Raw genomic sequence first — 57671 nt, forward strand, 5'->3', positions numbered from 1 at the left:
CGACTTGTCGAGGGCCGCCTCGGCACTCTGGACGATCAGCGAGCCGTCTTTGCCGTGTCCCATGGAGATCGAGATCGTGGCATTTGCCTCGCCGACGAGCTCCGGCGGCAGCTGCCCTGAACCTTTGATCGAGAACGCCTGGATCTCGCTGTTCCTGATCGACAGTCCGCCGCTGTCGAACCGGAATGGCATGTCAACGCCAGCAAGCTGCACCGGCGTATCAGGGTCGACCCGGGCACCAAGATCAAGCCCGCTACGCGAAAGGCCGAACTCGTCGACGCGGAACACGATGCCTCGTCCGCCGCTTGCGACCTTGCCGTAGGCGAGGTCAAGACGAGCATTGTCGGCCAGAGACAGCCGCACGTCGCCCTTCGAAAAGTCGAGCTTGTAGAAGCCGTACCCGGTTTGACCGCTCGGGACCTTCTCAACGATCCTGCCGGTAAGCCCGAAGATGTCGAAGTCGTTCTTGTCGGCCTGACCCTTGATCTCGATCGTCTCTGGACCGGCAAAACGGACGTCGAGCGTTTTCAGGTTCAGCGTGACTTCGAGCGGGAACTGGACCTTTGTGGTCTTGATGTTCAGCTCGGCGTCGAGCGGCAAGACCACCACGCCGCTGGTGCCCTTCTTTGGCGTACCCGGTTTGACCGAGATGTACTGGCTGAGATTGTCGAGAAAGCTCGGCCCCGCAGTTCCCCTGGATGATTGCAGGAAAGGCAGCAGGCGCTCAGCGGCACCGGGCGCAATCTGCCCTTCGGCGTCGATGTCGTTTGCCCAGTCGACCGGGTGGTACGAAATCGACCCGCTGACGCTCGCGATGCTGACCGCATTCTCTACCAGAGGCGTGACAGTTGCCTCCATCCTCTCGAAGAACGACGCCTTGCCAGCACAGAACCGGAAAACCACTAAGGGCTGGGCGGTCTTGAGCGTGGCAGAAACCTGTATCAGCCGTTTGTCGGCGCGCCTGCCGTCCCCGTCGGTATCTCGCACAGATTCGATGCCTGCCTCGCGCGACAGCCAGAGATCGGTTCCAAGCGTGAACGGGGTGCCGGCCTGGCCCTGAAGCGCTACTAGCGCTACGCTTGCCAGGCCATCAAGGTCGATGACAAGCGACGGCCGCCAGTCGAGCGGTACGGCGACTTCCAGGCCGAGTGCTTCGCCTCTGAAATCTGCGTTCGGCGACGCCTTCCACGCAGGTGAAACGAGTATCTGGCGTACCGCAAAGGTACGTGAATCAAGCCGCACCTCGACTGCAACGTGTGGTTCACCCGCGGTGAGACCCGCCAGTGCGTCGCGAATGAACCGCACCAGTTTCTCGAGACCCTGGCCGACGGCCTCGGCGATGCCAAGCAACACATCCACCGCGCTGGTTGCCTGGCGCGCCAGCCACTTCACCGCAGCACCTGCCATCGCCGCAATGCGTTCGAGCACCGCGAGCAGGCCGGTCTCCGGCACGCCCGGCTTGGGCAGGCGGATCGCGCCGATCAGCCGGATCAGCGCCTGTCCGGCATCGGCGGCTTCGCGCACCGCGAGCGCGACCAGCGCGACCGGATAAGGCTCGACGATTTCGAGCGCCGTCAGCTTGCCGTGCGATTCTCCCGTGGTTGAGTCGTAGGTCTGCTCGTAGGCCGCATGCAGCGCGAGCAGCAGCGCCGGATCGCTCTTGGCACGGACCAGCACGCGCGGCAGATCGAGGCTTGCGACAATGTCGGCGCCCGCCGCCTGCGGGAGGATGAGATCGATGGCGATCCTGATCCTGAGTCTACCCGGATCGATCTCGACCGTGAACGGCAATGCATCTGGCTGATCGATCGTCTTTCCGGGCAGATCGATCGTCAGGTTGGTGGACTTGATCGTGCCCGCAACCGTCAACGCGGCGCCGGTCACCAGATCAATCCTGAAGTCCGTGATGCCGGCGATATTCTGGGCAATAGGGACTCCCCCAGCGTCCCTGGTATCGCACACGAGATCGCCCTGCCCGACCTTGCCTGTCGCGATCATCAGCCGGTTTTGCGCACCAATCCCGAATGCGATCTCCGGCGGTTGTGTCCAGTTGACGTGAAGCGGCTGATCGAGGTCGCCGAATTTTGGTATCGGGAGGTCAAAGCGGAGCAGCGTCGCAAGACACCTGACGTCCAGCCTGGCCCAATCGAGAGACGGCCACTCGATCTTCGGCCAACGGAAATCGAACGCAGGTACCCTGATGCCCGCCGGCGCGTCGACAGAAAGCGACGGGATCGCGTTGATCAGCCCGCCCCGTGTGACCACAACGTCAAGCCGCATGGCCGCGCCGCAAACGGTGCCAGCAAAGTCTACCGTGCCTGAGGCACTGAGCGTGGCTGTGAGGATCGCAACGTCGTCCGCAGGTTTCGGAGTGAGTGCCGGATCGAGCAGGACAAGGTCAACCGACAGACGCGCCGTCGCCGTCGCTCCTGCGAATCCGACGCCGTCGATCCCCAGAAAGCCGCCAGCCTGCGCGGCAAGGTCAATCGAGCTGCTGGCAAGTGTCTCGCGCAGGGCATCTCGCGCCTTCTCCATTGCGGCCGCTGCCGCCAAACTGGCTGCGTCCCGGAAATCCCTGATGTCCTTCTGGATTTCGGTCCAGGTCTTGAGCCGCCCGTCCTTGACGAAATCTGACGGCAGAACGAATGGGGCATTGATCCTGAATTCGGCCGGCCCGTAGGCAGTGCCCCCACTGTCGCGCGCCGACAGCGTGATCGCCTCGACGTTCCGGGTGCCGTCGTTAATACGCGCGGCAACACTGACGGCGAAGGTGGCGTTCGCGGCGGAATAAAGCTGGATGACCCCCATGCCCGTCAACCACCCCAAGTAAAAGCGTCATGCGCTTTTTGATTGTCTTTTAGCATGAAAGCATATTTGATCGATACTTGCCAATGCTTGCTTGAACAAGACATGCGGTGGGGAGCGTATGATGGCCGATATTGATCTGCTGAAATTGGTTTGGGGGGAGACGAGCGAGGTCACGCCCAGGGACGGCGCCGTGCAGACCGTGAAGCGGCTTCATGCGGTCGTAGCCAAGCTCGCTGCACTCGCGAAAAAGCGGGGGCTGGAGAAGGGGCTCCGTTCGATCGAACCGCCCCGCGTCGGCACTCCCGAAGCTGCGCGCTTTCAGGCAATGAGCGCAACGGTAGACGAGGTCGGGGCCGGGATTTACGGCGGCGCAGCGCTCCCTGCACGCGCCGCGCTGCTCGAGGTCTCTGCCACAGGGGCGCCGCGGCTCGAGACCGCGTTGCCCACGGCAGCGAGCTGGATTCTTGACAGCGGCGTGGCCAGCGGCGGCGAATTTGTCGTCGGAGATGGGTCCGATGGGCGCATCTTCCGGCTGTTCGAGTCCGACAAGGTACCGGCCGAAGATGAACTGCCGTTCGTCTCGGGAGTAACCGGCAGCGGACTGCCCGAGCCGATCATTCCCAATCCCTACAGGACGCTCGCCTGGTACGTTGGCATCGCTGCGGCTATCATTTTTGTCATGGGCGCGACGGTGTCGGTCTGGTCTGGCCGCTCGATGAGCGGGGCAAGAAACATTCTGCAGGCGACCAATCCGGCGATTCAATATGGGCTGATTGCGAAGGTTGCAAACCTCTGCGCCGAGGATTTCAAAGCTTTTCCGAACGGAATGCAGGCCGCGGTCTGCGCCAAGGTTCTCGACAAGGACAAGGTTCCCGAACTTGACAAGACGACGAACAGGATCGCGTGGCCGGACCAGGCAAAGGCTGGGAGCGTACTTGACGATGCGAAAGCGTGCCCCGCCGATCCCTCCAGAGATGGGTGCAACACGATCTGGCGCGCGGCAGTGGCACTTGACCAGGACGAGACCTGGAAGGCGAGCGTCTTCACGTTCGCTCACACGTTCTCGACCTATGTAACCGGAACTGATCCGGCCTACGGATCGACGTCCATTGTCTTCCCGTTCCTGCTGCTGGTCAGCGGGATTGCCGGCCTCACCGTTGCGCTTGGATTGGGGACGAAGCAGCGGGTCGCCGGCGTCTGGATTGACACGCGCAACCGTGTGTCTCTGGCGCGCGCGCAGGTCACGCTATGGACCGCGGTTGCGCTTGCAGGTTACGCGGCCTTTGCGTTGTTCAACATCGGCTTCGCCGGCATCGTTGGCGCAGGGGACATCGCCAGTTTCGCTGCCTTTCCAGCAATACCGGCCTCGGTCGCAGCAGCGCTGGGGATTGCGGCAGTCTCGCCGATGATCTCCGCGCTGATCCTTCCCACCAAGGATTCTGCAGGAAAGAATGTCGATTTTGACGTGAGAGGCGCCGACAGCGACCTGCGCAGACGAGGCGCACCATTTTTTGGTGCAGAGTCCCAGGGCCTCGACAGACGCGGTTCTCCTGCTCTGGCGTCCATTGCCGACATCTTCATGGGAGAGGAAAATGCAAATGTCGACACGGTCGACGTGTCAAGGCTCCAGAATGTCGTGATCACTGTTACCCTCGTGCTGGGTTTCTTCTCGCTATTGATAGAGATGACAAGCAGTATAACCACAACGACCATGCTCGGTGCCAAGGGCGCCGTCTTTACAAGCCTGCCTGAGCTGGGGGCAACGTTCACGTCACTTTTGTTCGTCAGCCATGCGACATACCTCGTTGCCAAAGCTCATGATGCCCGAAGTCTCGGCACAGGCGGAACCTCTGACTAGTCCTGCAGATGACAATCCCGACAAATGAATCGGCTTCGCGCCCACTGGCCAGCACAGGGCCGGCTAACGCCTGGCGGAACAAGATGGTGACGCCTTTTGCCAGAAAGCTGATCACTGCGCCTATCCGCTTCCTTTTGTCGTCTGACGTCTTCATCTCCTACGCTCGCATTGACGGTGCCGGATATGCGCAGGCGATAGCCAACGCCCTTGCTTCGGGTGATGGCCCACTTAGCTGCACATTCGACCAGTGGGAGACGCGGCCGGGAGCACTCGTGCCGTCGCAAATCCTTCGGGCCGCGCGAAACGCGGCAGCGCTCATTGTCGTTGCATCACCTGGTTCCATGCAATCCAGGGCAATGGATCAAGAGATCGCATCATTTCTCGAAGTACCCGGGCCGATTATCCTGGTAAGCTTTGAAAGTTCGAGCATTTCCGCTGCTGTCTGGTATCCAAGGCTCGCTGGAATAGTTCCCGAGATCGAGACTGGAGGGCCCGAAGCGCTGCATTCAGCACAGCCCGCTGCCGGGGTGCTGCGGCGTATCAGGAACGCTGTCGGATACTGGAGACTGAATGCGCGGATACGGATGGCATCAGCCTTGGGTGTCGCCGTGTTCCTCGTTGCCGCTGGCGCTGCAGGTGTGGCGAGCTGGGTGGCAAGTCGACAAATCGCCCGTGCCGAACAGGCGAGCCAGGCGGCTGACCGCGCTCTGGCTCAGGAGGAGACAGCTACGCGGCGCGCAAAAGCGGCTTCGGTGGCTATTGAAGCACAGGATATCCTGGCAAATTCACCTCAGCAATCTCTGCAGGTGCTAAAGTTGGGACTGCAGTCTATGGGTACCATGGAGACAAGCTGGGGCGAGCTCGTAATCCGCGATGCCCTACGCTTTACTCCGCAGCTTTTGGACCGTAGACAATTTTCTCCGCCCGGCGCGATGTACTACGCTATCCCAAACGCCTTTCCTCATCAAATGGCTTCGGGCCCAGATGGAGCGCTCGCCAGTTGGAGTTACACCGGGCAGGAGGACACCAGCGGGCCCCATTTTAATTTTACCCTCTCGAGCGTGACACAAGGCGCAGGCGTGCCGACTGTAGTTGAACTCACTGGCTTCGTGTCCGACATAAAATTCGTTTCGGATGGCTCCGCCGTAGCCATCAGGCTCAGTGGAAATGGGTCTGTCGGCCAACCTCAACGTCTCGCCATTGTAAAACGCGGGGTTCCTGTAGCACGAGAAATTCCTGTGCATGATCTCAGGGCATTCACAACTAGTCCGCTGGGGGATAACATCGCGCTCGCTGGCGAGAACGACGTTGAGCTCTGGCATGTTGCCGGACTCGGCGCGCCTGAGCGTCGTTGGAACATTGCCCATTCGTCGGCCCTCTCGTTCTCGCCAGATGGAAAGACTGTCTATGCCATCTCTGGCGGGGGCGTCTATTCGCTCGCTCAGACGACGACGCGAGTCGCTACGACGCCAACCAGCGCAACAGATTCCAAGAATACACTTTCTGCAACCGCCGGTCATCTCGTCGTTGGCGGAGACAGCCTAAGCTCTTTCGACCTGGCCTCGGCCAAATGGGATCATGACGATTTGGGACGTGGCGATGTCATCCCGATTGGCGGCGATCGCCTGCTGGTGAGAAGTCCCACACAGTTGGATTACTACGATCTTTCAAAGCAGGGTACCGACTACTACGCTGGCCATGTCCCATTCAAATGCCCCCCATGGCACGAGCACGATGTATTCATCGACGCAGTAGCAATCAGTGGTGACCAACAGTCGATAGCGCTTGGTTGCCGCACAGGTCTAGGAGTGGTGGCGCGGCTGACAGGAGGATATAGAGCGGCAATGGCTCCTCTCGCCGACACACGGCCGCTCGCCGTTTGGCTGGACGTCAACGGTGAGGTATTGGATGTATACGCTACATCGCGCAAGGCTTACTCGACAGACCCGATTGAAGGTGAAGTGACGCGCTGGAAGATCTTAAACAGCTGTCCCGGGAGTCTTAGCGCCCTGCGAGGGAGGCTTGCCCTGGCACCGGACGGCGGCGGCGTTGTTGAGGTCTCCGAGGACAAGATCACTGTCCGGAATCTGGAGACGGGGGATGTAAGCGCCGAGGCTGACTATCCCACCACTCGATGGAACAATGTCGAGGTCATGGCGATTTCCCCGGACGGCCAGACCGTCGCGTTGCAGGACGGCTCCGGCGTTTTCCTTACGGACTTTCGGCACGGGGGTGCCAGCCGGATACAGGTTCCTGGCGTCGGATCAGCGATATCTAGCGAATTTGGTGGTGGCGAAGATGACGATTTTGCTGCAGCGGAAGTCACAGGAGAAATAACTGCCGAGATTACCGTCGGAAATTTTCATGGGGGCACCTGGAACGTTCGCTCCCGACTGAGCGCGGGCAGTTGGGTGCGTCACGTACAGCCGGACGATATCACAATGTCACCCTTGTCAGTTTCACCCAAAGGTGATGTCGCTTACCTCGCGCCGCGATCGACAACAGCTAAGGATGGCGCAGAGAAGGTCCGTGTTGACCTCAAGGCAGGCGGGAGCGTGGAAGCCTCGTTTCCATCAACAGTGTCGGCTCTCGATTTTCAGGACGCGCGAACGCTGGTGGTTGGAACAGAAGATGGCAAGATTTACGCTTGGCCCTTCCAGGACGTTCCACAGGGCATCACTTTGATCGGTCAGCATGATGCTGCTGTGCTTAGACTGTTGAGGGGCGCATCGGATTATGTGCTGGCAGCCGATGCCACAAACGTCGTTCGGATGTGGAGGGCTGGTACCCGCCTTGACGAGGTTGGCCTTCGCGGCTTTATGGAAACCGCTGAAATCTCGTATGGGATCAGTGGCCTGTCCTATCTTGGAGTGCAAAATCTGTCGCTGGGACCAAAGTACCTTTATACAGTAAACAGGGGCGCCGACTATAATGATTATCTGGCCTGCTGGATTGCGCCCGGACCAGACTCCTTGCTGGAAACTGCCCGTCGCGCCCTGAACGAACCTTGATCAGAAGCGATCCTTGACCGCGACGCTTGAGATTGCAATCGCAGCGTGTAGTGGCGGTACCGTGGCGCAGGGCAGCACGATATTGGCTCCTTTAATTTAGATGTGACCAAAGGAGCCAGCCGGATGTGGAGCGTCGCCTACGTTTTACCCATCCTGTCGCTCCAGATACTGAACATCGATGCTCGGATTCGAAGTCGCGCAGATGAAGTACCCTTCGCCAGTAAGTCCGATGGCCTTCACCCGACCCCAAAACTTCATCACCTTCCGGAGCTGCTCAATCTCATCTTCAGTCGTTGGAAGCCGATATCTTCGCTGCTGAAGTAGAAAATGATGGTTGGGTTTCCAGTCCTTTCGCGTTGCGCCAGGGCGCGGTCGTGCGGCGCACCCATGTTCGGTAAGCGCCGGTGTCAAAGCTCAACACCGGTGTTGCGTTCGGGAGCGAGAAACGACGTCATTGATCGCCGCCAATGGGCTGGCGAGGGCGTAGCGCTCTTGGGCAACGTCGGATGCAGTCGAGAGAAAGATGCTGATCACCCGCTGTGGCATGGTCGGACTCCTTTACGTGGCACGCAGTGCCCTCAGTTTTTTGATCTGCTCCAGGGTGGTTTCGTTCATCCAAGCCGCAACTCCGAGGGCCGCCGCGGCCTTCAGCACTGCGTCGCCCCTCGGATCGCCGAGTCCGATTAAGGCTTCGGCGAGGGTAGCGTGGGCCCAGTAGAGCTCATCGTTGGCGCTGGCACTGGTCTTGCCATCCACACCGACCAGCCGCTTGCGGATAAGATCAATGGCCTTTTCGGCGGCCTTGATCACCCGCTTGCGCACGCGGTCAGCGAAGATGCGGTCGGCAATCTTCTCATTGCCGGAACTAGTGCTCGCGCGGATATCGAACAAATAGGCGAGATTGATACCAGTGTAATAGTCCTGCCGGATGAGGAAACCGCGCTCCGCCGTGTAGATGGCGGATTCGAGATCCTCCAGACGCTCGCTTTCCGTGCGTCCCAGCAGATCGGAACGCCTCTTATGCACAGCGCTCCAAAGGCCTAACGTCTCGGGATCGGTCGTCTGCTCGGGATCGAGCGTGCGGAGGAGTGAGATGGCCTCTTCATACGCTGCCGCGGCGGCAGCAGCATCATCCGGCAGGTCCCTGTCGCCGAGCTTGTAGGTCACGAAGGCCAGTTCGCGTACGACCCGGGGCCGCGAGGCACGCTCTTCCTGCCCAGACCGCGCGGTTTGCTTGTAGTAGATCGTGCTTAGTATGGCCTTTTCTTTCACGAAGTCGCCGGCAGCCCTTGCCGTGGCGACTTCATCCCATAGCGCGGCGTGGGTTTCCTCCGCGGGAACTGCTGCACGGACGCCAATATCGGAGGTTGCCTCACCGCCGCCGGCTGGGGAGGCGAGGTCCTTGCCGCCCGTCCGCACTATGCGGGCCGGCGGGTCCAGCCCCAGCAGCGAATAGACCGGGCTGTCCGGGCTGGAAGACGCCTTTATTGTGGCCATCAACTTCTTGAGTTGAGCGACCATTCGGCCAACCTCGCTGTAGCCGATGTCTGCCCCGAGATGGACGTACTTGCTGATATCGATGTGGTTGACGTCGAATGGACTCTTGAATTGGCTCTCTGCCATAACGATAGTCGAACGCGGCCGCAGCCCGTACCGCACGCCAAGCTCAAACGTGGCGTTGAGATTTGACGTCGAGATGTCCGCGACTACTAGGTCAGCATCGAGCAACATCTCGTACATCGGGATGTCGATCATGCCGGAGTGCAGCACCTCGTCGGCACGAACGCATTCATAACCAGCCGCCTCCGCCGCTGGCTTGATAATGTGTTGGTAGGTCGCGTCCAGGTTGAGCAACCGCCCGGTCGCTAGATCGGTTTTTTCGCCGTACCCCATGATCACAAAACATTTCGGCATTGCCGCCCCCGTTGTTGCGCTTCACCTGTCCTCTGGCTAACACCCTAGACTCAACGGCGCGACGGTTTCGACGATACCCCCGAGTCCTCTAGTTTCTTTCACCAAATGAGCGGCGCCCCCCGGGCCGCCGCCGTACTTGCCGTCCCACAAGGCGATCAGGTGAACAGTGCCGTAGTGGCGCGCCAGTTCCAGAAGTCTAGCGTTGCACGCCTCGTACGCTGCCCCGGAAATCTCCAACCGGAGGATCTCGCGGCGGTGTTCCGGCGTCGCTGACCAGATATGCCAAAATCGTTTTTCCCAATCGCCGGTCGCGGCGCCGGTTACGGACGTCCCCACGAACACCTCCGGTTCAAAGGGCAGCACGATATAAGTCTCGATATGTTGGCGAAGGCAGGCCTCAAGAAACAGAATGTCGCCACCACGCGCACCGCTGCAAAACCCCATGGGAGCCTTTCCCTGGCTGGCCGCTTCAACTTTCTTTCCAATCCAAATCGCCGCAGCCGTTTCGCGATCGGGCGGAAACCGCGCCTGGCTTCGACCTGGCAGATCGATCATGTGCCCGGTAAAGAGCAACGCGACTGGGGGTTCCATTTTGCTGACCCTTGGAGAAATCTTTCTGAGAGCTATGCAAAACCCTGCAGGGTAAGACGAACATCAGACGCGTTCATACTCCGTAGACTACCCTTACAGTCTTGTAACGACTCGTCCGAAAAAAGCTAATCCTGCCACAGTAAATGGTTTTGAGAGGAAAGTACCGGCACACGGGAACAGATTCTCATGCGATTCCACAAGCCGTCACTAGCGCCGCGTGTTAACCACATACACCCTTAGGATGTGGCGGCTGCAAGGCTCCCAGACTCACACTGACCTTCTGATAGATCTCAACTATCGAGATAGTTGGCCGGTATTCCTGATCAATGGGCCATTGTCGACGTAGTGGAACACACCATCGATCCCGACCGCGGTTTGGCGAATACCCCAGGGGGCCACGCCTGAGGGGATACTACGGTGCCAACCGAAATCGGCATCGGTCAGCCAGATGCGGCCGCTCAATCCTTGAATAATTCGCCTGGCTCGACGGCCAGAAACAACGCCAGCTAAGCCACCATCGTCATCGACAGCAGTTGTCCGGAAAAGGAAGCACGGTTGGGCATTCCCGGTGCCGGACAAGCAATTAGTCGCGCAAAATTTTGCCTGGCGGGAGCGCGATTTTTAGTCGGGTGCTTGCCACGACCGAGGTTAAGCCTCGCGAGGCGCACTCGCTATGGAAGCAGAAACTGACCAAAGCCCCAGAGCGCGAGGGGGCGCAAGGCCTAGCAACTGGGGAGCAGGAAAGGGGAGTGCCAAACAGGTGGTTGGCCGAAATCCCGATTGGACTCGAGGAGTTGATCTTGGGCTCACCTGTTCACGCGCTTCCGCAGAGCGGCTTATCCGGACGAGCATACAGAGGTATTTGCGCTATTACAAACACTGCGCGAGCCATGCTTCCGAAAGTCAGTTTAAGCCGATCCACTTTGTTTCAATCAAAAAGCTACGCAAGTATTTCGACGCGCGCTGAGCGTGCCCGCGAGCACTCGATCCCTGTGCCTGGTCTGGATCCAGCGGATTCGGCAACAAATCGGTCAATCCCCATGATGGCTGGTGTTAGCGTGTGGGTCATGGTTCGCCGTCATAAGCAAGGCGACATCATCGCGGGCGGCGTTAACGTAGGTGGCATTCGCAAATGAACCAGGAGAGCCCTGACTGGCTCTCGCACTCTGTCGGCGACCAAACGGGCGCCTTCAATGGGTCAGAACCTATGAGCCCCATACAGCCCCCACCATCATGGCGCGGGACGGGTTCTTTCAGGCCTGTTAAACTACCTTCGTATCTTGGCTTATTGATCACTCGTCGGAGGCCAAAATGAACATTGCGGACCCGGTTCTCTGGCTGGGCGTGCTTATCGCCTTCTACCTCACAGAGATGTTATGGTTTTACCTCAAGCGGCTGCTTCTCCGCAGGCTCGCCATCCCTTTGAGCCGCCGAAAGAAAATGTTAGCGGCCCTTGCCTATTCGGCAGTGGCAAAAAATGTCCTAATTATCTGGCAGCTTTTTGGGCCTCTTGTTCTGGGATTAGTACTTTTAACTCATGTTATCTCGGACCAATATTCATACATTCTTGAGTATGTGGTGGTGGCATTGGTGTTTTTGATTCCTTCTGCGATCGCCTTTAAGTCGTATTTTGCAAATTACCACCCCCGTGACAACCGCTCTCTGGTTACGGCGATTTCACGTGCAAAATTCTGGCGTTAATCTATCTAAGACATTCGAGTTACTTTCTATAACCACTGCCCGAGTTATAACTTTGGCAGACAACAAGGTAACGTCATCTCAACTAGTGACTACTCAGTGCTACTTTAAATTGATTGTTGATTTATTTTCGTTCGTCATTATACCAATTTCTGTTGTCGCGTTAATCGCACTTGCTACGTTAAATATGATGATAAATATCGAGGCATTCCCTGAAGCAGTATTTTTACTCCACATATCGGAATACATTCCTGCGGCGCTCGCCTTCGTCGGCGGTATTATTCTTTTGCAAGGTATCTTTATGTTCGTCTCTAATATATTTCGTGTTTGGTTTATGGGATCTGGGGTACTAGAGTTAGACGCGAAGGCTGCTGAGTCCTTTGTGAACAAAGAAACTCTCAGATCACGATCTGGCAGCGGAGCCAATTTCTTTTCAGGGAAGGCCGTATTGCGAATAGGCGACGCCTACTGGCAAGAAGCCGTGGAGAGATGCATAAAGGCTGTTCCGGTGATAATCGTTGACGCGTCGGAATTCTCCGAAAACTTACTGTGGGAGTTGCAAACGGTTGTGAAGCTTAGCTGCGGAGACAAGGTCTTAGTCATTTCTGAGGGTGCCAAAGTTGACGAACACTTCGAAATCTATCTGAACCAAAATATCCCCGACTGGCTTGGGCGATGGATATGTTATGGAGGTTTTGGCCAGTCGATTTGGGCGCGAGCAAAAATCAGTAGAGTAGTGGGAAGCCAGGCGATGGCGATTGCCAGATCGACATAGTGGGTCGTGGACACTTTCTGGAGCGAGGTTACTCTGGCGCAGCCTCGACTATTGCTCGTCTAGTTGGCGGACTAACGCTCAGCGATCCGCCGGCGGTTGGACAAATGGTCGGGATCTCCGTCTCGCTGTCCTTTTTTTGTACTGCATTTTACCGCCAACTCCTTCAACGCATATTCTAGAGTCTGAATTCTTGGCGGGTCATCCGGATTGAGCTTTGCCAAGGCCAGCGCTCTCGCGACCTCCGAATGCAGCAGGCTACAATCTGACATCGATAAGCTGCGGACCGCCTGGGCCAGCGCGACGGCGGCATGGTAGCCGACAAATGGCTTTTCCACATTGGGATCGAGGCACTTGGCGAGCCATTTAAGATCATCCTTAGACGGGAACACTTGCAAAATAGCGATGGCGGCCAATCGAAATCCTGCAGACTCATGCACCTTGAACTCTCGCAAGGACGCCTGCGCAAGCGGGGCTTGCGTCTTCATTTCTTCGAAAATGGCAGTCATCTTCCGAGTGCGCGCCGTCCCAGGCACCATATCCTCTCTAGTCTGGTCATAGGCTTCACACAGGTCGCGAAGGCGATCGGGTACTTTGACCGTTTCAACCTCGTCATGCTGCACCGTGCGATGTGGCACTTCTTCACGTAGTATGTCGGCGACTGCCCTAAGCAACCCTATACGGGCACGCTCGCGAAAGTCGGCCCGCTTAGGGTAATCGCAGTTAAGCCGATGTTTTGAAGCCGCTCCCTGAATTTTACGACTTTGGAAAGCTGTTCGATTTCGTCAGCTGTGGTTGGCATTGTGATTTCATCCATCCCGAAGTAGAACATGATGGTAGGCCTGCCAGTCTTTTCGCGGTGCTCCAACGCCCGATCGAATTCGTGAATAGTCCCGCTATCGGCTGTTTGTGTCGGCGTCCCGCAGCGTTTCCACATAACGCCAAGATGAATATCGTAGTCGATCGGTATGAGGCGATCGATTATTTGCTGCGGGCGCCCGCCCATATCTGGATACGCATGGGTTTCGTAGTGAATCAACTCAAGGCGAACATTTCTTTCTGGCGCCAGGAACGTCACGACGTCATTGATCTCAGAAATGAGAGCTGCCAGTGAGCGCCTTTCCTCATCGACATCTGACGGTGTCGACAGGAATATTCGTATCGCGGTTTGTGCCATGTTAGATTCCTGCCGGAGGTGCTTGCTGGTGAATTTCTACCGAAAGTACCCGCGGGCAAATTATACTCGTCAGTGCCAAGCTTGCTAGCGACACGGCCCTAGAGACTGGCTGCGGCAGCGACGGTGTTTTCCCACCGATTTTCCACAGACCCGATCAGCCCAGGTCGAGGAGGACGATTATCTGTCTACCGATGACGAAGCTCGGAAATTGGGAGAGTAGTTATTGCCCTAGCCTCCGCGGCAGGAAACTGGCGCAGTGTCTCATCATCTCCGCCCGATAGAAGCACCGTACTATCGTCACTGAAGGCCAGCGCCGCCACGGCACCGCGGTGATATCGAATGCGGTCTCAGGACGCGACCTCCCGCGTTGCGATACTAAATGTTTGATCCCATCCTTTGATTCGGACGACAATGGTGAACCATCAAAGCATGGGATCAAACATGTGCATTTCCTCCTGAGGCGGCGATTGGAAACACTGCGCGCCGTTCCTGCATAGCGTGAGCATAAGTACGATCTGTGCCACCGACCCTACCGATCAGAACCACCGCATCGGCGAAACGAAGAGCCTGCACCCATTCTGCAGGTCCGGGATCGACCGACACTACATGTCCTCCCCGAGATACAGGCTGTGTGCCACGCCGAACAACCTGTAGAAGCAAGTCTGACAGTGGTGTCCGAGGTTGCTCGACAGCTAGCGTTCTCTCGAAAGGCTAAGCGGCGAGGTAGTCCACACCATGCCAACCTCCAACCACCAAACCAAATCCATCTCTAGCAAGAGAGGCGTCTACCGCCCAGCCAGCCAAACCGTCTCGGGAGCAAGCCCTGCCCGCCACCCTATGCCAGCAACCAATATCCATCGTTTCCGCATCCAGAATTTCTTGTACAATCCTAAGGCTAAGGCTCTTACCTGCGCAAACGAGGGCTTGCCGGTTAAAGCGACATTTTGAGACTCGCGGATTGGCGAACTTTCGTCATCTGTCCCGACACCAGCGTGCAGTAATGACTTCTGTAATGGGCCCTCGTTCGTCAAGTCCCCTCTGAATGATATCTCATCGCCAGGATCATGCTTCTGTCCGTGGTCAGCGCGAAGGCCGCCACACTATGCCATCAGATCCAGAGCTGACAGGTCAATCTAGGAAGCGTGATTTGCCGAAGCACTCACACAGCACTACACACGACCTTGCCAAGCCCTCGTCCCGGCGACGGGACCTCAGGAGAGCGCTGCCGTTTCGGCTCGCTCCGAACGCTCTATCTCCTATGCCATCGCTGCGGCCTTACTCCAGCGGAAATCGGTCGCATCCACCCACATGCGATGGAGCACGACGCCCAACTTGCGGGCAAGGGCCACCTTGGCGCGCTTCATGCCCCGGCGTTTCGCCACGTCGAGCGCCCAGTGCTTCAGGCCCGAGAAGCGGGTTGCCCGCGTCAGCATGATGTGCGCCGCTTCAAAGAGCGCGGTTCGCACCATGGCGTCGCCGACCTTGCTGACACCACCGTCCCGATCGGTCTCACCGGATTGATATTTTTTGGGCGTAAGCCCGAAGTAGGCTCCGACCGTACTGGATTTTCCAAACCGTGTCGGGTCATCCACCGCCGAGCGATAGGTGAGCGCAACCAAGGCGCCGACGCCGGGTGTGCTCATCAATCTGCGGCAGACCTTGTCAGCGCGCGCGATCTTCAGCATCTCGCGATGGAGCTTGGTGAACTCGCTCCACAACGCCGTCCGCGCCGCCAGCATCGCACCAATCACTGTCTCCAGAGCGATGTGCCCTGCTGTCAGTTCCCGGATACGCGCCTCAAACCTTCCACGACTGACGTCTCCGACCTTCAGCCCGTAACCGCGCAGGATCCCGCGGATGCTCAGTTCGACGTCGAGAAGCTTGCCTTGCAGAAGCTTGCGTCCAACAAGAAGGGCTCGGCTATCCTTGCAAGTCACCGATTTGGCATGAACCGGGCGGTACCATCCCATCCGCAGCAGTTGGGCGATCCCGCGTGCATCTTTCCGGTCGGTCTTCACCGTCATAGCCGAGAGCGCCGCCTTCACGTGCCGTGTCTCGAGCAAAATCGCATCGCGTCCGGCGGCCACAAGCCCGGCATGCAGCCACTGCGATAATGGCCCAGCCTCGAGCCCAATGCGGATGACAGACAATTCCAGTTCGTCGAAATAGCGCACCAGTGCCTCCGGCGCGCTGGCGATCTTGACCTCGCGGATGATCCTTCCGGTCGCGTCCACAATGCACACGCTGCTCTCTTCCAGAGAGACATCGATTCCCACATAGTGTTCCATGGCTGTTCCTCTCATGATGCTTGGAGCCGATCGCTCGGACTCCGTTTCAACACCATCATTCTGAGGGACAGCCACCCAACCTGGCTATGCTCGCGAAGGCCGGCCCATTACGGCATCTAGGTGTTGAACTAGGTGCTGACAAGTCGGGACGACCGTGCAATCTTCACGGTGGGGTCGGAACAATTGTTCATGGCGCGTATCTTTCTCAGTCATTCCAGTAGGAACAACGCTCAGGCGATCGCGCTCTCCGATTGGTTGACCGCAAATGGCTGGGCTCGCGACGACATCTTCCTCGACATCGACGCGACCAGCGGGATCCCGCCAGGCGAGCGCTGGCAAAAGGCACTCAACGATGCAGCGGGCCGCTGCGAGGCAGTGATCTTCCTGATCAGCCGCGAGTGGCTGGCCTCGCGCTGGTGCCATGAAGAGTTGGCGCTCGCCCACAAGCTGAATAAGCGTCTCTTCGGCATTCTGATCGATGCGGTTGAGCTGGGTGACGTTCCAGCGCGGTTGCGCGACGAATGGCAACTGATTGATCTGGAGAGCGGCCGCGACGGCGAACGTTTCGACGTGGAACTGCCAAACGGCCAGCAGGGATTTGTCACATTCTCGGCCTCCGGCTTAGGCCGTCTGCGGGTTGGGCTGGTCAAGGCCGGGCTTGATCCGCGTTTTTTTGCCTGGCCGCCGGCAAACGACCCAGCCCGCGCTCCATATCGCGGGCTGGCGCCCATGGAAGCCGAGGACGCCGGCATCTTCTATGGTCGCGAGGCAGCAACGATTGCCGCGCTCGATCAATTGCGCGGGCTGGGGGAAGGTGCTGCCCCGCGTTTCATGACCATCATCGGCGCATCGGGGGCGGGCAAGTCGTCATTTATGCGGGCCGGGCTGGTCCCGCGGCTACGGCGTGACGACCATAGTTTCACGGTGCTGCCAATCCTACGGCCCGAGCGCGCGGCGATCTCTGGCAAAACCGGATTGGTGACAAGCATCGCAGAAGCCGCAGAGGCGCTTGGCCTGAAGTGGGCCCGCGCGAAAGTCGAAGCGGCGATTGCCGCAGGGCTGGAAGGAATAGCCGGGCTCTTGTTAGAAATCACTGCTGCCGCGAGTCATCCGCGCATCGCGGCTGACGATTTGGCTGTGCCCACCATTATCCTCTCGCTGGATCAAGCTGAGGAGCTGTTCCTCGCCGATGGCCGGGAGGAATCGCAGCAGTCGCTGGCGCTCGTGACCGCGCTCCTTAAGGCGGACCAGCCAAAGCTCATCGTGCTTGCCACGATCCGCACCGAATCCTACGAGAAGCTGCAGCAGGCATTGGCCCAGGCCGAGATTCGCGACCTTCCGTTCAGCCTACCGGCTCTGGCTCGGGGCACCTATCAGCGGGTAATCGAGGGGCCAGCAGAGAGGCTCGTCGGAACCAATCGGGCGCTGAAGATTGAGCCTGCGCTCACGGCTGCTCTTCTGGCCGATATCGAGGAAGGCGGCGCCAAGGACGCCTTGCCCTTGCTTGCCTTCACTCTAGAGCGGCTGTTCGCGGACCATGGTGGCGACGGTGACCTGACGCTTAAAGAGTACGAAACGAGCAGACGGATCGCCGGCGCCATCGAGGCTGCGGTGGAGCGAGCACTCGCCGATGCTGACGGCGATCCGGGCGTACCGAAAGGTCGTACTTCCCGATTCGTATTGCTGCGCCGCGCGATGATACCGTGGCTCGCCGGCATCGATCCGGACACTAGGACAGCACGGCGTAAGGTCGCGCGCTTCACTGACATTCCCAACGAGGCAAGACCGCTGATAGAGTACTTCGTGAAGCAACGGCTGCTGGCGACCGACGTCTCGCCCACCACCGGAGAGCGCACTATCGAGCCGGCGCACGAAGCCCTGCTTCGGCAATGGACCCTGCTCGACGGTTGGCTGAAGGAAGATATCGCTGTTCTGGCGACACTCGAAGGCGTGCGCCGCGCGGCGCGCGACTGGGACGCCAACAATCGCGACGCCAACTGGCTGGCGCATGCCGGTGGCCGGCTCGAGGATGCGGAAGCCATCAAGTCGCGCGTCGACCTGGCCCGCCGCCTCGACGCCACAGACCTTGACTATCTCGAGGCCGCCCGTGCCGCCGAGAGCGGACGTCGCGATCGCGAGTTGGACGAAGCGCGCAAGCTCGCCGAGGAGCAGCGCAAAAATGCCGAGGCGGCAATTGAGCTTGCGGGTCAACAGAAGCGCATAGCAGAACAGGAACGGAGAAATGCGGACGCCAACGCCGCTATCGCTGCGCAGAATGCAACGATCGCTGACGAGCAGCGCAAAGTGGCACAGCGTACGCGCATCGGTGCCATCGCAACAACATTGTTGTCGTTCTTTGCAATAGGCGCGGGAATATTCGCCTTTAGCCAGACTGGCGAGGCAAGACGGCAAGCTGAGGTCGCGCGAGAACAGACCGACGCAGCCAAACGTCAAACCGACTTAGCAATAACAAGACTTACGCAAGCTCAAATGAATTCTTCTAGGTTCTTAGCATCCGCAGCTGAAGAGGCGGAAGTAAAAAATGGCGCCATTGGCCTAGGCTTGGCACTAGTATTGGAAGCACTGCCATCGGGCTCGGCGATAAGCGAGGACCGGCCGCTTGTTCCGGAGGCTCAAGGGGAATTCTTCCGCTTGCGCACGGCAGACCATTTGAAGGCGCTAATGCACCACGACGGTGGGGCCTGGAGCGCATCTTTCTCAGCTGACGGAAAGAAGCTTGTAACCGCATCCGACGATCATACCGCCAGGGTATGGGATGTGAAGACAGGAACTCAACTTACACTTCTACCGCACCATGATGTGGTCATACTCGCTCTCTTCTCTCCAGACGGAAGTCGCGTGGTCACGGCATCTGCCGATGGACTAGCAAGCGTCTGGAATGCCAAAACTGGTGCTCAAATCGCGTCGATGAAACACAATGGGCGGGTTAGAAGCGCGGCGTTTTCGCCCGATGGGACGCAGGTGGTAAGCGCATCCGAAGACGCTACCGCGCGGGTATGGAACGCCGAGACGGGAACTCAGATCGCGGCATTACAGCACGAGGGCTGGGTCATCAGCGCGTCGTTCTCACCTGAGGGCTCACGAATTGTTACTGCCTCAGCAGATCATACCGCTCGAGTGTGGGATGCCAGGAGCGGTGCGCAGATCGCGATCATGCATCACGACGAGGCTCTAAGCAGTGCTGAGTTTTCGCCTGACGGTACAAGAATCGTTACGGCCTCGGGGGACCGTACCGCACGCATATGGGATGCCGAGACCGGAACTGAGATTAGGCGATTGTCGCATGAGGGCCCAGTCTATAGTGCCACCTTCTCCCCCGATGGCAGAAATGTGGTGACGGCTTCGGGCGACAACACCGCTCGGGTATGGAACTCTACCACTGGAAAGCAAATTGGGCTTTTACGGCACGATGGCTGGGTCTCTGGGGCAATATTTTCGCCCAATGGCAAAGAAATACTCACACAATCCTATGACTACACTGCGCGCGTCTGGGATGTCCGAACCGGATCACAGATGGAACTCCTCCGCCACGATGGCATAGTCGGCAAATCAGCCTTCTCGCCCGACGGCACGTTAGTCGCTACGGTTTCGAATGACGGAACTGTTCGACTCTGGGATCAAAAGGCCGTGACGCCAATCTCCGTCCTTCAGCACGAAGGCCCGGTTCAGAGTGCCGCCTTGTCTCGCGACGGTTCTCGCGTTGTCACAGCGTCTGCCGATGGTACAGCGCGTGTGTGGGATGCAAACACTGGCACGCAGATCGCATTAATGCGCCATCAAGGTCAAGTCAACGCCGCTGCCTTCTCGCCCGACGACTCGATGGTCATAACAGCCTCTGCTGATAAGACAGTCGGTCTTTGGAATGCAGCGACTGGAGCAGAGATTGGTTCGCTATCGCACGAAGGAGAGGTTTTGAGTATCGCCTTCTCGCCCGCGGGCGACAAGTTGGCCTCAGGCACGTTCGCCGGGTGGGACGCAGGGCCATCATACGCTCGTGTGTGGAACGTGAACACTCATGCACAGATCGCAATCCTCCAGCATGGAGACGCAGTTGTTAGCGTCGTGTTTTCTCCTGACGGCAGGCGTGTGCTAACTGCGTCTCTTGATAAGACCGCCCGTGTGTGGGACGCTGAGACTGGCCAGCAACTCGCGCTGATGCCCCACACTACCCCTGTGAACAGCGCCTCCTTCTCGCCGGATGGGGCTTGGGTACTGACAGCATCGGATGACGGAACGGCACGCGTATGGGATGCTCACTCTGGCGCACCCATAGTGCTTATGCAGCACGAAGCCACAGTGAAAAGCGCCTTCTTCTCTCACGACGGAACCAAAGTGGTGACTGCGTCCTATGACGGTACAGCCCGCGTCTGGGATGCAGCGACGGGAAAGCAGCTGGCAGTATTTCGGCACGAAGGCCCAGTCAACAGAGCCGTCTTTTCACCTGACGGAAAGCGAGTAGCGACGGCGTCCGGAGACAATGCCGCACGTGTCTGGGACGTCAAGACGGGAGCGCAGATCAACCTTCTCCCTCATGAAGCTCCAGTTGTAAGTGCGTCCTTTTCAGCTGACGAAACCAAACTCGTGACCGTGTCTGCCAATGCTGCGCTAACTTGGACCGAGAGCGAAAGTCCTGATTTCAATATTGAGCTTTTGGCAGCGAGAGCCTCCCAAATGCGTGTTCTTTCCGATAGCGAACGAGAAACGTACGGCATTGAGACTCCTAAGTGGCAGAGCGACCTTAAGCACAGGCGCGACTCGCTCGCTCCTTGCGATCGCTTGGCCGGGCATCCTCTAGACCGCCATTTAGGTTATGGCGGCACACCATTTGAGGACATCAATGTCAAGGAAGCGCTTGCCGCTTGCGAGATTGCAATTGGGACAAGCGAGCCACGATCCAAATATGAGCTTGGACGGGCGCTGGAGAAGGACGGGCGCTTAGAAGAAGCGGTCGCAGCTTATCATTCAGCGGCCGATGCTGGCTACCCTATGGCGTTCTACGGTCTTGGTATGGCGTACCAGGTCGGGAGGGGAGTGGCTGAGGACGACGCCCAAGCTTTCGCGTTCTATAACAAGGCGTTTGCTTTAGGCGAGCCAGCCGCAGGCTCGTTTCTGGGCCAGATGTATTGGAACGGCAAAGGCACCGCAGCCGACACGAAAAAGGCCATGATTATCTGGGAGCAGGCCGCCGAACAGGGCGATCCGACCTCCCATGAGTGGCTCGCTTGGGTAGCCGAACTTGGCCGTAATGGCATGCCCTCAGATCTCGCCGCCGCGCTCTACCACTACGCAGTATCTGTGCATCTCTGCGAGGAGTCCGGCATTCCCAATTCAGCAATCAACGCACGGTACCGGCGCGCCACGCTCGCGCGCAACATGGATCCGAAATTGGTTGCCGACGAATGGCTGAAGGCGCAGAACTTCGTCGTGAGATTCGATCTCGCCAATCTCATGAAACAATGATTTAGCATTGCGAGGACACCCCTGCCGATGCAAGAAGCCTCGACGCATTACGTTGGCAACAACCCAATATCTTAGCTGGAGAATGTTGGATTCCAGTTCCCTACCCTCTACCACCTTTCCCCACACTCCTTTGACGACGTTGGGGAAGGCATTCTCGCCCAGCAGTGCGCTGAGACGCCCAGCAATTTCGACTTCAATTCCACTCGTTTCATTGATCGTCATGGTTCTGATCCTTTCCCGTTAGATGCCGAAGGCACTCCTGTGAGCCCCATTCGGCCCCAAGCGGCTGCTCTCCGCAGGCGCACCATCCCCGTTGAGCCGCCGAAAGAAAATGTTAGCAGCCCTTGCCTATTCGGCAGTGGCAAAAATGTCCTGATTATCTGGCAGCTGTTTGTACCTCTTGCCCTAGGATTAGTGCTTTTAGATAATGATGTATCGGAACAATATCCATACACTCTTGAGTATACTTCGGTAGCATTAGTATTTTTGTTTCGCTCTACGATTGTACCTAAATCGTATTTTGTAATTACTATGCCCGTAACAACCGCCCATAGTTTACGTCTGGGTGCTACTTATAATATAATTGTTGATATTTTTTAGTTGTCATCGTACAAATCTCAATTTTCGTATCTATCACACTTTCTGGCTAATGATAAATATCTAAGCGTTCCCTGAAGAATCATTTTTACTCGATAGGTAGAAATAAATTCCCCGCGTGTCTCGCGTCTGTCTGCGGTATTATTCTGCTGAGAGGTATATTTATGTTGATTTACAATATATTTCGCATTTGGTTTATGAGGGCCCGTGCACTATAAATAAACGCGAAGGCCGCGGAGTCCTTCGTGAACAAAGAAAATCTCAGATCACGATCTGGCAGTGGTGCAAATTCCTTTTCAGGAAAGCTGTATTGCGAATAGGCGACGCCTATTGGCAGGAAGCCGTGGAGAGATGCGTAAAGATTGTTTCCAGCAATAATTGTCTACGCGTCAGAATTATCTGACAACTTACTGTGGCATCTGAAAACTGTTGTGAATTTTAGTTACGTAGACAAGGTCTTAGTGATTTCTGAGGGTGCAAAAATTGAACAACGCTTCGAAATCTATCTGAACCGAAATATCCCAGACTGGCTAAGGCGATGGATATGTTATGGAGATTTTGGTAAGTCGATATGGGGGCGAGCAAAAATCAGTAGAGTAGTGGGAAGCGAGGCGATGGCGACCGGCAGATCGACATAGCTGGTCATCGACACTTTCTGGAGCGAGGCTTCTGCGACATTCAGGGGACATTCTTGAGCGCTTGGCCAAGAGCGTCGGCACGCGGAACTGGACTCTGACTGAAAGTCTGAAAAGCGCCAGAAGCGTCCCGTAGTCCTTTTCGCCAGCGAGCTCGCGAAAAGGGCATATGACCTTGCTGGGGCGTTCCGCTGCCGAGACACGTGGCGCTGGAATTGAAGTGTCTATTCCCGTCCCCCGAGGCTTAGAATTCCACTGGGTAGCGCGGACTGAAGCGTTGGCCGCTGACGCGAGCGTGCGTGATCTTGTTCGCGAAGAACGATTTCATCGAGACTTCCCGGCTCCGTCCACCGGAAGTGTCGAAACCCCAGAAATACTCGTGGCCCGTACCATCCTTCCTGGCCTTGTAGGCAAGGCGGTAGGGCTCAACTAGCCGCGTAAAGCCGTCATAGGCAATTTCGACCAATTCCATCGCGCGGCCCGCCTGCAGGATCGTCTCGCGAACGTTCGAACCGAAATGGCCAAGTGCTGCATGGGGTGTCCGGACGGACAGTCGAGGCGGTAGCACAAAGCCCCTGTGTCCTGCGCCCGCTCCAGCCAAGGCAGGGCCGGCAATAGCGTCGAATAGCGAATTGATGAGACCGGGGAACTCGGCAAGCACGACATCGAAGCCGAACATACTGATACGCGGAACGGGTAGGGTCTTCCAGAAATCGCTCAGACCGACAAGCGGGCTATTCAGCAAATTCGAGCGCGCCTCATGGGGAGAGTTCTCGAAGATCGATTTCTTGAGGAAGGTTGTGATGACCTCGCTCCGTGACACGCCAAAGCCGCCGCGCAAAACGCCGAAGGCGAGGTCGAAGAGATCGGTCGCCTTGCAGCGGTGCAGCAGGGTCGTCAGCTTCGACGCCAGGATCTCTTCGGCTTTCTGGCACTTCATGGTCTGCGTCAGCTGCGGCGCATCGGAATAGGGGTGAAGGATTCGCCGGGACTGGACGGGAAGAAGAATGCGGTCAAATTGGGTGATGTCGAGCTGCGCCTTCAGGTCGATCTTTTCGTCGTTGTAGAAGCCCCTGAAATACAGGCGCGCTTCGACCGCCTGGACCTCGAAGATGTTCTTGTCCTCGACCACTACCTTGTCGAGGAAGCGGACGCCCGTATTCGCTTCGACGACGCTGATCGCCGCGCGCAACTCCTTCTCGAGAAGTGCCAGTGGTATCGTGCCCGTGGTCGAGAAATCTAAGTCCTTCGAAAAACGAGTGTCTGGTAGATAAGCCTTGCGCAGGCCATTACCGCCCTTGAGAACGAGAGCTTGAGCTAATGCGGGTCGACTGTAGATCGCGTCCAACAGCCAGCCATGGACGTAATCCTTTTCGACATCAGTCGGCGTCAGGCCGTAAGTCTCGCCGACTGTCTCGATTTCCTTGTCTGAGATCATCACGTCCTACTGCAAGCAGAACGACATTTTATACACCGAACATTAAGTGGACAAGGATCAAGGTTTCTATTGCTGAACGCTTCCTCGCCGCCGAGAACTAGAATATGCCGTTTGCGATCGGGTCAGCGTCCGCCGTCAAAGCTGGCGTTCGCGAAAGGCGGCTTCTGACCCCGATGCGGACATAGGTGAGTTCACGACCGAATGGCGGCTAAGCGCTTCAAGTTTGCCGTTCAGCCTGTCAATGGCGCAACCCGAAAGCCGCCATACGGGACGATATCAGCGATGATTGGTGGTGGTGAAGCGATCATGATTCCGGATGAAAACGTGCCCGATGACGGGTCACCCGCCCGGCCTCGCAATTCCCACGAAGCGGTCCAATTGCCTTACAGGACGCGCCAGCAGACCGTTCCGTCACAACGCAATCACGATATAGCTCTCTCAGAGGGGGTGAATCTGATTTGCGTCAGCGGAAGCGTTGCCTACGGGCGACGCTCATCGCTGACCTTCGGCTGAAACCGGGAATTCCCGTGCTGAACCATGCGACGTGGCCGCTATCGCACGTACAACGAACCCTTGGTCACCGCGATGCCTCCGGTCAGTTGGATCACTGGGGCAGTCAGGCGACACTGCCGACCGGGATGAGCTTGTGCCCTGGCGAATTTGCGTCAGATCATATTGATTTCTGGCGCGGTCGCGTCAATGAAGATAGAGAATTACAGAACGAGTGAGGAACAAGACATGGACATTTTGACAAGAGGGCAACGCTCCTCAGTCATGTCCCGCATCAAGGGGCGAGACACCGGGCCGGAGATGCTGGTCAGGCGGGCGGCGCATGCGCTCGGTCTCAGATTCCGGCTGCACGCTGCGAAGCTTCCCGGACGTCCCGACCTTGTCTTTGCCTCCAGGAAGATTGCCCTGTTCGTGCATGGATGCTTCTGGCACCGCCACGAGAACTGTCGTCTGGCCTACTCTCCGAAGTCGAACAAGGAATTCTGGGCCAGGAAGTTCAGCCGTAATGTCGAGCGTGATGGTGAAGTGACCGCTGCGCTCCGCAGTGCAGGCTGGAGGACCGCAGTCATCTGGGAATGCGAAACGAGACAACAGGACCTTGCCGATCGTATTGGCAGGCTCATCATAGGGACGCCGCAATGATGAGGGCCACTCGACTGGCAAAGCTCAATCGCATGGCGGACGGCAGTTCGCCGCGCGTTCTAGAGCTCTGTTCGGGCTGCGGTGGCATGTCTCTGGGTCTTCAGGCAGCGGGCTTCAGTCTTTTGGCTCATGTTGAGAATGATCCGGTCGCGGCCGCGAGCTACGCGATCAATTTTTCGCCGCCGGTAGGCGTGGAAAAGGATCGATGGGCGGCCCCGCGCGACATGATCGAATGCAGCGCGTCCGATCTGGCCGAAGATCTCGGTCTAGCGGAGGTGTCGGGAGAATTCGACGTCCTCGCGGCGGGTCTGCCGTGCCAAGCATTCGCCCGGATCGGCCGGTCCAAGCTTCGCTCGGTAACGGGGGACGAGGATGCCTTTAGAAATGATCCCCGTGCAAGACTTTACCGACGGTTTCTTGAATATGTCGAAGCCGTTCAGCCTGTCGTTATCATCATAGAGAACGTGCCGGATATTCTGAACTTTGGGGGCCATAACATCCCGGAAGAAATCTGCCAGACACTTGACGAGCTCGGATATCACACGAGCTATACGCTTCTGAATGCGGCTTTCTACGGCGTCCCTCAGATGCGGGAACGGCTTTTTCTCATAGCCTACGACCGTTCGATTGGACAACGCCCGACTTTTCCGGACCCGACACACGCCGCCGAACTCCCGTCAGGATATGAGGGCGCTCGCACGGTTGCGCTGAAGTACATCCCTGCGGAGAACTCGCACTTCCATCCGATTCCAATTCCGGCCGCGGACCTCCCCGGCGCGGTCGCGACAAAGGCGGCCCTGTCGGACCTGCCATATATCTCAGAGCACTACCGCGATCCCGGCGAGATGCGTCGGCGCAAGCTCACGGACAAGCTTCCTTACCGTTCCTTCTCAGGTCTTTCCGCGTACGCGAAGCGCATGCGGGCGTGGAAGGGCTTCGAAACAGGCGGGGAAACGGACGGCCATCTTGTCCGGCTCACGCCTCGTGACTTCGCAATATTCCGTCGCATGCGCGCCGGAGCCGACTATCCGCGCGCGCTGCAGATTGCGGAAACGATCTTCGCGGAGCGGCTCGCGCAAGAGAGCCCTCGACCGCGGAAGGGCAGCAAGCGGTGGATCGAACTTCGCAATAGCTGCGTGCCGCCGTATGATCCGGACAAGTTTCCGAACAAGTGGTGGAAGCTCGAGCCGACATTTCCGTCGCGCACCCTGACGGCGCACCTGGGCAAGGACAGCTATTCTCATATTCACTGGGACAGCCGGCAGCAGCGGGTGATCTCGGTCCGCGAAGCAGCTAGGCTGCAGTCCTTTCCGGATGGCTTCCGGTTTGCAGGGGCGATGAATGCAGGTTTCCGACAGATCGGGAACGCAGTTCCGCCTTTACTCGCGCTTTCGATCGGCTGCCATATGCTCTCGCAGCTGGGATCAGCGCTGGGGCGGCTTACGGACGATATCGAGGGGGCTGAGGCAGCCTGACGCGCGTCTCGTCAGGCGTGAATACAGGGGCAGTGTTAGGAGGAGCCGGTCGACAGCGACGCCGCGCTCAAAGGGGATGGGGGCGCTGAATTGAAAACAATGGAGATTGCGCCGCATGCCGGCGCTCTGCTGAAGTCGCTGCGGGGATTTGGGTATTCGCCTGAAACCGCGCTGGCGGACCTTGTCGATAACAGCATCTCGGCCGGCGCGGATCTCATTGAGCTTAGCATCGACTGGAATGAAGGCGATCCGCGCATTGGCGTGCGCGACGACGGCCCAGGCATGTCCTTCGACGCTCTCTGTGAGGGCATGCGTTTCGGCGGAGACGAGGACGTCGAGCGCGGACCTAATGATCTTGGCCGTTTCGGTCTGGGCATGAAGACCGCGTCCCTTTCCCAGTGCCAGCGGCAGACCGTTGTCAGCTGTTACGCCGGCAGTATCAGCAGCATGTCCTGGGATGTTGAAGAGGTCCGTCGGACGAAGAGCTGGTGCGCCGAAGTCGGGAGACTTCCCGAGCCGTTCGAGCATGTCACGATGCCTGGAGATGGGGAAGGAACCCTGGTGGCGCTGGAGCGAATGGACGAGATGGGAGGATTGTTCGGTCTCGACAAGGAGGGCTTCTTCGCGAAGATCAGGGACGTCCGGGATCACTTCGCAATGGTATTCCACCGATTTCTGGACGGCGACGCACGCCGGATCGCAATCACAATCAACGGCAGACCCGTCGCGGCCTGGGACCCTATGCTTCGCACGCATCCGGCGACAAGGCAGCTCGGAGCCGGAAGAGTCGGCAGCGGGGCCCAGGCGGTCCACGTGGCACCGTATGTCCTCCCACATCGCGACCGGTTTGTGAACGAGGCGGAGTTCACGGCCGCCGGGGGGCCTGGAGGTTGGGCTGAACGTCAGGGATTCTACATCTATCGTGCGAAACGGCTGGTCGTCTCAGGCAGTTGGCTCGGCCTTGGCGGCCACCGCGAGTGGACCAAGGACGAAAGCAGTCGTCTCGCCCGGATAGCTGTCGACCTCCCGCAGAGCGTGGACGCCGCTTGGCGCATCGACGTACGCAAAGCGCGGGCACGCCCGCCGGCCGCGCTCCGCGCCCGGCTCGCAGCCATAGGCGGCCAGTGCCGCGAGAAGGCGCGCGAAGTCTTCGCGTGGCGCGGTGGTCAGGTGCGGACACCGCCAGGAAAGACACCATCAGCTCCTGTCTGGAACGAGGAACACAGGTCCGGAAAGCGCCGCTACACGGTCAACAGGGATCATCCTGTAATTGCCGAACTGCTTGATGCCAGCCCCAAGACGAAGAAGCTGGCGCGCGCGGCTATCAGCCTCATAGAGCGCTCCGTTCCGGTTGAGCGCATCTGGCTTGATATCTCGGAGAATGTAGAGTCGACAGAGTTGCCGGAAGCGGTTGACGGTCAGCTGATCGAAGATCTCGCGACTGCCGTCAGCTCGTCACGCTCAGGCGGCAACGTCGAGGACGTACTCGATGCGCTCCTGCGCAGCATGCGTATCGATTCTCCTGCGCTCCGCAAGGCGGTCGTCGATAAGCTGGACGGCGAAAAATGAGCGCCGACGCCGTCCTGACCCTAATCAACATGGCGAGGCAGCTGCTGACATCGACGGATGAGCAGCCCGAGGATCGCGCGGCCATCCGTGATGCACTCGACTCGGTCAGCTCGATCGTTTCCCGTCGCACCGGCCACAGTTTCTCCGACGACGAACTCGAGCGGGCGGTCCGTATGCTCGAAACCGCTTATGTCGTGCAGCAGGGTCATGCGGTCGCTGTCGTCGGCCGGGAGGTTCCCGTCGAATGGTATGTCGGTGACCGCCGCAAGCCTGGGCCGTTCATGGTCCGCTACCTGCAGAAGCTTCAGGAGTATGACTGGCCGGTCCGATCGGTGGATGAGCTGCGGGATAGTACAGCGAGGGTGGTGGAGCTGCTCGACGATCCTCGTCGCGAGGGCCCATGGAACTGGCGTGGTCTCGTCGTGGGCGACGTCCAGTCGGGAAAGACGGCACACTATGCGGGCGTCATCAATCGAAGCGTGGATGCCGGTTACCGGGTGATCATCGTTCTTGCGGGCATGCACAATCTGCTCAGGCTGCAGACCCAGATGCGACTTGAGCTTGATTTTCTGGGTTACGATACGAAACCTGATCAGCAGGACACGGGTCGCATGAAGGCGATCGGCGTCGGCCTCATTCCGCCGGCGCTTACCGCCGGCAGCCTGACGCTTGCGTCGCCGACGGGTGACTTTAATGTGGCGTTCGCACGCCAAGCGAACTTTGCCCCGCTGGATCAGCCATGTCTCTTCGTCGTGAAGAAGAACGCCACGATCCTGCGCAACCTCAACGGCTGGATCGGCAAGCTGCCCGAGGAATTCCGCAGAGCCCCACTTCTGCTGATCGATGACGAGGCAGACCAAGCTTCGATCGATACGAAGGATCAGCCAACGCTCGGCGACGGCAGCTTTGACGAGGACTATGATCCTACGAAGATTAATGGCGAGATCCGCAAGCTGCTGCGGTCGTTCAAGCGATCGGCGTATGTCGCCTACACCGCCACGCCGTTTGCCAACATTCTCATCCATGATGAGCGATCCGCTGAGAAATATGGAGCCGATCTCTTCCCGTCGACATTCATCTTCGCGCTGACACCGCCGGATGACTATTTCGGGCCCGTCGCCGTCTTCGGTACGAATGATGACGTCGTCAATGCCGGACTGCCGCTGATCAGGCACCTGGATCAGGCCGAGGAAGGCTGGATTCCCGACGTTCACGACCGCTTTCTGCGGCCCCGGTTCCGCGACGCCAACGAGCTGCCGCCGTCACTGAAGACGGCAGTCAGGTCGTTCCTCCTGTCCTGCGCCATCAGGGCGGCGCGTGGCCGTCCGTCCGCACACTGCTCCATGCTCATCCATGTCTCGCGGTTCGTCGACGTGCATGATCAGGTTCACGATCAGGTCGAGCGGTATCTCGATGACGTCCGCGCCCGCATTTCCGGGGGCGACGCCGAAACACTGACCGAGCTGGAGACGCTGTGGCGTGAGGATTTCGAACCGACCCGTGCCGAAATATCGGGAACCGTGTTCGATCGCGGGATCGTGCCGGTCGACTGGCCGGCCATCCGTGCAGCGCTTTCGAACTCCAGCGACAAGATCCAGGTGATCGTCGCAAACGGACGTTCGAAGTCCGCCATCGACTATGACCGGTACAAGGACACCGGACTGTCGGTAATCGCCATCGGCGGCGACAAGCTCTCCCGCGGTCTCACGCTGGAAGGGCTCACGGTCAGCTATTTTCTGCGAATATCGAAGCAGTATGACAGTCTGCTCCAGATGGGCCGTTGGTTTGGCTACCGGCGAGGCTTCGCCGATGTATGCAGGCTGTTTACGACCCCGGACATGGAAGACTGGTTCCGCCACGTCGCCACAGCCAGCCAGGAGCTGCGCGCCGAACTCGTCCACATGAGGCTCATGTTACAGACGCCGAAGGACTACGGCCTCCGCGTCGAATCCCACAGCGTCATGAACGTGACGGCACCGAACAAGCAGCGGCATGCCGTGGAGCGCCCGACCGGCTTTGCCGGGGAAGGCAAGATTCAGACCGTCATGTACGCCACCCGCTCCCAGCTCGAGCATAATGCAGGGGTCACGGATACCTTCCTGGAATCGCTCGATCCGCCGGAAGCCGGGACGCAGCGGCCAGGCGGAGGTGGTCATGCCGCAGGTCTTGTCTGGCGCAATGTGCCCGGTGAGCGGGTCGCGGCATATCTTGGCGCCCTCGAACTCCCTCCCGAGAACAGGGAGATCGAAGCGCATCGTCTCGCGGCCTACGTCGAAGGGCAGCTCCGGCAGACCCCTGCCGAACTCACGAACTGGACCGTCTTCGTGCCATCGGGTGACGGCCGCGAAGTCGAGATCGCCGGTCAGCGTCTGCAGAGCACCATCAGACGGCCGCTCACGAAGCGGCAGGTCGCGGGCCGATACATCGTCCGTTCGATCCTGAATCCGCCGGACGAGGCGCTCGACCTGACAGATTCTGAGCATGCGGAAGCGCTGGAAGCAACTAACCGGTCACGGCAGGAAGTGGGCATGGCGGCCGCAGACCGCCCATCCGGCCCGGAAATCCGGCGCATCCGCGGTCGTCAGCCACAGAAGGGAATGCTCATCCTCTATCCTCTCGATCCTGACACGGTCGAGGCGGTGGACACGGCGGGGCCGGTGATTGGGCTCGTCGTGAGCTTTCCCGAAAGTCGCACCGGCAGCCGGAAGTTCTATATCGAAAATACCGTCCTTCAGAAGGAACGGCGATGACGGCGTCGCCGACCGACCTCGATGCACTGTGGTCGCGCCTGGCAGCGTCAGGCGCGGGCCAGCGCCGATTCGTCAGCCTGCGCGTTGATGGCGCGGGCGCGCTCGATGTCCACGCCGCCATCCGCTGCGTTGACCGCAGTCCCTGCCTCCTCTTCGATCTGCCCAACCCGGCCAGTGTCGGTGACGTGGAATTCGAGGTTGGAGGCATGCGCTGTGCCAGAGGCGCGACGGACGACGGTCAGAGCATTGTTCTTTCGCTCGAGGATGGCGCGAGACGCGATCTCTTCGCGACGCTGGCCGCCGACCTCATCGCCCATGCGGCCGACGTGCCGGCAAAGGCTTCGCTCGGGTCGGTCATGGTTCGCCTCGACGCCTGGCGCCTGTTTCTGCGCTCGGTTGCCGGGGGCCTGGGACGCAACGAGATCGTCGGCCTCATTGGCGAACTCAGGGTTCTCCGCGAACTCGTCGAGGCGGACTGCAACCTACTCTCCACGTGGCAGGCGCCGGATGACGGGATTCATGATTTTGAGAATCGTGGCCATGCCCTCGAGGTGAAGGCGACGCTCGGGGCCGGGTCGCGCGTAATTATCTCACGGCTCGACCAGCTCGACGATGCCGGGCTGGAGATGCTTCATCTCGTTCATCTGCGCCTCTACGAGACGCCTCAGGGAGAAAGCATCGATGATATAGCGATGGCCATCGCCGATCAGCTGCCGGACGACCAGATGCGGAGGCTGCTGGAAAATGCCCTGCTGCGACGCGGCCTGAGCCCGGATGATCGGCGCGCGAGAACAGGCTTGCGTACCGCCCTGCAGCAGACGGCGGCGTACCGCATCTTCGGATCATTCCCGCGCATCGTCCGTGCAGATGTACCCTCCGCGATACCCGAGGTATCCTACGCGGTGGAACTGGCCGGGGCAGCGGAGGCGGTCCTGACGTGGCCGGACGTCAGAAGCTCCTTCACCGATCGGGCTTCATGATGGACGATCCGCTGCAGCTATTTGCCGAAGCATTTGCGGCCGATGTCGAGGAAGCTGTCTCCAGCCCTGATGCAACCACGCTGTTCTCCGGCGTCATGTTCACGAAGACGGTCCTTGAACGGCTGGAGGAGGCCGAGCGGCTCGAGCAGGCATTCGATCTCTACCAGGAAGGTCATACCGGACGCGCGGCCTATCGGATTGACGGCTACGCGATCGATGAGGAACGCGGCGCCCTTGAGCTGTACACGACCATCCATACGGGAGAAACTCCGCCCGGACGGATCCCGATGGCGGACATTCGCGCGGCCTATGACAAGGCGCTCCGCTTTGCCCGTGCCTCGATGGAGGGTCTCGCCGACAAGCTGGAACCTTCGAACACCGATGCAAGTGATCTCGCGCGCATGATCGAGCGCGAGGCTGAAAGGATTACGCTAATCCGGCTGGTCCTGCTGACAGATCAGCTGACAGGCCCGACGCTGCCACAGGACGGCGAGTGGGCGGGACGGTTCATCGAGCACGATGCCTTCGACATGATGCGGCTTCATCGCATTTTGGGTGAAGGGGAAACGCGGTCCGATATTTCGGTCGATCTGCGACAGCTAACTGGAAGCCCGCTGCCGTGCCTCCCTGTGAAGCCCGACGCCGGCGGCTATGAGGCCTATCTGACGGTCTTCCCAGGTGACGTCCTTTCGCGGATCTATCAGCGCTATGGCGTGCGTCTGCTTGAGTTAAACGTCCGCGCCTTCCTCGGGATACAGGGACGGAAGAGCGTCAACGCTGAACTCCGGCGTACGATCTCTGAACAGCCGTCCATGTTTCTGGCCTATAACAATGGAATCGTGGCCACGGTTGATGAGATCGAGTTCGAGACCGACAAAGCGGGCAGGTCGATGATCAGCGGTCTCAAGGGGCTGCAGATCGTCAACGGCGGGCAGACGACCGCATCGCTTCACCGGGCGCGCTTCAAGGATGGGATTCCGCTGGATGGCGTCGAGGTGCCCGTAAAGATCATCCGTGTGACGAGCGGGGACCTCGGCGAGATGGTAAGCTCCGTCTCACGGGCTGCGAACCGCCAAAACACCGTGCAGCAGGCAGATTTTTCGGCCAACGATCCCTTCCATCAGGAGGTCGAGGCGCTCGCGAACAATTGCTGGCTCGAAAGCGGGCGCGGCAGGTGGTTCTACGAGCGAGCTCGCGGATCTTACCTCGCCGCAGAGCAGAAGGCATCGTACCGCGCAAAGGACGATCAGGCGTTCAGATCGCAGACCCCTCGATCTAGGAGACTGAGCAAGCTCGACCTCGCGCGCTACCTGAACACCTGGACGGGCCTGCCATACCGTGTGTGTCTGGGTGGCCAGAAGAACTTTCAGTATTTCATGCAGCGTCAGAAGGATCAGCCGCCGCCGCCTCCTGACGAGGCGTGGTTCCGGCGCCTCATTGCCATCGCTCTTCTCTACCGTGCCGCCGAGCGGATCATCCGCCAGATGGTGTTTCCAGCGTTCCGGGCCCAGATCGTCGCCTATCTTGTCGCCGGACTCTCCTATCGGACGGGTGGGCGCCTCGATTTCGAGGGCATCTGGCGGCGTCAGTCGATCACGGCGGAACTGGAAGAACTGATCCGGGCATGGGCGCCGGGCATCGATGAAGCGCTTCGAACGACCGCCGGTCAGCGCAATCCCGGCGAGTGGTTCAAGCGCGAAGAATGCTGGACCGCCGTCCGCGAGCAGCTCCCGTCGCTGTACGACCCCCTTCCGCCCGAACTGGCAAGCATGGCCATGACTTCAGCCCCAGGCGAAGCTGGCGCAAAGGCTGCCGGGCAATCCGTGCTGTCGGTCGAGGACCTTGAGCGGATCCGACGGTGCATGGAGATCGACAGCGCGACCTGGCTGCAGGCTGCGGAAGTGGGGCAGCGTACCAAGGTCATTCACTGGAAGACCGCAGGCATACTTCGCACGCTGGCGGGCTATGCGGCCGGCCGCTGGGAGAAGCAGCCGTCAGTAAGGCAGGCGAAACCTGCGCTCGAAGCCCTCCAGACCGTTCGAACCTCAGGCATACTCAATCAGGGGAGCGGTGATGACTGAAACGCCCCCACCAGGAGGGTGCTAGATGGCGAAACCACCGGGCAAGCGTACTTGGCCGAATGGAATGCCGAGGCGGATCGACTCCCACTTCGACCGTCAGCTAATTGCAAGGGCGGCACCTGGAGTCCTGCCTGAAAGACTCCCGATCGTGCATGCGACGGCATCAACACCAGCGAAGGAGATTATCCGGGCCAAGAAGCTAATAACAAAGCGATGCCCGGTGTTCGACAGTGACTTGATATACTTCTTTGTGCTCAGGCCCGCATATCGCAGCAAGTTCGGCGACAAGCCTTCGCATCAGATGTCCCGTTTTCCCGTCACCTTCATTTTGAAACCCGAAGCGGTTCACGATCCGCGTCATGTCTATCCGTTCGACACCGGCGGCGCTGCCACTGGTGCGTTCACAAAGCAGGCCGACAAATATGTAAAGCTGGAAGACTATGCGCTTTCGCCGACCCACGCGGCTGCGACAGGTCATATCGGCTGGGCCTTCAGCTCGCTCGACGCCTATTTCGAAGGTCGTCTCAAGGACGGCATTCAGGATGAGATCAAACCGTTCGAGGACGTCGTCAGCGGATTTGTCGATGTCGCCCGCATGGGTATCGAAGGCAGCAACGATCATGATCGTCGCGCTTCAACGGTCGAGCTCGCGGCATCCCATGATGTCGATCTTGTCGGCAACGTGCTCCTGACGATCGCTCCAAAACAGCTGCTTGAAGACAATGACGCCCTGAAAGCCGAGCTCGACAAGGTTGGCGGTGACATCAGGGTGTATGACTGGCAGCCGAACCGTGCTCCGGACGAATTTCAAAAAGACATCCTCCGGATCAGCAGGGAATGGTACCGGAAGAACGGAATCATGCCGTGAGCGAGACTGACAGGGGACCGTTCAGGCTGTGCGGATACGTTCCGCTCAATGAAAACGGCTTCGCGCTGCCGGCGTATGCAGCTCATCCAGGCGCCAACGCCTGGTATGCCGCGATATCGGATATCGATGGCGACCATCTCGCACGCATTCGCTGCTTTGAGCTGCTGGAGGATGAGGACGTCCTCTCGCTCCCGGATACGGGAATCGAGGTCTCCGTCGGTGATCCCTGGCAGGACGTGTTTCTCTGGAACGGTCGCGCCTATGCCGGGACGCCGCGGCAGATTCTGCACAGTGTCGAGGCTTGGCGTGACGATCTTGAAGCAATCGTCCCAATTTCGTTTCTCGACCTCCTGCTTGCGGCCGAAGCCCCAACGGCGTCCAAGCTCTCCGCGTCTGTTCTTTCATTTCTTACTACCCAGCTTGGTGACGCGCTGGCGGCTGACACCTTCCAGGAAACGGTGCTGCGCCCCGGCATTCTCCTGGAGATCCGGCGTCATCTTCACCGACATGATCCAAAACTCGAGCTGGCCAGCTCTGCCAGGAGCTTTTCCGTAACGGAGGGATTGCCAGGATCGTTTCACGTCGAGCTGGCCCATGGAACGTCGGCCCTGCTCGGCGGTGACGTCTCCGCCGACGAATTAAGCGCTTCGATCGGACGTCTTGGTGACCTTCTGGGCATTTCAGTCAGGACGGTCGGTCTCGCCGCAGCGCCGGACAAGTCGCACGCTGAACTTGAAAACGCCCCGGCCGTCCCGCAGCCAAAACGGCCTCAACATCCTTTCGAACAGGCGGGTTCGACGAAGAGGATTCCGAACATACTTGTGATCGCCAGCGATCGACGGGCCGCGCAGATCGCTCGCTACTTCGAGCCGCCGGGAGAGATGGCATTTGGTTCGGATGCCATCTGGGATACGGGGCGCTATAAGGTCGAAAAGACCGGGGCTGCGGGGGATCCTATGCTCCGCGACGGCGACGCGATCTTCCATGTTTCCGATGGCGTCTCGACCAGTGCTGCTCTGGACGGGTACGATCTGGTTGTCTGGCTGGCCGGCAACGAAACACTTCAAGACGAATCTGCGCACGAGCGCATCGGCAGGTTGGCTCGCGCAGCCGGACGTGCTCCCTTCCTGCTTGCGCCGGCTCCACCATCCGATGGCCCCTCGTTCCTGTCCGATCCGGAGGGGTTGTCTCGAAGACTTCTGCGCGAATGCAGCGCGGTGATCGACACCACGGTCGCCCGTTCTCCCTTCTGGGCGGGTCAGCCGAGGCGATCAATTGACAGACGGATCGCGGATATCGTCGTAACGGTCGCACTGGCGGCCGTGCTGGATGACCGGCTTCGTCAATCCCTCCGGAGGGGACGGGGTGCGAAGCGCCCCACCGCACTAACCTTCATTGGCGCCGGTGAATTCACTGTAGAGCGGAGCACCGCCTCGGAGCTAAACGCCGCAGGACTATTTGAAGGAACCCGGGAAAGATCTGACGGAGAGCACGTTCAGTTCGAGCTTCGGGATAAATCCGATGCGCGGTTCCGCAATGCCTTCATCGAGCTGCAGCCGCTCCGCGAGGACTTTGAACGCTTTGCCCGGGCCGCTGTGGCAGAGGCACTTGGCCCAGGGGGACGCTGGAGGGATATCAGCAGCCTGCGCTTTGAAATTCCCCCCTCGGTCAGACAGACACTGGATCATCCCGCGCTTGCGTGCGCCATACCGCCACCTACCATCGAAGGCAGGAGCGTCATCGTCACGGCCGAAACGCCGGACCTGACCGCGCTTAGAGAAGCCACGGTGTCCGGAGTAGCCATCGCGCGATATACGGACACGGGGACTATCCGTACCCTTCTTGACGGATCGCGGGCGCGGTTTGACCTGCCTGTCGAGATCCGGATTCCGAGACTTCACCGCTATCCCCGCAACCGCGGCCTCGCCACTCGGGGGGTTGATGCGCGGGATGTGATCCGGATGAGCGAGACCCGCTGGCGAGAACTGCATGACGCATATCCTCAATCGGAGCTGGCCGGTCAGGAACGGCGCTACCTCGCTGCGATCGACACGCGCGGCATAGATTCCGATCTGGTGCTGCCCGTGCCCGCCGTCTGGAATGCGGTGAATGCCGGCGATGCGCTCGCGCGTCAGATTGTGGAACTTCAACCGAAATTCAAGGAAGAGCGCAAGATTGAAGGGAAACGCATCGGAGACCTGATCGCGGCATGGTCGTGGCCTGCCGACGATGTGAAGCGCTGGGTGATTGAGGACGGCAGAATCCCGGTCGAATTGAGCGTCCTGGAATTCGGCGAGGTGCCGGCGCAGCGGCTGTTTCAGATTGACGGTGACGGAGCCGTCCCGGTCTTTCTGATGTCGAGGATCTTTGCTGTCTGGGCACGGGCGCTGCTTCCTAGCTCGACAAGCTGGGCATCTCGCTTTCAGGTCAGCAAGACATTTGACGCCTTTCCCTTTCCACTCGGCCTCTCGGTGCGTCCCGGCGAAGGCGAAAGCCCGCCGCAGCTCCGCCTCTCCCGATCGGAGCCACGCTGGAATGCTATGGCTGAACAGCTTGGTGATGAGGCTCCGGCACTCGCCGAGCTTGTCGAGGAACGCGGGCGCGACGAGATCCACCTCCGACGCCACCCTCTGATGTGGGAGATAGACCGCCTGCTCCTTGAGGAGTTCGAGCTCTCCAGGGAGGCCACCGATCTCGATATTCTGGAGCGGCTGGTTGAACGTAACCGACAGCATGATTGAGCGGTGCTGCATTGAAGACGTGCGTAGGCGCGCGCGACGAGTTCCTCCTCGCTGCTACCGCCCAGAACCTCAGAAGATTGGCATAGGGTAAAGGAAACACTGTAGGTAGCGAGACCCGAAAACTGCGGCAAATCTGGTCGGATTAATCCGACCAAGAGCCATGCTGCCGTCCCGGCAACGACTAAATCAACAATATCGGCGCAAAGCTGCGCTTCATCAAGTTCTCGATTTCGACTGGACTTCACCCTGTAAGCAAGCATTGGTTAGCACCGCAGGTTCAACGAAAGCCCTGATCTCCTAGCCCGCACTCTCTGACTGCGGGCTTCAGCCAGTACTAGCGCCGGATGGCTCTAGTTGATGGAGATCAAAATGTCGAACGACACCGATCACAATATTTCTGCCGAAAAAAACCTCCTGGAACCCGCGGTGTCCAAGGGAAACGGCCGAACGAAGGGCGGCGGCAAAGCAGCAAAGGCTGAGGCCCCTGCAAAGGCAGGAAAGGCGACTAAGCCAGGAGCCACAAAGGCCGATCTGGTTCTCAAAAAGCTGGCCACTCCGAAAGGGGCAAGCCTTCGGACCCTGGCGGAGGCAACTGGCTGGCAAACCCACTCGGTCCGCGGCTTTCTATCGGGCACCGTGAAGAAGAAGCTTGGGCAGGCGCTCATCAGCGAGGTTGGAAAGGATGGAACCCGGCGGTACAGAATCGCGGACACTGCGTCCGGCGCGTGAATTCGATGATCGCCAGAAAAGATTTGGAAAATGAGATCGCCGGTGTCGGCGATCTCGACCGTGGTGAGCTGGTCGCTCGGTGGACGAAGATCTTTCGGTGCCCCCCTCCGCCGGGTGTCCGGCGAGAGTTGCTCGCCTACGCGATCGCTGCGGACCTTCAGGCAAAACGCCTAGGCGGCTTATCTTCTGAGGGGAGGAAGACGCTCAAACTCGCCATCGCGAATGTGGTGGCGAAAATGCCAAGGTCGCGCCAAACAGATACCGATGACGCAGCTCTTGGAGAAGGCAATGCTCGCAACACAGGAAATGCAAAGCGGGGCGATAACACTGCGCGCACCACACCACAGGTCGGTGCGAGGCTCATACGCGATTGGAACGGAAGGACCAACGTCGTCGACGTGGTGAAGGACGGGTTCCTGTTTGAAGGAACAAAATACCGCTCGCTCTCTGCAATCGCCCGGAAAATCACTGGCGCCCATTGGTCAGGCCCGAGGTTCTTTGGCCTATGAGTACGCCCGTCAAACTCCGCTGCGCTGTCTATACCCGCAAATCATCTGAAGAAGGTCTTGATCAAGAGTTCAACTCGCTCGATGCGCAGCGAGAAGCCTGTGTTGCCTACATCTCTTCCCAGGTAGGGCTCGGTTGGAAGCTGATTTCCGATCACTACGATGATGGTGGCATTTCCGGCGGAACGTTGGAGCGGCCCGCCTTGCAACGGCTGCTTCAAGACGTTCGTGATCGCAGGATCGATGTAGTGGTGGTCTACAAGATCGACAGGTTGACGCGGTCGCTTATGGACTTCGCCAAGATCGTCGAGATCTTCGATGCTAGCCACGTTTCGTTCGTCTCAGTGACACAAGCTTTCAACACCACGAGCTCGATGGGACGGCTGACACTAAACGTTCTACTGTCCTTTGCCCAGTTTGAGCGCGAAGTCACAGCTGAGCGGATCCGTGACAAGATCGCTGCATCGCGAAAAAAAGGCTTGTGGATGGGTGGCCGGGTCCCGCTTGGCTATGAGGTGAGAGACCGGAAGCTGGTCGTGAGTGGCAACGATGCCAACATGGTCCGTTACCTGTTCCGCCGCTACCTCGAACTCAAATCGGTGCTGACACTAGCCGATGAGGTCAACGGCCAACAAAGAGATGAGGCTCAAACCGAACCCGGCAGCCAAGGCGGTGCAAGACACGGCCCCTGGAGCCGGGGCAAGCTTTACTACCTGCTTTCGAATCAACTTTACATCGGGCGCGTAAAACACCACGTCGAGCATTTTGAAGGTGAGCATGAGGCCATCATCGATACCAAAGAGTTTGCTAAGGTCCAGGAACTTCTGGCTGAACAATCGCCTCGCAGGCAACGATCATCGTCAAATGCAACCGATGTCCATCTCCTGACCGGTATTGTTTTCGACGAGACCGGCGACCGCCTTAGCCCCGCTCATGCCAGCAATCATGGGAAGCGATATCGATACTACGTGTCTGCGCGCCTCAAGAATTCCAACAGCAACAAAAACGATGGTTGGCGCATTCCTTCTCATGAGCTCGAAGCCATTGTCGAGCATCAGCTGCGGCAATTGTTGCTGGATCGATCCCGCCTCGCCGATTGGATCCAACGTTACGCTTCGGTAGGCCACATCCAGCAGGCGCTTGATGTTGCGGAGGCATGGATCGAGACGAAAGCTGCGCATGAGACTGCAATCCCTCTTGGGTCGATCTTTGAGAGAATCACGCTGAGTAGCGACAACATTAGCTTTCAAATTGATCGGAAAGGCCTTGTCGCGATGCTCTGCGACGGCGTCGCATACAGTCATGACGAAAACGGGCTCGATCCTGAAGCCGAGGCATCACTATTCACTATCGATCTGCCAGTTGCCATGAGGCGACGCGGTGTCGAGGTACGCATCGTCATCGAGAATGACACACGGCAGAACAGAGCGCCCGATGCTGCTCTGATCGACCTCATCGCCAGAGCACACCTCTATCTCGCCAAACTGACTGATGGCTCGGGACAAAGCATCGCAGACGTAGCAAACCATTGCAGGGTGCATCGTGCCGACATCAGTCGCATCCTGCCGCTGGCCTTCCTCTCGCCGAAGATAGTCGAGGCAATACTGGCGGGTCGCCAACCAGCAGATCTGACCGTGCGATACTTGACCCGTCTCATTTACATGCCGCTTGCCTGGCAAGATCAGGACGCCGTCCTGGGTTTCTGACCATCCCCCGCGGCATGTGGCGGAAGGCCGTTTGCTGTTGATAGCCCGCTGTCGCGGCCAACTCTTAACAGCGGCGCTCATGGGGCCAATGAAGGGCATACATCGCCGCAGCATCATTGCGATGCGCCGCGCATCATTTCAGAATTTAGGTGGTCACCAAAACACCGGCCCTGAGACGGACGGCCTGAAATTGGCCAAACCGATTGCAAATCGTGGTCTCATGACCACGCAATGCCGTCTCTGTGGAGCTAAACCTTTGAACTGACGACGTAATGTTCGCCGCACGCGCATTGCGCAAATTGCATAACACTGTTTGGTGGAGCCAATCGGAATCGAACCGACGACCTCTTGAATGCCATTCAAGCGCTCTCCCAACTGAGCTATGGCCCCACTTCCGGCAGTCAACCGGCGCCGTTTCCGGCGAAGAGATCAGCGCGGGTTGGAACACCGCGCCGTTAGTGCAGGCGGCTTCTAACCCCGCCTTTCTCAGATATCAAGCCTTGAAGAGCGGCTTTTTGTTCACAGGCCGAGAAAGCCTGCAAACGCTTACGTCTCAGGCCCATCAGACCTCGTCGTCGTCGCCGACGCCGATCATGTCGGCAACGTCGTCGTCTTCTTCCTCTTCGTCGGCAAGGAAAGTGTCATCCTCGTCGTCGCCGAGGTCGACGTCCTCGTCATCGCCGAGATCCGGCAGGTCGTCACCCTTGACGTCCTCGTCGGCCTCTTCGAGCGAGACGACTTCAACGCCCTCTTCGTCCTCGGCGTCCACTTCCTTCTCGGCCACTTCCTCTTCCTCCTCGAGGGCGGCGATCTTGCCTTCCTCGAAATAGGAACGCGGATAGGTCTTGCCGGTGTAGGGCGAGACGATCGGGTCCTTGTTCAGGTCGTAGAATTTTCGACCCGTCTCAGGGTCGATACGCTTTGTGCCAAGTTCGTTTTTTGCCACGGCAAGCCTCGTCAATAAAAGAGTGGTCCCCTTAACCACAGTTTGCAGCGCTGTCAAAGCGAAAAGCCGGCGTCACAAAACCAAGTCCTGAAAGGCCTCGCGGCAAGTGACGACCATGGGGGATGACCATTTCGCCCCGCCGTGATACGAGACCGCCGCAACAAATGAAAAGCGCCGGCCCGCCGGCAATCCGTCCAGGGAAATTCCATGTCTCACGCCGCCGCTGCCAAGCCGGCCACCGCCCGTAAATCGTCAGCCCTTTCCGGCACGGCCCGCGTGCCGGGCGACAAGTCGATATCGCACCGCTCCTTCATGTTCGGCGGTCTCGCCTCGGGCGAAACCCGCATCACCGGCTTGCTCGAAGGCGAGGACGTGATGCGCACGGGTGCGGCCATGAAGGCGATGGGCGCGCATATAGAGAAGCGCGGCGCCGAATGGGTGATCCGCGGCACCGGCAACGGTGCGCTGCTGCAGCCGGAAGGCCCGCTCGATTTCGGCAATGCCGGCACCGGCTCGCGGCTGACCATGGGCCTCGTCGGCACCTATGACATGGAAACCACCTTCATCGGCGACGCCTCGCTGTCCGGCCGGCCGATGGGCCGTGTGCTCGAGCCGCTCCGCCAGATGGGCGTGCAGGTGCTGAAAGCCACACCCGGCGACCGCATGCCGATCACGCTGCATGGCCCCAAGCACGCCGCTCCGATCACCTACCGCGTGCCGATGGCCTCGGCGCAGGTGAAGTCGGCGGTGCTGCTTGCCGGCCTCAACACGCCGGGCATCACCACAGTTATCGAACCGGTGATGACGCGCGACCATACCGAAAAGATGCTGAAGGGATTTGGCGCCAATCTGTCGGTCGAGACCGATGAACGCGGCGTGCGCCACATCTTCATCGAGGGCCAGGGCAAGCTGACCGGCCAGACGATCGCCGTGCCAGGCGACCCGTCCTCCGCCGGATTCCCGCTGGTCGCGGCACTGATCGTGCCAGGTTCGGACATCGTCATCGAAAACGTGCTGATGAACCCGACCCGCACCGGACTTTTGCTGACGCTGCAGGAAATGGGCGGCAAGATCGACATCTTGAACCCGCGCAATGCCGGCGGCGAGGATGTCGCCGACCTGCGCGTGCGCTATTCCGAGCTGAAGGGCGTCACTGTGCCGCCCGAGCGGGCACCGTCGATGATCGACGAGTACCCGGTGCTGGCTGTTGCCGCCAGCTTCGCCGAGGGCGAGACGCTGATGCAGGGGCTGGAAGAGCTGCGGGTGAAGGAGTCCGACCGCCTTTCGGCCGTCGCCAACGGGCTGAAGCTCAACGGCGTCGACTGCACCGAGGGCGAGGCTTCGCTTGCCGTGCGCGGCAAGCCCGGTGGCAAGGGGTTGGGCAGGCATCCGAACGGCCTGGATACGACGGTCAAGACGCATCTCGACCACCGCATCGCCATGAGCTTTCTGGTGATGGGGCTGGCGACGGAAAAGCCGGTCACCATCGATGACGCCGCCATGATCGCGACCAGCTTTCCGGAGTTCATGGGCCTGATGAAGGGGCTGGGCGCGGAGATTGAATAAACACAGGATTGTCGTCAAATTTGGCTATCAACTCAATTGTTCTTTAAGGCCGGTCCTTCAAGGTCAAACAAACGTTGGGGAGAGCCATGAGTATTCTTGCCTCGATTTTGCTTGCGATAGTAGCAGGCGTCGTTTTGACCATCGCAAAGGCGATATCCGTCGCCAAGATGATCAATGAGCGGAACTATTCATTCGTGCGCTTCGGTTTGATCGGGGCATCTTGGGTCGGGCTTACCATCCCGAGCATCGGTTCCTCATGTGGAACGATAGGCTGCACATACGGCCTGCATTTCGGCTGGATGCTTGCATCAATCAAAGCCGACATACCCTCAAATGCGATATTTTTCGTAATGGGGGGCTATGCGATCCTTAGCGTATATTTCTTCGGCCATGTGCTGGGATGGGTATTCTATCTGCTTAGGGCATTTGCTCGGCCCGCCTCGCGTTGATGGGGCTTCGTCAAACCGCATAGTGGTATATTGCATTGAGCCCGGTTCTCGGCTTGTTGTCGTCCATGAGTTCAACCTTCACAATCGCCATCGACGGCCCCGCCGGCGCCGGCAAGGGCACGCTCGCCCGGCGGCTCGCCGACCACTATCGGCTGAACCTGCTCGACACCGGTCTCACCTATCGGGCGGTCGCCTATGCGCTCATCCAGCACGCGCTGCCGCTCGACAATGTCTCGGCGGCCGAGACCGCGGCGCGCCAGGTCGATCTGGCGAGGCTCGACCGAGCGGTGCTGTCGGCGCATGCGGTCGGCGAGGCCGCCTCGAAAGTTGCGGTGTATCCGACCGTGCGGCGCATTCTCGTCGAAAAGCAGCGTGACTTCGCCAAAACACCGCCGGGTGCGGTGCTGGACGGGCGCGACATCGGCACTGTTGTCTGCCCCGATGCCGACATCAAACTCTATGTGACGGCGAGCGCGGAGGTGCGGGCAAGGCGCCGGCTGGCCGAGATCGAAAGCATCGGCGGCACCGCCAATTTCACCGAAATCCTCGCCGATATCGTGCGCCGTGACGAGCGCGACATGGGCCGCGCCGACGCGCCCTTGAAGCCCGCTGCCGACGCGCACTTGCTTGATACCAGCGAAATGGCTATAGAAGCCGCGTTTCTCGCGGCCATGGCGATCGTTGACGACGTGCTGGCCAGGAGAAACAAGGCCTGATCCGGGTTTTCTCCCGTGTTTCCGTTGCCGGAAGCGCAGAAAATACCCATATCGGGCACGAACCAGCCTGCCAGCATTCTTCATGCGCCGGAATTGCCGCTTAAAAGCGGCCCAGGGCTTTTTTAAGCCCGGAACGCCGGCAGGCCAACGCAACGCTAACCCACGGCGCCCGTCCCGCTTGAGATGCGGGGCACTCCAGGAGAAACAATGTCAGCTGCAAATCCCACTCGCGATGATTTCGCGAGCCTGCTCGAAGAATCATTCACAACCGGTCATTCCGGCGAAGGCCAGGTCGTCAAGGGCATCATCACCGCGATCGAAAAGGACATGGCCATCATCGACGTCGGCCTCAAGGTCGAAGGCCGCGTGCCGCTGAAGGAATTCGGCGTCAAGGGCAAGGACACCACCCTCAAGGTCGGTGACACCGTCGAAGTCTATGTCGAGCGCATCGAGAACGCGCTTGGCGAAGCGATGCTTTCCCGTGAAAAGGCCCGCCGCGAAGAGAGCTGGGTCCGTCTCGAAGAGAAGTTCACCAAGGGTGAGCGCGTCGAAGGCGTCATCTTCAACCAGGTCAAGGGCGGCTTCACCGTCGACCTCGACGGCGCCGTGGCCTTCCTGCCGCGCAGCCAGGTCGATATCCGCCCGATCCGCGACGTCTCCCCGCTGATGCACAACCCGCAGCCCTTCGAGATCCTCAAGATGGATCGCCGCCGCGGCAACATCGTGGTGTCGCGCCGCACCGTGCTCGAGGAGAGCCGCGCCGAACAGCGTTCGGAAATCGTGCAGAACCTCGAAGAGGGCCAGGTTGTCGAAGGCGTCGTCAAGAACATCACCGACTACGGTGCGTTCGTCGACCTCGGCGGCATCGACGGCCTGCTGCATGTCACCGATATGGCATGGCGCCGCGTCAACCATCCGACCGAAATCCTCAACATCGGTCAGACGGTCAAGGTGCAGATCATCCGCATCAACCAGGAAACCCACCGCATCTCGCTCGGCATGAAGCAGCTCGAGAGCGATCCGTGGTCCGAGATCGGCACCAAGTTCCCGATCGGCAAGAAGATCAAGGGTACCGTCACCAACATCACCGACTACGGCGCGTTCGTCGAGCTGGAGCCGGGCATCGAAGGCCTCATCCACGTTTCGGAAATGTCGTGGACCAAGAAGAACGTGCATCCCGGCAAGATCCTGTCGACGACCCAGGAAGTCGACGTGGTGGTGCTCGAGGTCGATCCGGCCAAGCGCCGCATCTCGCTCGGTCTCAAGCAGACGCTTGAGAATCCTTGGGAAGCGTTCGCCCGCAGCCATCCGGTCGGCAGCCAGGTCGAGGGCGAGGTCAAGAACAAGACCGAGTTCGGCCTGTTCATCGGCCTGGAAGGCGACGTGGACGGCATGGTGCACCTCTCCGACCTCGACTGGACCCGTCCGGGCGAGCAGGTCATCGAAGAGTACAATCGCGGCGACATGGTCAAGGCGCAGGTGCTCGACGTCGACATCGAGAAGGAGCGCATCTCGCTCGGCATCAAGCAGCTGGCCAAGGATACGGTCGGCGAAGCAGCCAACAGCGGCGAACTGCGCAAGAACGCCGTCGTCACCTGCGAAGTCATCGGCGTCAAGGATGGCGGTCTGGAAGTGCGGCTGGTCGACAGCGGCATCGAGACCTTCATCAAGCGCTCCGACCTCAGCCGCGACCGCGACGAGCAGCGCCCCGAGCGCTTCACCGTCGGCCAGAAGGTCGACGCCCGCGTCATCGCCTTCGACAAGAAGACCCGCAAGCTGCAGGTCTCGATCAAGGCGCTGGAAATCGCCGAAGAGAAGGAAGCGGTCGCCCAGTACGGCTCGACCGACTCCGGCGCTTCGCTGGGCGACATCCTGGGTGCCGCGCTGAAGAAGCAGGGCAGCTAAGGCCGCCGCGCGCCCCCGCGCGCGACGTCACCTCATACAAAAACCCCGCCGGAGCGATCCGGCGGGGTTTTTCTCTGGCGAAGGCCAGGTTGGCGAAAGCCGGTTCGACCGATGCTGAGCTATGCCCGGCCGTAGAGCGGCACCAGCGTTCCGCTCATCGCCTGGTTGGCGGGCGAAGCGAGATAGGCGATGGCTTCGGCCGCTGCTTCCAGGCTGACCCATTTGGTGAAATCGGCATCCGGCATGTCGGCGCGGTTTGCCGGCGTGTCGAGCGTCGACGGCGCCACGGCATTGACCAGGATGCCCTTGGCCTTGAGCTCTTCCGCCATCGCCACCGTCATGGCCGCGACCGCCGCCTTGCTCGCCGTGTAGGCGACCATGCCGGCGCCGCGCCTGGGGTCGAGCCCCGCGCGCGCGGTGACATTGACGATGCGGCCTGATGTGCCCGACGCCAGCATCGAGCGGATGGCCGCGCGGCTGCAGAGGAAGGTGGTGCGGGCATTGGTGTCCATCATCTCGGCAAAGGACGCCGATTCGATCTTTTCCACCGGCGCCATGGCGAAGCCGCCGGCGAGATGGATCGATCCCCACAAGGCAGGAACCTGCGCATAGAAGCCTTCAACCTTGGCGGAGTCCGACAGGTCGACATTGTGCGCCAGCTTGACGTTCTCATGCGCGGCGAAAGGAAAATGCTGGGGTGCCGCGGCGTGCGCGTTCGGCACGTGGCAGATCGCGCCCTGCTCCAGCAGCCGGCCAACCACCGCACCGCCGAGCGCGCCGGTTCCACCGGTCACAACGATATGCCTGCCTTGAAGTGTTTCCGTCATCCTGGACCGCTCCTGTCGTATTTTTATGATTTTGTCGCTTGTTTGCCGCGCCGACGCGAAGCGTCGCGCCTTTCGGGCGATCACTCAACTGATATCTCGACATGGCAGCCGTCGCGTCTTTGCATGCGTCAGGACGCATATTATGGCAATGCCGTCAGCCATGCGGCTGTTGCGGGACAACAGCCGAGCCGGCGAAGGGTCCGATGCAGGTTGGAAAATCAACGCCGGCCTGAAGGCTTCAATCGACCGTGATTTCGATGACGCAGGGCAATCCGGTTGCCCGGGCGCGCTTCAGCGCCTGTGGCAAGGCGCCGATCTCGGCCAGCCGTTCGGCGCCGATGCCATAGGCCTCAGCCAACTTGCAGAAATCCGGCGGCGCCGGCGAGACCCCGACGGGTTCGACGCCGACATCGAGCATCGAGGTCTCGATCTCGCGATAGCCCCGGTTGTTCCAGACCACGAAAATGACCGGCGCGTCGGAATCAAGTGCGACACCCAGTTCCGGCAATGTGAACTGGAAGCCGCCGTCGCCGGTCAGGCAGACGACCGGCACGTCGGGCATGGCAAGGGCGGCGCCGATAGCCGCCGGCGGGCCGTAACCAAGCGCGCCGAAACCGGTGGCGGCATTGAACCAGCCGGCCGGCCGGTCGTGGTCGTAGTAGAGGTTCGCGGCGTAGATCGGCTGCGTCGAGTCGCCGACGATGATCGCGCCCGGCAGCGTGTCGCGGATCATTTCCACGGCATGCACCTGTGCCAGATAGGCCGGGCTCAGCTCGGCGATCGCCGCCTTGCGTGCCGCAGCGGCGCGTGCCTCGCCGTCTGGTGCGGCCACATAAGCGGAGCCGATGGCGGCGAGCAGGGCTTCGATCGCCTCGGCGCAGTCGGCCTGGATGCCAACCGTCACCGGGCGGCGCGCGAGCTGGTCGGCGCCGATGTCGATGCGAATCAGGTTGGAAGGCAGCACAAAGCCACCGTCGCCATAGCCGTCATAGTCGGTCGGGCCGAATTCGGTGCCGGCGGCAATCACCAGATCGGCGTCCGCCATCAGCGCGCGGACCGCCTTCAGGCTGGGACTTGCCGGCACGCAGAGCGGGTGGCGGTGCAGCAGGCCGCGCGCATTGGTGGTCTCGACGACCGGCGCACCCAATCTCTCGGCCAGGCGCCGCAAGGACGCCTCGGCACGCTTGGCGCCGCCGCCGGCCAGGATCAGCGGACGGCGGGCAGTGGCGATGAGTTTGGCTGCGCTGGCAATTGCCGCGCCATCCGGCGCGGGTGGTGCCGCATTGCTCAGCAGCGCAACGATACCGTCAGCCGGCTTGACCATGACATCGGTCGGGATCTCGATATGCACTGGGCCAGGCCGCGACGATGAAAACAGGGCGAAGGCCTGCGCCAGTGCACCCGGCAATTCGCTGGCCTCGGTGACGCGCTGTGACAACAGCGCCACCTTTTCCATCATGCCGCGCTGATCCGGCAGCTCATGCAGGAAGCCCAGCCCCTTGCCCAGCGTCGGCATGGCGTTGACGCCCGAGATGACCAGCATCGGCACCGAATCGGCGCGCGCCTGGCCCATGGCGGTGATGGTGTTGGTCAATCCCGGTCCGGTGATGACGAAGGCGACGCCGGGCCTGCCGCTGGCGCGGGCATAGCCGTCAGCCATGAAGCCGGCGCCCTGTTCGTGGCGCGGCGTGACATGGCGGATTTTCGAGCGCGCCAGGCCACGGTAGAGCTCGACCGTGTGGACGCCTGGAATGCCGAAGACGGTGTCGACGCCATGGGCTTCGAGCAGCGTGATGAGGGCTTCGCCGATGGTCGGCACGATCGTCGTCCCAGGGGTTGTCCCAGTGGTCATCATTGGCGCAGCACCGGTCGTGTCAGGCAGGTCGGGCCGCCCTCGCAGGCGATGCACAGCGCGTCGGCTTCGAAAGTGGCGACCGTGCAGCCGGCCGCCTCCATGGCAGCCGCAGTCTTGGGAAAGCCTGCGACGGCAATCACCTGATGGGGCGCGGTCGGCAGCACGTTGAGGCTCAGTCCGTTGGAGGCAGCGAATTCCTCAGCATCGCCCTCGACCAGCTTGATGCCGCGCGCACGCAGCAGCTGGTAGAAGGCGGCGGGCAGCAGCGGCGAATAGACCAGAGCCAGATCGTCGGCGAGCGGGCTGATCACCGACATCAGATGCAGGCAGGCCTCCTCGCCGTGCCACAGCGGCAGATCGAAGCCGTAGACCTGTATGCCCTTGGGCGAGAGCAGGTTGGCGAGCTGCTGGATGCCGTCCTGGTTGGTGCGCACGCCACGGCCAACAGCAAGGGTATCTGCATCGACCCAGACGCAGTCGCCGCCTTCCACCTGGCCGGGATGCTCGATACGGCCAAGGATCGGAATGCCGGTGCTGACGTAGGCGGCTTCGTGCAGGCCGGGCTCGGGCCGGCGCAGCGCCTTGCCCATGGACAGGATGATGGCGCCGTGATCGGTCATCAGCGACGGGTCGTGGGTGAAGACCGAATCGGCCAGCCCGTCATCGGCATCCGTCAGCCATTCGATCTCTGCACCGGAAGCCGCGACCAGCTTCGTCAGCTGCTCATGCTGGGCGGCGGCTTTTTGCGGGTCAAAGCCCGGACCATAGTGCCATTCCCGCGCCTTGGCATGACGCATGGCGCTGGCGGCAGAGCGCATCAGCACCCGCCGCAGCGGCCCGGCCATCGACTGCGACCCGTAAGCTTTGCCCACTAAAATCTCCCGAAAAGCTGTCCCCTGCCAATAGCCACTCAGCAAGCCGTGATCAATGGTCCAAAAAAGCACGGTTGACGGAGGCAAGTGGAACGGTCCATCTTGAGAATGGGAACTCTGTCCAGTGACGGTTAATGGGTAAAACAATCCAGCAGCGATGGGCTCGACCGCTCCGCGGAGCGTCGAAGGGATGATGGCGCACGGCGCCGCACCCGTCCAGAAACACACGGCGCAGGACGGCGCCGCCGAAGCCATCCATGTCGAGAACCTGCACAAGAAGTTCGGCCAACTGCATGTGCTGAAGGGCGTGTCGCTGTCGGCGCGCGATGGCGAGGTGATCGCCATCATCGGCGGCTCAGGCTCAGGCAAATCGACGCTGCTGCGTTGCATCAACTGCCTGGAAAACCCGACCAGCGGCATCATCCGCGTCAACGGCGAAGAGATCAAACTGAAGGCCGATAGCCACGGCCACACCATTCCCGCCGACCGCAGGCAGATCGAGCGCATCCGCTCCAAGCTCGGCATGGTGTTCCAGAATTTCAACCTGTGGAGCCACATGACGCTGATCGAAAACGTCATCGAGGTTCCCGTGCATGTGCTCGGCGTCAAGCGCGACGAGGCGATCGCCCAGGCCGAAAAGCTGCTGGTGCGCGTCGGGCTTGCCGAAAAGCGCGACGTCTATCCGGCCTATCTCTCGGGCGGCCAGCAGCAGCGCGCAGCGATCGCCCGTGCGCTCGCCATCAATCCGCGCGTCATGCTGTTCGACGAGCCGACCTCGGCGCTCGACCCCGAACTGGTCGGCGAGGTGCTGAAGGTGATCGGCGACCTGGCGCGCGAGGGCCGCACCATGGTGCTGGTCACCCACGAGATGAAGTTCGCTCGCGAGGTCGCGACCCACGTCGTCTATCTCTACAACGGGCTGGTCGAGGAAGAAGGCCCGCCGGAGCAGATCTTCGGCGCGCCGAAATCCGAAAGGCTGAAGCAGTTCATCCGCAACATCGGCTAGGGACAGGCCGGGACGGAAGAAAACCGGGAACCAACAACAAACTGGGAGTTTTGAAATGAAGACTGTTTTGAAGACATTCGCCGCAGCGCTGCTGCTCGGCGTTGCCGCCATGGGCGTGGCCAAGGCCGATCCGGTCAAGATCGGCGTCGCCGCCGAGCCGTATCCGCCCTTCACCTCGCCGGATGCTTCGGGCAAATGGGTCGGCTGGGAGATCGACTTCATCGACGCCGTGTGCGCCGAGGAGAAGCTCGACTGCGTCATCACGCCTGTTGCCTGGGACGGCATCATCCCGGCGTTGACCACCAAGAAGATCGACCTCATCGTCTCGTCGATGTCGATCACCGCCGAACGCGAGAAGACGATCGACTTCTCGGACAAGTATTACAACACGCCGACGGCGATCATCGGACCGAAGGACCAGAAATTCGGCCCCGCGCCCGACGATCTCAAGGGCAAGGTCATCGGCGTCCAGGTGTCGACCGTGCACGCCGTCTACGCCAAGAAGCACTTCGGCGCCACGGCTTCCGAGATCAAGGAATACCAGACCCAGGACGAAGCCAACAACGACCTTGCCGCCGGCCGCCTCGACGCGGTGCAGGCCGACTCCATCGCGCTTGGTGAATTCCTCAAGTCCGACCAGGGCAAGGCCTGCTGCGACCTGAAGGGCATGGTGGCTCCGGACGACGAAGTGCTTGGACCGGGGGTCGGCGCCGGCGTGCGCAAGGAAGACACCGACCTGAAGGCAAAGATCAACGCCGGCATCAAGGCGATCCGGTCCAACGGCAAATATGACGAGATCTCGAAGAAATACTTCGATTTCGACATTTACGGCGGCGGCGGCGCGCAGTCGAACTGATCGGCAAGCCTGAGCTTGTGACCGCGCGGCGCACCGTGCGCCGTGCGGTTTCGCCTGAACCTGTCCACGCACGCTTCCGCTGACGAAAATGGCCAGCGGCTGACGCCAGCAATCCGGGGGCAAAGCTGATCGACGCATTCCTTTCGGCCTCGGCGGCCGGCATCATCGAACTTCTCTCGCCCTATCCGCCGGGCTGGGGCGCAACGCTGCTGCTTGGGCTGCTCCACTCGATCGAAATTGCGCTCGGCGCAACCTGCCTTGGTCTGTTGATCGGTACCGGCGGCGCCTATGGCAAGCTCTATGGCGGCCCGGTGGTGCGCGATCTGTTGGCCGTCTACACCACCATCGTGCGCGCCGTCCCCGAACTGGTGCTGATCCTGCTGCTCTATTATGCCGGAACCGACCTGATCAACCAGGCGCTGACGGCAATGGGCTATCAGCGCGTCGATATCAGCGGACTTGCCGCAGGCATTGCCGTGCTCGGTTTCGTCCAGGGCGCCTATTCGACAGAAGTCATACGCGGCGCGATCCTGGCCATTCCGCAGGGCCAGATCGAAGCCGCCCGTGCCTATGGCATGTCCCCCGGCCTGATGCTGCGGCGCATCACTCTGCCGGCCATGCTGCCGTTTGCCATACCGGGCCTTGCCAATCTCTGGCTGATCGCCACCAAGGACACCGCCCTGCTGGCGGTTGTCGGTTTCTTTGAACTGGCGCTGGCAACACGGCAGGCCGCAGGCGTGACCAAAGCCTATTTCACCTTCTTCTTCGCCGCAGGTGTGCTTTATCTGCTGCTTTCGCTGCTTTCCAACTTCCTCATCGGCCGTGTCGAGGCCCGGTCGCGGCGCGGCATGCCTTCGCTCAAGGAAGCGCGCTGATGGCCAACGAGGCGGCCATCATCAACATCGTCGCGCGAACGTCGCTGTGGCTGCAGCCGCACCGCATCGTGCTGATCCTGGTCGCGCTGGGGCTGGTTCTGGGCGCCATATTCTTCATGCGCTGGAACTGGCTGCCGCAATATTACGAGATGGGCCTGCTCGGCATCTGGCGCTCACTGTGGATCCTGGCCGTCACCTGCGTGCTGGGTTTCCTGCTCGCCGTGCCCTTGGGGTTGGCGCAGGCGGCCGGCTCGTTCTGGTTCGCAGCACCCGCCAAGGTCTTCTGTACCGTCATCCGGGGCACGCCTCTGCTGATCCAGCTGTGGCTGCTTTATTACGGCCTGGGCTCCTTGTTTCCGCAATATCCGTGGATTCGCGAGTCCTGGATGTGGCCGTATCTCAGGCAAGCCTGGCCTTATGGCGTGCTGGCACTGACCTTGTCCTTCGCCGGTTACGAGGGCGAGGTGATGCGCGGCGCCTTTGCCGGTGTCCCCAAGGGGCAACTCGAGGCCGCGCGCGCGTTCGGCATGAGCCGCTGGAAGGCATTCCGGCGCATCTGGCTGCCGCAAGCCATCTACCGGGCGCTGCCGACGCTGACCGGTGAAACCGTGCTGCAGCTGAAGTCGACGCCGCTGGTGGCAACGATCAGCGTCATCGACATCTTCGCCGTCTCGTCCAAGGTGCGGCAGGACACCTACCTCACCTACGAACCCTTGCTGCTGCTGGCGCTGATCTACATGACGATCACCGGCATCCTGGTCTTCGCCTTCAGCAGGATCGAGGCGCGGATCCCGAACAAGATCGGCTAGAGCTTTTCCTGGTATTGCCCACGAGCCGCCAGTCGTACGGCGGACTTGCAACGGCGGACGTGTCCGCCGTTTTTCTTGCAGTTGCGGACGATTTTCAACACAAACGCCGCCTCATGTGCTGTTAGACCCAACCAACCAATTACAGCAATCGCAGGACGGCCATGATGCAACTCAGTCTCGACCAGGCAAGAGGACTGTGCCGGATGGCGGCACTCGGCGCCGGCGCCAATGAGGAGGCGGCGCAATCGCTCACCGCGTCGATCATCGCCGCGGAGGCGGAAGGGCTTTCGACCGTCGGCCTGTCGCATTTCATCGATTATCTCGAAGCGCTGGAGGCCGGGCGCATCGACGGCAATGCCGATCCGGTGATCACAAGGCCGGCGCTGGCCGTCTATCTTTCCGACGCACGCGGCGGACTGGCGCATACCGGCTTCGACCGGACGATCGACGACCTTGCCAAGGCGGCAAAGCTGTTCGGCGTCGCCATCTTCTCGCAGAAGAATGCCTATACGTGCGGCGCGCTCGGCTATTTCACCGGAAGGCTGGCCGCACAGGGGCTGGTATCGTTCGCCGCCACCAACGGGCCGGCCGTGCTGGCCGGCTCGGGCTCGGTCAAGCCGGTCTATTGCACCAACCCGATGTCGTTTGCCGCCCCCGCGGCCGATGGCGCGCCGCTGGTCATCGACCAGTCGTCGAGCGCCACCGCCTTCGTCAACATCCGCAAGGCGGCCGAGGACGGCAAGAAAATTCCCGAAGGCTGGGCGCTGGATGCCAGCGGCAACCCGACCACCGATCCGGCGGCCGCCATGAAGGGTGCCATGCTTGCCTTTGGCGGTCAGCGCGGCGCCAACATCGCGCTGATGGTGGAAGTGCTGGCGGCAGGCCTGTCGGGCGCCAACTGGTCGCTCGACGCGCCCTGGTTCAGCGGCGGCCCCGACAGCCCCGGAACCGGCCTGTTCGTGCTTGCCGTCGAGCCCAAGCTTCTCGACCCGGATTTCGAACAGCGGATGAAGGACCAGCTCGACCGTCTGCGCCGCCGCTATGGCGTGCATGTGCCGGGCCGTGCCAGGGCGGAGGCGGCCGAGAAGGCGCAGGCACGCGGCATCACCGCGCCCAAGGCCGTGGTGCAGCGTATTTCCGAATTCGCCGAGCGCTATTCCGCCTGAAGAGAATTTTTCCGCGGCTCGGTGAACCTTCCCGCGCGTTCCGACGACCAATGACTGTCCGGGTCGGGTTTGCCCGGTCGGTGTCTTCTGTCGGATGCGTCCAGGGCTGGGGCGGGCGTCTCACGCCACGCTGATACCGTCTCAGGTCAGGCCGCCTCGTTGGACCCTGGTTTCGACATGAACCTCACCCGGAAAACCCCGCTTCGGCGGGGTTTTCTGCGTTTCGTCCCGCGCATACCATAAACATGATTATGATAGTTAACTTTTGTTAACTTGACTTGATGGGAGCCATCGGGCGTTTGCGAGGGGTCATCACAACAACAGGAGCTACGATGCCCGTAACCACCGACGCTTCCCGCGGCAAGCTGATCATTCCGGCGCTTGGCCACCTGTATTCGTCGCTGCATGACGGGGCCGAAACCCTTCTTCGCGTCATCGCCGGCGGGTTTCTTACCATCCATGGCTCGCAGAAGATCACCAATCCTTTCGGCGCCGCCGAGATGGTCGAAGGCCTCGGCTTCTATCCCGGCGCCTTCTGGTCGCTGCTTCTGTCCTGCACCGAATTTTTTGGCGGTATTCTCATCGCCATCGGACTTCTGACGCGCCCGGCCGCTTTTGCCGGCCTGTTCGTGCTGCTGGTGACCGTCTGGTTCCACTGGATAACCATGGGCCAGGGCTTTTCGGGTGCTGAAAAGTCGCTTCTGTGGGCGGCGATCCTGCTCTTCTTCGTCATTCGCGGCGGCAACCGGCACTCGGTCGACGCCCGCATCGGCAAGGCATTCTAGCAAGCTTTCAAGAGGGGTGGCAGCGACGACGCGTCACCCTTTGCCTTTGGCGCAAAACCGACTATGAAACGGCTTCAGCCAAGCCATCTGGAACGTGCGCCGGAGCCAGCCATGACCGAAATCCTGCAGACCCCAAAGCTCGTCGTCGTCTTTGGCGGGTCAGGCTTTGTCGGCCGCCATGTCGTGCGCGCGCTGGCCAAGCGCGGCTACCGCATCCGGGTCGCCTGCCGGCGGCCCGACCTTGCCGGTCATTTGCAGCCGCTCGGCAATGTCGGCGAGATCCAGCCGGTGCAGGCCAATGTGCGCGTGCGCTGGTCGGTCGACCGCGCCGTGCAAGGCGCCGACCATGTCGTCAATCTCGTCGCCATCCTGCATGAGACCGGCCGGCAGAAATTCAACACCGTGCACGACTTCGGCGCCCGCGCCGTGGCCGAAGCCGCGCGCTCGGTTGGCGCCGGGCTCACCCATATTTCAGCACTTGGCGCCGATCTGGGCTCCGAATCGGACTATGCGCGCACCAAGGCGCTTGGCGAGAAGGCCGTTCTGGAGACGATCGCCGATGCGGTGATCTTCCGGCCGTCGATCAATTTCGGGCCGGAAGACAGCTTCTTCAACCGCTTCGCCAACATGGCACGCTATTCGCCGATGCTGCCGCTGATCGGCGGCGGCCAGACCAAGTTCCAGCCGGTCTATGTCGGCGACGTCGCCGAAGCGGTGGCGCGCTCGGTCGATGGCAAGATCAATCGCGGCCAGATCTACGAGCTTGGCGGCCCCAACGTGCTCACCTTCAAGGAGTGCATGGAAGAATTGCTCACCGTGATCGAGCGCAAGCGCCTGCTGGTGCCGGTGCCGTGGTGGGTGGCCAACATCCAGGCCTCGATCCTTGGCCTGTTGCCCAATCCGCTGCTGACCAAGGACCAGGTGATGCAGCTGCGCGAGCACAACATCGTTTCGGAGGCCGCCGCCAAGGCCAACCGGACACTCGCCGGGCTCGGCATCCAGCCGCAATCGATCGCGACGATCCTGCCCAGCTACCTCTGGCGTTTCCGCGCCGCCGGCCAGTTCCAGCAGCGCAAGCCGGCGGCATAAGCCCTAGGCGTGTTGAGATTCAGGTCAGGCCGAGTCGAGAACGGTGGGTTACGAGAACCGGAGCGGAGCGTACTCCAGTACGTGAGCACCGGAAGCGCAGGAAGCCATCGTTCGCAGGCCGGCATCACCTGAATATCGGCATGCCTAGCGAGGCGTGACCTGCATCGGCAACCCGCCTTGCGGCTGCGTGGTCAGCTTCTGCACCGGCCAAGGCTTGGTCTCGGCCGTGGTATCGAAGCGGAAGCGGGACAACAGGATGGCGAGCGCGATGATCGCCTCCTGCATGGCGAAACTGGCGCCAATGCAGACGCGCGGACCCGCACCGAACGGCAGATACTGGAAGCGGTCGATCTTTTCACGGTTTCCCGGATGGAACCGTTCGGGCAGATAGGCATCCGGCCGGTCCCATAATTTCCTGTGGCGGTGGACGACCCACGGCATCACCAGCACGGCGGCGTGCTTGGGGATATAGAGATCCTTCCACATCTCCGGCTCGATCGGCTCGCGGTTGATCGAGGGCGCCGGCGGATAGAGCCGGAGCGCCTCGTCGAAAGCGGCGCGCGTCAACGGCATCGCGTCGAGCCATTTCGTCGGATCGGGTTCGCGCGCCAGCACCTGGTCGATCTCCTGCTCGACCCGGTTGCGCTCCCATGGCGATTCGGCGAGGCAATAGAGCGTCCAGCCCAGCGCCCGCGCCGTGGTCTCATGACCGGCGCCGATGAAGGTGATGATGTTGTCCTCGACTTCCGAGCGCGTCAGCCCGTCGGGACCTTCGGCCTTGAGCAGCAGCGTCAGGAAATCCTGTGGCACGCCATCGGGGTCACGCCTGACCCTCTCTTCGCGCATCTTGACCGTATCGGTCACGATCTTGCGGAAATAGGCCATGGTCTTGCGGCCGCGGATGCGGGTCAGCCGCGGCAGCCAGTCGGGCGCGCGCAACAGGTCGAGCGGATCGACGCGGCCCATGGTCTCGAACAATCGGTCGATTTCATTGGCGAAACTGCCCGGCTCGCCCGCGATCTCGCCGGAGAACAGAGTCTCGGCCAGGATGTCGTAGGTGAGCAATGTCATGTCATGGGCGATGTCGGATATGCCGCCCTCTTCGTAGCGGGTGACGAACTCCT

39 protein-coding genes and 1 tRNA gene (2 of these 40 only partly in view) are annotated in these 57671 nt (G+C 60.3%); 27 read left to right on the forward strand and 13 right to left on the reverse strand.

Going from position 1 to position 57671, the window contains the following annotated elements; translation table 11 throughout:
• Positions 1-2808 carry the start of a hypothetical protein gene (locus DBIPINDM_RS14060; protein ID WP_258587822.1) on the reverse strand. Its footprint begins 9363 nt before the window's first position, so only the first 2808 of its 12171 coding nucleotides appear in the window; its start codon is at positions 2806-2808; the stop codon falls past the left edge of the window.
• A 121-nt stretch (positions 2809-2929) separates the two neighbouring features.
• On the opposite strand from DBIPINDM_RS14060, the gene DBIPINDM_RS14065 reads away from it, so the two are divergent.
• Together DBIPINDM_RS14065 and DBIPINDM_RS14070 are read left to right on the forward strand one after the other, a co-directional pair.
• Complete coding sequence (locus DBIPINDM_RS14065) at positions 2930-4666, forward strand: hypothetical protein (protein ID WP_258587823.1); 1737 nt, start codon at positions 2930-2932, stop codon at positions 4664-4666.
• 83 nt (positions 4667-4749) lie between these two features.
• Entirely contained in the window at positions 4750-7677 is a 2928-nt protein-coding gene (locus DBIPINDM_RS14070; protein ID WP_258587824.1) for a toll/interleukin-1 receptor domain-containing protein, read from the forward strand.
• A 558-nt stretch (positions 7678-8235) separates the two neighbouring features.
• On the opposite strand, the gene DBIPINDM_RS14075 is transcribed toward DBIPINDM_RS14070, so the two are convergent.
• Together DBIPINDM_RS14075 and DBIPINDM_RS14080 are read right to left on the reverse strand one after the other, a co-directional pair.
• The gene (locus DBIPINDM_RS14075) at positions 8236-9591 is read right to left on the reverse strand and encodes a tetratricopeptide repeat-containing protein (RefSeq protein WP_258587825.1); all 1356 of its coding nucleotides are present in this window, start codon (positions 9589-9591) and stop codon (positions 8236-8238) included.
• A gap of 36 nt (positions 9592-9627) precedes the next feature.
• The gene (locus DBIPINDM_RS14080; protein WP_258587826.1) at positions 9628-10182 is read right to left on the reverse strand and encodes a hypothetical protein; all 555 of its coding nucleotides are present in this window, start codon (positions 10180-10182) and stop codon (positions 9628-9630) included.
• 1311 nt (positions 10183-11493) lie between these two features.
• Between DBIPINDM_RS14080 and DBIPINDM_RS14085 the strand changes: the two genes are divergently transcribed.
• Positions 11494-11883 carry a hypothetical protein gene (locus DBIPINDM_RS14085; protein ID WP_258587827.1) on the forward strand — a complete coding sequence of 130 codons (390 nt, stop codon included), beginning with the start codon at positions 11494-11496 and terminating at the stop codon, positions 11881-11883.
• Positions 11884-11935: 52 nt separating this feature from the next.
• Positions 11936-12655 (forward strand): hypothetical protein, encoded by a 720-nt coding sequence (locus DBIPINDM_RS14090; protein ID WP_258587828.1) that lies wholly within the window; start codon positions 11936-11938, stop codon positions 12653-12655.
• Between the two features lie 71 nt (positions 12656-12726).
• Here the strand turns inward: DBIPINDM_RS14090 and DBIPINDM_RS14095 are convergent, their stop codons facing one another.
• The 3 genes from DBIPINDM_RS14095 to DBIPINDM_RS14105 all read right to left on the reverse strand — a co-directional run bounded on the left by DBIPINDM_RS14095 (position 12727) and on the right by DBIPINDM_RS14105 (position 16117).
• Positions 12727-13290, reverse strand: coding sequence for a hypothetical protein (locus DBIPINDM_RS14095; protein WP_258587829.1), 564 nt, complete (start codon positions 13288-13290; stop codon positions 12727-12729).
• A 38-nt stretch (positions 13291-13328) separates the two neighbouring features.
• On the reverse strand, positions 13329-13829 hold the full coding sequence (locus tag DBIPINDM_RS14100) for a hypothetical protein (protein WP_258587830.1): 501 nt from the start codon (positions 13827-13829) through the stop codon (positions 13329-13331).
• A 1256-nt stretch (positions 13830-15085) separates the two neighbouring features.
• Positions 15086-16117, reverse strand: a complete 1032-nt coding sequence (locus DBIPINDM_RS14105) for an IS110 family transposase (protein WP_258587831.1) — start codon at positions 16115-16117, stop codon at positions 15086-15088.
• Between the two features lie 189 nt (positions 16118-16306).
• Here DBIPINDM_RS14105 and DBIPINDM_RS14110 point away from each other — a divergent pair, with 189 nt between their 5' ends.
• Positions 16307-21598 (forward strand): TIR domain-containing protein, encoded by a 5292-nt coding sequence (locus DBIPINDM_RS14110; protein WP_258587832.1) that lies wholly within the window; start codon positions 16307-16309, stop codon positions 21596-21598.
• A gap of 1476 nt (positions 21599-23074) precedes the next feature.
• On the opposite strand, the gene DBIPINDM_RS14115 is transcribed toward DBIPINDM_RS14110, so the two are convergent.
• Positions 23075-24268: a nucleotidyl transferase AbiEii/AbiGii toxin family protein gene (locus DBIPINDM_RS14115; RefSeq protein ID WP_258589261.1), complete on the reverse strand. Its 1194-nt coding sequence runs from the start codon at positions 24266-24268 to the stop codon at positions 23075-23077.
• 738 nt (positions 24269-25006) lie between these two features.
• On the opposite strand from DBIPINDM_RS14115, the gene DBIPINDM_RS14120 reads away from it, so the two are divergent.
• The 11 genes from DBIPINDM_RS14120 to DBIPINDM_RS14170 all read left to right on the forward strand — a co-directional run bounded on the left by DBIPINDM_RS14120 (position 25007) and on the right by DBIPINDM_RS14170 (position 40825).
• The gene (locus DBIPINDM_RS14120; protein ID WP_258587833.1) at positions 25007-25420 is read left to right on the forward strand and encodes a very short patch repair endonuclease; all 414 of its coding nucleotides are present in this window, start codon (positions 25007-25009) and stop codon (positions 25418-25420) included.
• Entirely contained in the window at positions 25417-26895 is a 1479-nt protein-coding gene (locus DBIPINDM_RS14125; protein WP_258587834.1) for a DNA cytosine methyltransferase, read from the forward strand. Before DBIPINDM_RS14120 ends, DBIPINDM_RS14125 begins: the two co-directional genes overlap by 4 nt.
• Positions 26896-26994: 99 nt before the next feature.
• On the forward strand, positions 26995-28464 hold the full coding sequence (locus tag DBIPINDM_RS14130; RefSeq protein WP_258587835.1) for an ATP-binding protein: 1470 nt from the start codon (positions 26995-26997) through the stop codon (positions 28462-28464).
• Positions 28461-31214 (forward strand): Z1 domain-containing protein, encoded by a 2754-nt coding sequence (locus tag DBIPINDM_RS14135; RefSeq protein WP_258587836.1) that lies wholly within the window; start codon positions 28461-28463, stop codon positions 31212-31214. Before DBIPINDM_RS14130 ends, DBIPINDM_RS14135 begins: the two co-directional genes overlap by 4 nt.
• The gene (locus tag DBIPINDM_RS14140; protein WP_258587837.1) at positions 31211-32194 is read left to right on the forward strand and encodes a PD-(D/E)XK motif protein; all 984 of its coding nucleotides are present in this window, start codon (positions 31211-31213) and stop codon (positions 32192-32194) included. Before DBIPINDM_RS14135 ends, DBIPINDM_RS14140 begins: the two co-directional genes overlap by 4 nt.
• A complete protein-coding gene (locus DBIPINDM_RS14145) occupies positions 32191-34275 on the forward strand; it encodes an AIPR family protein (RefSeq protein ID WP_258587838.1) in 2085 nt (694 codons plus the stop codon). The genes DBIPINDM_RS14140 and DBIPINDM_RS14145 overlap by 4 nt, the downstream gene beginning before the upstream one ends.
• A 25-nt stretch (positions 34276-34300) precedes the next feature.
• Positions 34301-35143: a hypothetical protein gene (locus DBIPINDM_RS14150; RefSeq protein WP_258587839.1), complete on the forward strand. Its 843-nt coding sequence runs from the start codon at positions 34301-34303 to the stop codon at positions 35141-35143.
• Entirely contained in the window at positions 35140-37884 is a 2745-nt protein-coding gene (locus tag DBIPINDM_RS14155; RefSeq protein ID WP_258587840.1) for a hypothetical protein, read from the forward strand. The genes DBIPINDM_RS14150 and DBIPINDM_RS14155 overlap by 4 nt, the downstream gene beginning before the upstream one ends.
• Before the next feature lie 369 nt (positions 37885-38253).
• On the forward strand, positions 38254-38613 hold the full coding sequence (locus DBIPINDM_RS14160; RefSeq protein ID WP_258587841.1) for a DUF3489 domain-containing protein: 360 nt from the start codon (positions 38254-38256) through the stop codon (positions 38611-38613).
• 5 nt (positions 38614-38618) lie between these two features.
• Positions 38619-39122 (forward strand): DUF2924 domain-containing protein, encoded by a 504-nt coding sequence (locus DBIPINDM_RS14165; protein ID WP_258587842.1) that lies wholly within the window; start codon positions 38619-38621, stop codon positions 39120-39122.
• On the forward strand, positions 39119-40825 hold the full coding sequence (locus DBIPINDM_RS14170; protein ID WP_258587843.1) for a recombinase family protein: 1707 nt from the start codon (positions 39119-39121) through the stop codon (positions 40823-40825). The genes DBIPINDM_RS14165 and DBIPINDM_RS14170 overlap by 4 nt, the downstream gene beginning before the upstream one ends.
• Before the next feature lie 314 nt (positions 40826-41139).
• Here DBIPINDM_RS14170 and DBIPINDM_RS14175 read toward each other — a convergent pair.
• Positions 41140-41215 (reverse strand) — tRNA-Ala (locus DBIPINDM_RS14175).
• A gap of 172 nt (positions 41216-41387) precedes the next feature.
• Positions 41388-41771, reverse strand: a complete 384-nt coding sequence (locus DBIPINDM_RS14180; RefSeq protein WP_258587844.1) for a TIGR02300 family protein — start codon at positions 41769-41771, stop codon at positions 41388-41390.
• 207 nt (positions 41772-41978) lie between these two features.
• On the opposite strand from DBIPINDM_RS14180, the gene aroA reads away from it, so the two are divergent.
• From aroA to rpsA, 4 genes are all read left to right on the forward strand, one after another.
• The gene (gene aroA / locus DBIPINDM_RS14185) at positions 41979-43337 is read left to right on the forward strand and encodes a 3-phosphoshikimate 1-carboxyvinyltransferase (protein ID WP_258587845.1); all 1359 of its coding nucleotides are present in this window, start codon (positions 41979-41981) and stop codon (positions 43335-43337) included.
• Between the two features lie 86 nt (positions 43338-43423).
• A complete protein-coding gene (locus tag DBIPINDM_RS14190) occupies positions 43424-43786 on the forward strand; it encodes a hypothetical protein (protein ID WP_258587846.1) in 363 nt (120 codons plus the stop codon).
• Between the two features lie 65 nt (positions 43787-43851).
• The gene (gene cmk, locus DBIPINDM_RS14195) at positions 43852-44502 is read left to right on the forward strand and encodes a (d)CMP kinase (protein ID WP_258587847.1); all 651 of its coding nucleotides are present in this window, start codon (positions 43852-43854) and stop codon (positions 44500-44502) included.
• A gap of 207 nt (positions 44503-44709) precedes the next feature.
• Positions 44710-46407 carry a 30S ribosomal protein S1 gene (gene rpsA, locus DBIPINDM_RS14200; protein WP_258587848.1) on the forward strand — a complete coding sequence of 566 codons (1698 nt, stop codon included), beginning with the start codon at positions 44710-44712 and terminating at the stop codon, positions 46405-46407.
• A gap of 119 nt (positions 46408-46526) precedes the next feature.
• On the opposite strand, the gene DBIPINDM_RS14205 is transcribed toward rpsA, so the two are convergent.
• From DBIPINDM_RS14205 to DBIPINDM_RS14215, 3 genes are all read right to left on the reverse strand, one after another.
• Positions 46527-47234 carry an SDR family NAD(P)-dependent oxidoreductase gene (locus DBIPINDM_RS14205; RefSeq protein WP_202324860.1) on the reverse strand — a complete coding sequence of 236 codons (708 nt, stop codon included), beginning with the start codon at positions 47232-47234 and terminating at the stop codon, positions 46527-46529.
• A gap of 238 nt (positions 47235-47472) precedes the next feature.
• Positions 47473-49053: a 5-guanidino-2-oxopentanoate decarboxylase gene (locus tag DBIPINDM_RS14210; protein ID WP_258589262.1), complete on the reverse strand. Its 1581-nt coding sequence runs from the start codon at positions 49051-49053 to the stop codon at positions 47473-47475.
• 32 nt (positions 49054-49085) lie between these two features.
• Positions 49086-49934 (reverse strand): dimethylarginine dimethylaminohydrolase family protein, encoded by an 849-nt coding sequence (locus DBIPINDM_RS14215; RefSeq protein WP_258589263.1) that lies wholly within the window; start codon positions 49932-49934, stop codon positions 49086-49088.
• A 217-nt stretch (positions 49935-50151) separates the two neighbouring features.
• On the opposite strand from DBIPINDM_RS14215, the gene DBIPINDM_RS14220 reads away from it, so the two are divergent.
• The 7 genes from DBIPINDM_RS14220 (at position 50152) to DBIPINDM_RS14250 (ending at position 56547) form a co-directional block, all read left to right on the forward strand.
• Positions 50152-50967, forward strand: a complete 816-nt coding sequence (locus tag DBIPINDM_RS14220) for an ABC transporter ATP-binding protein (RefSeq protein WP_416361757.1) — start codon at positions 50152-50154, stop codon at positions 50965-50967.
• Positions 50968-51022: 55 nt separating this feature from the next.
• A complete protein-coding gene (locus DBIPINDM_RS14225) occupies positions 51023-51823 on the forward strand; it encodes a transporter substrate-binding domain-containing protein (RefSeq protein ID WP_258587849.1) in 801 nt (266 codons plus the stop codon).
• Positions 51824-51984: 161 nt separating this feature from the next.
• The gene (locus DBIPINDM_RS14230) at positions 51985-52698 is read left to right on the forward strand and encodes an ABC transporter permease (protein WP_258589265.1); all 714 of its coding nucleotides are present in this window, start codon (positions 51985-51987) and stop codon (positions 52696-52698) included.
• Entirely contained in the window at positions 52698-53507 is an 810-nt protein-coding gene (locus DBIPINDM_RS14235) for an ABC transporter permease (protein ID WP_258587850.1), read from the forward strand. Before DBIPINDM_RS14230 ends, DBIPINDM_RS14235 begins: the two co-directional genes overlap by 1 nt.
• A 164-nt stretch (positions 53508-53671) precedes the next feature.
• Entirely contained in the window at positions 53672-54673 is a 1002-nt protein-coding gene (locus DBIPINDM_RS14240) for an Ldh family oxidoreductase (protein WP_258589266.1), read from the forward strand.
• A gap of 332 nt (positions 54674-55005) precedes the next feature.
• On the forward strand, positions 55006-55458 hold the full coding sequence (locus tag DBIPINDM_RS14245; RefSeq protein WP_258587851.1) for a DoxX family protein: 453 nt from the start codon (positions 55006-55008) through the stop codon (positions 55456-55458).
• A gap of 111 nt (positions 55459-55569) precedes the next feature.
• Positions 55570-56547 carry a complex I NDUFA9 subunit family protein gene (locus DBIPINDM_RS14250; RefSeq protein ID WP_258587852.1) on the forward strand — a complete coding sequence of 326 codons (978 nt, stop codon included), beginning with the start codon at positions 55570-55572 and terminating at the stop codon, positions 56545-56547.
• 144 nt (positions 56548-56691) lie between these two features.
• Here DBIPINDM_RS14250 and DBIPINDM_RS14255 read toward each other — a convergent pair whose 3' ends face one another.
• On the reverse strand, positions 56692-57671 hold the 3' portion of the coding sequence (locus DBIPINDM_RS14255; protein WP_258587853.1) for a cytochrome P450. 388 nt of this gene lie beyond the right edge of the window; 980 of the gene's 1368 nt are visible here — the last part of the coding sequence; its start codon lies off the right edge, out of view; the stop codon is at positions 56692-56694.

This window comes from Mesorhizobium sp. AR02, assembly GCF_024746835.1.
Classification (GTDB): domain Bacteria; phylum Pseudomonadota; class Alphaproteobacteria; order Rhizobiales; family Rhizobiaceae; genus Mesorhizobium.

Bases quoted from the DNA above. Each gene is read 5' to 3' on its own strand.
- DBIPINDM_RS14080 (WP_258587826.1), bottom strand. From the start codon at position 10,182: ATGGAACCCCCAGTCGCGTTGCTCTTTACCGGGCACATGATCGATCTG.
- DBIPINDM_RS14070 (WP_258587824.1), top strand. From the start codon at position 4,750: ATGGTGACGCCTTTTGCCAGAAAGCTGATCACTGCGCCTATCCGCTTC.
- DBIPINDM_RS14220 (WP_416361757.1), top strand. From the start codon at position 50,152: ATGATGGCGCACGGCGCCGCACCCGTCCAGAAACACACGGCGCAGGAC.
- DBIPINDM_RS14250 (WP_258587852.1), top strand. From the start codon at position 55,570: ATGACCGAAATCCTGCAGACCCCAAAGCTCGTCGTCGTCTTTGGCGGG.
- DBIPINDM_RS14075 (WP_258587825.1), bottom strand. From the start codon at position 9,591: ATGCCGAAATGTTTTGTGATCATGGGGTACGGCGAAAAAACCGATCTA.
- DBIPINDM_RS14085 (WP_258587827.1), top strand. From the start codon at position 11,494: ATGAACATTGCGGACCCGGTTCTCTGGCTGGGCGTGCTTATCGCCTTC.
- DBIPINDM_RS14215 (WP_258589263.1), bottom strand. From the start codon at position 49,934: ATGGCCGGGCCGCTGCGGCGGGTGCTGATGCGCTCTGCCGCCAGCGCC.
- DBIPINDM_RS14130 (WP_258587835.1), top strand. From the start codon at position 26,995: ATGGAGATTGCGCCGCATGCCGGCGCTCTGCTGAAGTCGCTGCGGGGA.
- DBIPINDM_RS14205 (WP_202324860.1), bottom strand. From the start codon at position 47,234: ATGACGGAAACACTTCAAGGCAGGCATATCGTTGTGACCGGTGGAACC.
- DBIPINDM_RS14105 (WP_258587831.1), bottom strand. From the start codon at position 16,117: ATGGAACACTATGTGGGAATCGATGTCTCTCTGGAAGAGAGCAGCGTG.
- DBIPINDM_RS14110 (WP_258587832.1), top strand. From the start codon at position 16,307: ATGGCGCGTATCTTTCTCAGTCATTCCAGTAGGAACAACGCTCAGGCG.
- DBIPINDM_RS14190 (WP_258587846.1), top strand. From the start codon at position 43,424: ATGAGTATTCTTGCCTCGATTTTGCTTGCGATAGTAGCAGGCGTCGTT.
- DBIPINDM_RS14145 (WP_258587838.1), top strand. From the start codon at position 32,191: ATGATGGACGATCCGCTGCAGCTATTTGCCGAAGCATTTGCGGCCGAT.
- DBIPINDM_RS14120 (WP_258587833.1), top strand. From the start codon at position 25,007: ATGGACATTTTGACAAGAGGGCAACGCTCCTCAGTCATGTCCCGCATC.
- DBIPINDM_RS14065 (WP_258587823.1), top strand. From the start codon at position 2,930: ATGGCCGATATTGATCTGCTGAAATTGGTTTGGGGGGAGACGAGCGAG.
- DBIPINDM_RS14140 (WP_258587837.1), top strand. From the start codon at position 31,211: ATGACGGCGTCGCCGACCGACCTCGATGCACTGTGGTCGCGCCTGGCA.
- DBIPINDM_RS14160 (WP_258587841.1), top strand. From the start codon at position 38,254: ATGTCGAACGACACCGATCACAATATTTCTGCCGAAAAAAACCTCCTG.
- rpsA (WP_258587848.1), top strand. From the start codon at position 44,710: ATGTCAGCTGCAAATCCCACTCGCGATGATTTCGCGAGCCTGCTCGAA.
- DBIPINDM_RS14150 (WP_258587839.1), top strand. From the start codon at position 34,301: ATGGCGAAACCACCGGGCAAGCGTACTTGGCCGAATGGAATGCCGAGG.
- DBIPINDM_RS14240 (WP_258589266.1), top strand. From the start codon at position 53,672: ATGCAACTCAGTCTCGACCAGGCAAGAGGACTGTGCCGGATGGCGGCA.
- DBIPINDM_RS14235 (WP_258587850.1), top strand. From the start codon at position 52,698: ATGGCCAACGAGGCGGCCATCATCAACATCGTCGCGCGAACGTCGCTG.
- cmk (WP_258587847.1), top strand. From the start codon at position 43,852: ATGAGTTCAACCTTCACAATCGCCATCGACGGCCCCGCCGGCGCCGGC.
- DBIPINDM_RS14125 (WP_258587834.1), top strand. From the start codon at position 25,417: ATGATGAGGGCCACTCGACTGGCAAAGCTCAATCGCATGGCGGACGGC.
- DBIPINDM_RS14245 (WP_258587851.1), top strand. From the start codon at position 55,006: ATGCCCGTAACCACCGACGCTTCCCGCGGCAAGCTGATCATTCCGGCG.
- DBIPINDM_RS14165 (WP_258587842.1), top strand. From the start codon at position 38,619: ATGATCGCCAGAAAAGATTTGGAAAATGAGATCGCCGGTGTCGGCGAT.
- DBIPINDM_RS14225 (WP_258587849.1), top strand. From the start codon at position 51,023: ATGAAGACTGTTTTGAAGACATTCGCCGCAGCGCTGCTGCTCGGCGTT.
- DBIPINDM_RS14170 (WP_258587843.1), top strand. From the start codon at position 39,119: ATGAGTACGCCCGTCAAACTCCGCTGCGCTGTCTATACCCGCAAATCA.
- DBIPINDM_RS14115 (WP_258589261.1), bottom strand. From the start codon at position 24,268: ATGATCTCAGACAAGGAAATCGAGACAGTCGGCGAGACTTACGGCCTG.
- DBIPINDM_RS14100 (WP_258587830.1), bottom strand. From the start codon at position 13,829: ATGGCACAAACCGCGATACGAATATTCCTGTCGACACCGTCAGATGTC.
- DBIPINDM_RS14135 (WP_258587836.1), top strand. From the start codon at position 28,461: ATGAGCGCCGACGCCGTCCTGACCCTAATCAACATGGCGAGGCAGCTG.
- aroA (WP_258587845.1), top strand. From the start codon at position 41,979: ATGTCTCACGCCGCCGCTGCCAAGCCGGCCACCGCCCGTAAATCGTCA.